This is a genomic window from Haemophilus haemolyticus, assembly GCF_003493685.1.
GTDB classification, from domain to species: domain Bacteria; phylum Pseudomonadota; class Gammaproteobacteria; order Enterobacterales; family Pasteurellaceae; genus Haemophilus; species Haemophilus haemolyticus_O.
Genome location: NZ_QQJW01000001.1, coordinates 288,357 through 345,737, shown reverse-complemented (window position 1 = coordinate 345,737; position 57,381 = coordinate 288,357). Strand labels below are relative to the sequence as shown.

The following is a 57,381-nucleotide window of genomic DNA, read 5'->3' as shown; positions in this document are numbered from 1 at the left end:
AGCGTTTTAGAAGGTGTTGATGTGGCTCAAGAAGGATATGTTGTAACAAAAATCAATCAAAATAAAGTTCAATTTATGCGTAAGTCTGGTGTGCAATGTGATAGCACTGAACAGAAAGAATTAAGTTTTTAAAGGAAGATTATGAAGAAATACCTTGTAAAGTGCGGTTGTTTTTTAATGTGTTTTTGTTTGCCATTAATCGTTTGTGCTAATCCTAAAACAGATAACGAACGTTTTTTTATTCGTTTGTCGCAAGCGCCTTTAGCTAAAACACTGGAGCAATTAGCTTTCCAACATGACGTCAATTTAGTGATGGATGAGACGCTAGAAGGCAATATTTCTTTGAAATTAGATAATATTGACATGCCACATTTGCTACAAATAATCGCTAAAAGTAAGAAGCTTACTTTGAATAAAGATGAAGGCATTTACTATCTGAATGGAGGGCAATCAGGCAAAGGTCAAGCTGTAGGAAATCTTACTACAAATGAACCGAACTTAGTGAGTTACACGGTAAAACTCCATTTTGCTAAAGCCTCTGAATTAATGAAGTCCTTAACGACAGGAAGTGGCTCTTTGCTTTCACCAGCAGGGAGCATTACCTTTGATGATCGCAGTAATTTACTGGTTATTCAGGATGAGCCTCGTTCTGTGCAAAATATCAAAAAACTAATTTCTGAAATGGATAAACCTATTGAGCAGATCGCTATTGAAGCGCGTATTGTGACAATTACGGATGAGAGTTTGAAAGAACTCGGCGTTCGGTGGGGGATTTTTAATCCAACGGAAAATGCTGCGCGTGTAGCGGGTAGCTTAGCCGGAAATGGCTTTGAAAATATTACGGATAATCTTAATGTAAATTTTGCGACAACGACGACACCTGCTGGTTCGATAGCATTACAAGTCGCGAAAATTAATGGTCGATTGCTTGATTTAGAATTGAGCGCTTTGGAGCGTGAAAATAATGTAGAAATTATCGCAAGTCCTCGCTTACTCACTACGAATAAGAAAAGTGCGAGCATTAAACAAGGCACAGAAATTCCTTATGTTGTGAGCAATACTCGTAACGATACACAATCAGTGGAGTTTCGTGAGGCTGTACTTGGTTTGGAAGTGACGCCACATATTTCTAAAGATAACAATATCTTACTTGATTTATTGGTGAGTCAAAATTCTCCTGGTTCTCGTATCGCTTATGGACAAAACGAGGTGGTATCTATTGATAAGCAAGAAATTAATACTCAGGTTTTTGCCAAAGATGGGGAAACCATTGTACTTGGCGGTGTGTTCCACGATACGATCACAAAAAGCGAAGATAAAGTGCCAGTACTTGGCGATATACCAGGCATTAAACGATTGTTTAGTAAAGAAAGTGAACGACATCAAAAACGTGAGCTCGTGATTTTCGTGACGCCTCATATTTTAAAAGCTGGAGAAACGTTAGAAGCGTTGAAACAAAAAAGTGCGGGTAAAAAGTTACAATGAGTTACTGCCGTTTGTTTTATCACATTGTTTTTAGGACAAAAGGCAGTGTTTATGCCATTAATGAAGAAAATGAGAAAATTCTCTATGATTACATTTGGGGATTTGTTAAAGCGCACCATTCTATACTTCATCGAATTAATGGTATGCCAGATCATCTACATTTATTTGTTGAATTACACCAAACGATTTCAGTGGCTGAATTTGTTCGTAAATTAAAAAAGTCGACACACCGTTTTTTAGATGAAAATAAATCATTATTTCCAGAATTTACGGCTTGGTCAGTAGGATATTGCGCATTAACTTATAGCGACAGGGATAAACATCAACTTATTAATTACATTAAGAATCAAAAACAGCATCACAAAGAAACCCATTTCAATGATGAAATGAAGAGCCTATTTCAACGTGAAGGAATTGATTTTAACGTAGAATGGTTTGAAAGAAATGTTTAGTGGTTTTTGGGAATGCTTATTTTTCCCCCTAGGTTTGTAATCCGTGGGTAAGTATACCCACGGTTAGTGATGGTAATCATAGTTCCCCTTTGGGGAACACCTATACCTACCCCAACGGGGTAGCATTATGATTAGCCTAGGGTACACCTACCCTAGGTTTGTAAACCGTGAGTAAGTATACCCACGGTTAGTGATGGTAATCATAGTTCCCCTTTGGGGAACACCTATACCTACCCTAACAGGGTAGCATTATGATTAGCCTAGGGTAAACCTACCCTAGGTTACTATAGCTACCCTAAGTCGCCGTAATCACTAATAAGGATCAAATGAACTTCTTCAATTTTCACTGTATCCACTGTCGTGGCAATCTGCATATCGCAAAAAATGGGTTATGTTCATGTTGCCAAAAACAAATTAAATCTTTTCCTTATTGCGGTCATTGTGGTGCAGAATTGCAATATTATGCGCAGCATTGTGGTAATTGCCTTAAACAAGAACCTAGTTGGGATAAGATAGTCATTATTGGGCATTATGTTGAACCACTTTCGGTATTAATTCATCGTTTTAAATTTCAAAATCAATTTTGGATTGACCGCACTTTAGCTCGGCTTTTATATCTTGCGGTGCGTGATGCTAAACGAACGCATCAACTTAAATTGCCAGAAGCAATCATTCCAGTGCCGTTATATCATTTTCGTCAGTGGCGAAGGGGTTATAATCAGGCTGATTTATTATCTCAGCAATTAAGTCGTTGGTTGGATATTCCTAATTTGAACAATATCGTAAAACGTGTGAGATACACGCATACTCAACGTGGTTTGAGTGCAAAAGATCGTCGTCAGAATTTAAAAAATGCCTTTTCTCTTGCTGTTTCGAAAAATGAGTTTCCTTATCGTCGCGTAGCATTGGTGGATGATGTGATTACTACAGGCTCTACACTCAATGAAATCTCAAAATTGTTGCGAAAATTGGGCGTGGAGGAGATCCAAGTGTGGGGACTGGCGCGAGCTTAATATAAAGCACTGGAAAAAAAAGCGCGATGAGCGTATTATTCCCGATACTTTCTCTCAAGTATTTAGGACATAATTATGGAACAAGCAACCCAGCAAATCGCTATTTCTGATGCCGCACAAGCGCATTTTCGAAAACTTTTAGACACGCAAGAAGAAGGAACGAATATTCGTATTTTCGTCGTTAATCCGGGTACGCCTAATGCGGAATGTGGCGTATCTTATTGCCCACCGAATGCCGTAGAAGAAAGTGATTTTGAAATGAAATATGACACTTTTTCTGCATTTATTGATGAGGTCAGCCTGCCTTTCTTAGAAGAAGCAGAAATTGATTATGTTACCGAAGAACTTGGTGCGCAGCTTACCTTAAAAGCGCCAAATGCCAAAATGCGTAAGGTGGCTGATGATGCGCCATTAATTGAACGTGTTGAATATGTGATTCAAACTCAAATTAATCCACAGCTTGCAAGTCATGGTGGACGCATAACCTTAATTGAAATTACTGAAGATGGTTACGCAATTTTACAATTCGGTGGTGGTTGTAACGGTTGTTCAATGGTGGACGTTACATTAAAAGATGGCGTAGAAAAACAACTTGTTAGCCTATTCCCGAATGAATTAAAAGGTGCAAAAGACGTAACCGAACATCAGCGTGGAGAGCACTCTTATTATTAGTGAGTTGTAAAAAGAAGATTTATAATAACCGCACTTTGAAAGTGCGGTTATTTTTATGGAGTAAAAAATGAAAACACTTCATTCAGATGATTTTGGTTATTGGTTGCTTACTCAAGGTTCAAATCTTTATTTACTGAATAATGAATTGCCTTTTGGTTCAGCTACAAAGCTTGGAATCGAAGGATTGCAGGCAATGCAAATCGGTGAATGGAAAAACCATCCGTTATGGCTTGTGGCTGAGCAAGAAAGTGATGAACGAGAATATGTAAGTTTGCGTGGATTACTTTCTCTGCCAGAGGATGAATTCCATGTATTAAGCCGAGGTGTGGAAATTAATCATTTCCTGAAAACCCATAAATTTTGTGGAAAGTGCGGTCATAAAACACAGCAAATTCAAGAAGAGCTCGCCGTGCAATGTACTCACTGCGGGTATCGAACTTATCCTGTAATTTGCCCATCCATTATTGTTGCGGTTCGACGTGGCAAAGAAATATTGCTTGCTAATCACAAGCGTCATTATCACCCGAACGGAGGAATGTATACCACCCTTGCTGGCTTTGTAGAGGTTGGTGAAACATTTGAACAAGCGGTAAGGAGAGAGGTTTTTGAGGAAACAGGGATTTTGATAAAAAATATTCGTTATTTTGGTAGCCAGCCTTGGGCATTTCCGAATTCTCAAATGGTCGGTTTTCTTGCTGATTATGAGAGCGGTGAAATTACTTTGCAGGAAAGTGAAATTCATGATGCGCAGTGGTTTTCTTATGATCAACCCTTGCCAGAATTACCGCCAACAGGTACTATCGCTCGCAAATTAATTCATACGACGCTTGAACTCTGTAAAGCAGAAAATAAATGCGATTCATAAATATTCCAACTCTTACGAATTAAGGAAATAAGATGCGAAATCCGATTCATAAACGCTTAGAAAACTTAGAAAGTTGGCAACATCTTACTTTTATGGCTGCTTTATGTGAACGTATGGCACCAAATTTTAAATTGTTCTGTCAAATGAACGAGCTTAGCGTTGAAGCTAAAACGTATCAAAATATTCTCAATTTGGTATGGGAATATTTAACGGTTAAAGATGCCAAGATCAACTTTGAAAATCAGTTGGAGAAATTGGAAACAATTATTCCTGATGTAAATGATTATGAGAGTTTTGGTGTTGTGCCGGCGTTAGATGCTTGCCAGGCTTTAGCTGAAATTTTACATGCTATTATCGCTGGTGAAACATTAGAAAGAGCGGTGGAAATGAGTTTAATTTCTTTAGGTACGGTAACGAGTTTATTGGAAACGGAAACGGGGCGAGATTGGTCGGAAAGTGAGCTAAAAGAAAGTAAAGATATTCAAACAGAACTTGATGTGCAATGGCAAGTTTATCGTTTGCTTAAAGAATGTGAAAAACGTGATATTGAATTAATTTTAGATTTAAAAAATGAGATCCGAGCCGAGGGAATCTCTAATATTGGTATAGAATTTCATCAATAACGTGAGATTTGTCACAATTTTTAAAAATCTTGCTTTTAATTCATCGTAAGTTAGATTATCCTTTGCACAGCTTTTGTGGTTAGCCCGCAGGCATATTTTGAAGAGTCAAATTTTTATTTAACAGAAGGTACAAATTTATGAACAAAACAGATTTAATTGATGCAATTGCAAGCGCTGCAGAATTAAACAAAAAACAAGCTAAAGCTGCGTTAGAAGCGACTTTAGAAGCGATTACTGTAAGCCTCAAAAAAGGTGAACCTGTACAATTAATCGGTTTCGGTACATTCAAAGTAAATGCACGTGCTGCACGTACTGGTCGTAACCCACAAACTGGTGCTGAAATTAAAATCGCAGCATCTAAAGTACCAGCGTTTGTATCTGGTAAAGCATTAAAAGATGCAATCAAATAATTAATATTTGAATGATTTTAAACCCTGCCAATGAGCAGGGTTTTTTATTACCTAAAATTTACTTTACAAAACAATATTCTTTAAATAAACTTTCGAACCGAAATTTATTGCATCTAAGGATAGCTTTATGAAAAAAAGTAGCCAGCCTCGTAATACTAAACAACGTCGCCATACAATTATGCAACTTTTGCAAGAACAAGGTGAGGTAAGTGTAGAACAGCTAGTACAGCTTTTTGATATATCTGAAGTGACTATTCGTAAAGACTTAAGTGCGCTAGAAACAAATGGTTTTTTATTGCGTAAATATGGTGGCGCAATTTTAATGCCAAAAGAAATTATTGATGAAAACGAAAATGATGAACTTACGAAACGAAAGTTTGTCATAGCGAAAGCCGCCGCCGAACGTATTCGTGATCATAACCGTATTATCGTAGATAGCGGTAGTACTACAGCGGCTCTGATTAAGCAACTTAATTTAAAACAAGGCTTAGTTGTAATGACGAACTCACTTTCGGTGGCAACAGAATTGAGAGCATTAGAAAATGAGCCAACGTTGCTGATGACTGGTGGAACTTGGGATACTCGTTCGGAATCGTTTCAAGGAAAAGTAGCTGAACAGGTGCTACGTTCTTACGATTTCGACCAACTTTTTATTGGTGCCGATGGCATTGATTTAGCGCGAGGTTCTACGACCTTTAATGAACTTGTAGGATTAAGTCAGGTGATGGCGGAAGTTTCTCGTGAAGTTGTTGTGATGGTGGAATCTCAGAAAATTGGTCGGAAAATGCCAAATTTAGAATTAACTTGGCAACAAATTGATGTGCTTATTACTGATACAGGATTGTCAGAACAAGATAAAAAAGCCATTTTAGCTCATGGCGTAGAAGTAATTTGCGTATAAAGTGCGGTTAAAAAAATAGACGTATTTTTTATTTAATTAACAATAAGGAAAGCTTATGTGTGGTATTGTCGGCGCGGTAGCGCAACGTGATGTAGCGGAAATCTTAATTAATGGTTTACATCGTTTGGAATATCGTGGTTATGATTCGGCAGGTGTTGCAGTGGTAAATGAACATCATGAATTACAACGCGTGCGCTGCTTAGGTAAAGTAAAAGCTTTAGATAAGGCGGTATCGGAGAAACCATTGATTGGCGGTACAGGCATTGCGCATACGCGTTGGGCGACGCATGGTGAACCTTCAGAAACCAATGCTCATCCACATGCGTCAGGCACTTTTGCCGTAGTACATAACGGTATTATTGAAAATCACGAAGATCTTCGTGAATTATTAAAATCTCGTGGTTATGTATTTTTATCGCAAACAGATACTGAAGTAATCGCTCATCTGGTTGAATGGGAAATGCGTAGCACGGATTCACTTTTAGACGCTGTGAAAAAAGTAGTAAAACAGCTCACGGGCGCATATGGTATGGTGGTAATGGACAGTCGCTATCCTGAACATTTAGTGGCAGCTCGTTCTGGCAGTCCGCTAGTGATTGGCTTAGGTATTGGTGAAAATTTCTTAGCTTCAGATCAACTTGCGCTTTTAAGTGTTACCCGCCGTTTTATCTTTTTAGAAGAAGGGGATATTGCAGAAATTACACGTCGCACAGTTGATATTTATGATACTTACGGAAATAAAGTTGATCGTGAAATTCACGAATCTAATCTTGAAAATGACGCGGCAGAGAAAGGCAAATTCCGTCATTTTATGCAGAAAGAAATTTACGAGCAGCCAACCGCACTTATCAATACAATGGAAGGACGTATCAATCATGAAAATGTGATTGTCGATTCAATCGGTAATGGTGCAAAAGGTATTTTAGAAAAAGTTGAGCATATTCAAATTGTTGCTTGTGGTACATCCTATAATGCAGGTATGGTGGCGCGTTATTGGTTTGAATCTTTGGCTGGAGTGAGCTGTGATGTTGAAATTGCATCAGAGTTTCGTTATCGCAAATTTGTTACCCGTCCAAATAGCTTATTGATTACACTTTCTCAATCTGGCGAAACAGCAGATACTTTAGCCGCACTTCGTTTAGCGAAAGAAAAGGGCTACATGGCGGCATTAACAATTTGTAATGTTGCCGGATCTTCACTAGTACGCGAATCAGATCTTGCATTTATGACGCGTGCCGGTGTTGAAGTTGGGGTGGCATCAACAAAAGCATTTACGACACAGCTCGCTGCGTTATTAATGTTGGTGACGGCACTTGGTAAAGTTAAAGGTCATATTTCTGCAGAAAAAGAGCATGAGATTATCAAAGCAATGCAATCTTTACCTGCAGAAATTGAAAAAGCGTTAGCTTTTGATACAGAAATTGAAGCATTAGCTGAGGATTTTGCTGAAAAACATCATGCACTTTTCTTAGGTCGTGGTGCATTTTATCCAATTGCCGTAGAGGCCTCTTTGAAATTGAAAGAGATTTCTTATATTCACGCTGAAGCTTATGCGGCGGGAGAATTGAAACACGGGCCATTAGCGTTGATTGATGCCGATATGCCGGTAATTGTTGTGGCGCCAAATAATGAATTATTAGAGAAAGTAAAATCGAACATTGAAGAGGTTCGTGCTCGTGGCGGTCAATTATACGTATTTGCCGATAAAGAAGCGGGCTTTACACCAAGTGAAGGAATGAAAATCATCACGATGCCAAAAGTCAATGATATCGTTGCACCGATTTTTTATACTATCCCAATGCAGTTGCTTTCTTATCATGTGGCTTTAATTAAAGGTACTGACGTAGATCAACCTCGTAACTTAGCGAAATCTGTTACCGTAGAATAAAGTGCGGTTGATTTTAAGGTAAATTTAAAGCACAGATTATAGCTTGTGCTTTATCTGATTGAATGAAAAGGGCGAACATTAAAATGTTCTCCCTTTTCTGATCTAAAAAAACGTATAACTTAGCCCATACCGTATTTTTTTAGTTTTTTACGTAATGTACCACGGTTGATACCAAGCATATTTGCTGCACGGGTTTGATTACCACGAGTATATTGCATAATCATATCTAACATCGGGTGTTCAACTTCCGCTAATACTAATTCATAAAGATCATTCACATCTTGACCATCTAATTGCGCTAAATAATTACGCAATGCTTGTTTTACTGAATCGCGTAATGGTTTGTTGGTCACTTGTGATTGCGCATTTAATACTGATACTGTTAAAGCATCAGCAGGACTACGTTGTTGTTCTAACATTTTTCTTTATCCAAAATTAAATTGAAAAAATCTTCCAATACAATGAGTTGCTCTTTTGGATCACTAATTGCATTAAAAGTCTGTTTAAAAACGGAATCAGGTTGAATTCCCTGTAAATACCAAGCCACGTGTTTACGCGCAATGCGATAGCCTTTTTGTTCGCCATAGAATTGATGTAATTCTTGAATGTGACGCAAAATTTGACCGCACTTTTCGTTTAAACTTGGTATTTGGCTTATCGAATCATGCTCAATTAGGTTTTCCACAGCTTGAAATAGCCAAGGGTTACCTAGCGCAGCACGACCGATCATAATGGCATCCGCTCCGGTATAATCGAGAACGAATTTTGCTTTCCGAGCAGAATCAATATCACCATTGGCTATAACCGGTATGGCAATTGCTTGTTTAACGGCTTTGATGTTGTCATATTCCGCTTCGCCTTCAAAAAGACAAGCTCGTGTACGACCATGCACCGTTAGTGCTTGTATGCCACATTGTTCTGCAATTTTGCCGATTTGAACGCAGTTTCGATTAGATTTATCCCAGCCTGTACGAATTTTTAAGGTCACCGGCACATTCACGGCAGCCACCACTTCACGCAGAATTTTTTCTACGAGATCAGGAAATTGCAACAATGCAGAGCCTGCGAGTTTGCGATTTACTTTTTTGGCGGGGCACCCCATATTAATGTCAATGATTTGAGCGCCATATTCCACGTTGATAGCAGCAGCTTGTGCCATCTCGAGTGGATCACTGCCTGCAATTTGCACGGCATTGAGGCCTAAATCTTCGCTATGTGCCAAACGCAATTTAGATTTTTCAGTATGCCAAACCTGCGGATTGGTAGACATCATTTCTGAAAATGTCAGCCCTGCACCATAATGTGCGCAAAGGCGACGAAAAGGCTGATCGGTAATGCCTGCCATCGGCGCGAGCAAAATACGATTTTTTAATTCGTAAGAACCAATCCGCATTTTGAAACCACCTATAAACAAGCCTAAATCCAATACTGTCGAACAAGGCGACAACCGACAAGGCTCGCTATAATACGCATTTTGCCTTACTTTGCAAAGTGAAATTTGTTTAAAAAATACACTTTTTTTGATTGACAAAAAGAAATTAAAGCGTTTTTAGCTTACCCGTAATTCGGCACCATTCTTCTCTCACCGCGACTGGCTCTAACGCAAATGTTTGCGTATAGGCATCGCATACCAATTGAGCTTGAGTTTCTAAAATGCCTGATAAACCAAGATCGCCATTCGGTTTAACAAGTTGGCTAATGATTGGGTAAAGTTCTTTGAGAGGGCCAGCAAGAATATTTGCCACTACGACATCAGCTTTTAAATCAGAGGGTTTTTCATCAGATAAGAACAGTTGTAGGCGATCTGCAACGCCATTTTGCTCGGCATTATTGCGACTGGCTAGAATTGCTTGCGGATCGATATCAATTCCCACCGCACTTTTCGCACCAAGTTTTAATGCAGCAATGGCTAAAATACCTGAACCACAGCCAAAATCGATGACGGTTTTATCTTTTAAATCTAGGCCATCTAGCCATTCTAAACATAGCGCGGTTGTAGGATGCGTGCCTGTCCCAAATGCTAAGCCTGGGTCAAGCATCACATTGACGGCATTTTCATCAGGCACATCACGCCAACTTGGACAAATCCATAAACGCTTACCAAATTGCATTGGGTGGAAGTTATCCATCCACTCGCGCTCCCAGTCTTTGTCTTCTATTTGTTCAATTTTGTATGCCGTATTGCTATCTAAGTGTTTCGCTTCTTTTAATAAGCGGACGATTTCTGCCATATCTGTTTCTGCATCAAATAACGCAATAACATCGGTGTTGCCCCATAAACGAGTTTCACCAGGCAAAGGCTCAAAAATCGGTGTATCTTGACTATCCATAAAAGTCACAGAAACGGAGCCGATTTCTTCTAAAAAATCGCTCATTTGTTCTGCTTTTTCATTAGTGCTATTCAGACGAATTTGAATCCAGGCCATTTGTTTTTTCCTTTATTTCATAAAATGGGGCGTATTATACCGATTTTTTCAAAAGTTTCGGCAGTAAAGTCGAGCCAAGTGTGGCAAGCATGATGATTGTTATACCAAGTGCGGCTGAAAATGATAGCGTTTCGCCAAGTAATGATACGGCAAATAAGATACCGAATAACGGTTCAAGTGCGACTAAAACACCGGAGATATTGGCATCTACACTATTAAGGCCTTTATTCCATAACCAATAGGCAAGCCAGCTACAGCCAATGGCAAGATATAATAAACCTGCAATACCCGTAGAATTTAATGATATTTGCCAGTTTTCTGTGAGTAATAGCGTAAATGGCAACGTTGTGATGGTGCCAAGAACAATGCTGACGGAGGTATAAGCCTGCGTTGAGACTTTGGCCACAACTCGCTGTGTCCAACGTAATACGGCAGCGAAAATGATCCCAGCACTTAGTACTAATAAACAGCCGAATAAACTGATGTTATCAATGCCTTCATTATTTTTTCCACCATTGATTAAAATCGCCACGCCAATAAATGCCATTGCGCCGAATAGCCAGTGAAACCATTTTGCTTTGTCTTTAAAGAAGAAATGTCCGACAAATACAACGAGCAGCGGTTCTAGCCCAATCATGGTAACTGCACTGGAGGCGGATGTATATTTTAGCCCGATGAATTGCAATAAAAATACGGCGGTATAGTTAAAGAATGCCAACCACCAGAGCTGTTTACGCATTGGTTTATCAATTTTTTTCCAACGACGTAAAAAGAGTGGCATGACAATAATCATTGCAATAATTAACCGCACTTGTACAACAAGCACAGGATCCATCATCGAATAAGTGAGTTTACCGACGATTAATGAACTGCTCCAAATAAGTAGCGCAAGAATTTGATAGAGCATTGATGTATCCCTGTGAATTGTTCCAATTCTATGTTTTAGCGTAGAAATTGCTGAAAGTGAGAAAATTAAATATCACCTTCCTCTAATTTAGAAGAAGGTGACAGCATATTGATTAATGCTTAAAGTGCGGTAACTTTTAATTGAGTTTTTTCAACCCGACGTTCGCCCAATTTATTACCCACTAAAAAGGCAATTAATCCAAATACTAATGATGGCACGATTTGATGGAAGTTAAATAATTTTATGCCAAGTTGAGTGAGCAAGATATAACTTCCCAAGCCGATAATCATTGAGCTTAACGCACCATAAGCATTTGCTTTATCCCAGTAAATACCCAGCACAATCACCCATAAAAATGCGGCTTCTAGTCCACCAAAGGCAAATAGGTTTAACCAAATAATCATATCTGGTGGATTAAGTGCGGCAAAGATTAAAAGTGCGGTCAAAATCAGCGTAATAATTGATGAAAAATAGCTCACTTTTTTCTCATTTTTTGCGGCTTCTGGTTTCGCAGAAAGGTATAAATCTTTTACAAAAATAGAAGAAGATTGAATAAGTTGTGCATCAATTGTGGACATAATCGCAGACATCGGTGCGGCTAAGAAAATACCGGCAATAATAGGCGGTAATACTTTTAGCATTAAAGTCGGAATCACTTGATCCGATACCGTTAAATTTGGAATAACCGCTCTGCCAAGCGCACCAGCTAAGTGCATACCCAACATAATAATTGAAAGTACAATGGTTCCAATCAGCATACCGCGATGTAAGGCTTTGCTGTCTTTAAATGCCATACATCGAACTGCGGTATGTGGAAGACCAACCACCCCGAAACAGACAAGTATCCAGAAAGAAGCCATAAATTGGAAATCTAACATTCCATTTGGCCCGTAAGGCGTGACTAAGTCAGGATCAATTTCAGTTAATTTATTAACCGCACTTTCTACACCACCGAGGGCATAAATCGTGCCAATAAGGAGAATTATAGTCCCAAAAATCATTACGGTACCTTGAATGGTATCCGTGAGTACAACGGCGCGGAAGCCCCCGATAAAAGTATAGATACCTACCGTTAAAGCAAATAAGAGTAATGCTTGAGTATAAGAAATGCCGATGGTTGTTTCTAATAAACGCGCACCACCAATAAATTGCACGGTCATAGCCGCAAAAAATGCGAGAAGAAGAGCAAGGCTTGATAGCCAGACTAAATATTTGTTTTTGTAACGATAAAGAAACAGATCGTTAATCGTTAATGCATTGGTTTCTCTTGATAATAGTGCGAATTTTTTACCTAATGCGCCTAATGCAAGCCACACAGCAGGGACTTGAATCATCGCCAGTAATACCCAACCTAATCCGTATTTATAAGCAGCGCCCGGCCCTCCGACAAAAGAACTTGCACTGGCATAAGTTGACGCAGTTGTCATTGCAAGCACAAACCCCGTCATGGAGCGATTACCTACATAATATTCTGTTAAAAAATCGCCTTTTGTACGTTTTACATAGGCAAAAATTGCCGCACCAAAAACAAAAGTGAGATAAATAATTAAAGGAAGAATAATACCTAAATTCATTTTTGATTCCCCTGATCGTTAATTTCAAGAGAAATATCCTGAAAAATAATTTTGATAATCCAATAACCAATCACGATGAATAAAATGGGTAAGTAAATACAGGAGAGTTCAAACCAGAGGGGAAAGCCGATAGGGCCTTGAGTTTCTTTAGGCAAATAAGCACATAAGCACCAACCTATCACATATAAAATAGATAGGCTCAATGCCCAACTGGCTTCTTTACCAGCTTGTTGATAACGTTGTTTTAATGTCATGTTTCTTCCTTAAATTTTTTATAAGTGAAAGTATATTTTTTGAATGATATAAGGGGCGCATATATCCTACGCCCCTTATGTTTGCCAATCTTACAACTTTTTTGAATAATTCAAAACGCTTTGCTCGTTTTAGTTTTTATTATCATTAAATAAATATCGGAATATATAAAAAATGGCTAACCTTTGTTAGCCATTTAAAGTTTAATTATTCATGCATCCCTAATTTTTTCTCCAAATAGTGAATGTTTGTTCCGCCTTTTTGGAAATTTTCATCTTCAAGAATTAATTCATGAAGTGGGATATTGGTTTTTATACCATCAATAATTGTTTCAGATAATGCATTTTGCATACGACGGATTGCAACTTCACGTGTATCACCATAAGTGATAAGTTTTGCGATCATAGAGTCGTAATGTGGAGGCACAGTATAGCCGCCATAAACATGAGAATCCCAACGAACGCCCAAACCGCCCGGTGAATGTAAGTGATTTACTTTACCCGGAGACGGTAAGAATGTTTTTGGATCTTCTGCGTTAATACGGCATTCCATTGCATGACCTTTAACTTTGATGTCTTCTTGTTTAAAGGAAATAGGTAAGCCTGCTGCAATGCGTAATTGCTCTTTCACTAAATCTACACCTGTAATCATTTCAGTTACAGGGTGTTCCACTTGAATACGAGTATTCATTTCAATGAAATAGAATTCGCCATTTTCATATAAGAATTCAAACGTACCTGCTCCGCGATAGCCGATTTCTACACAAGCTTTTGCACAGCGTGAGCCAATATCGCGGCGAACTTCTTCTGTGATACCTGGCGCTGGTGCTTCTTCCACCACTTTTTGGTGACGACGCTGCATTGAGCAGTCACGTTCAGCTAAATAAACTGCATTGCCATGGGTATCTGCTAATACTTGAATTTCCACGTGACGTGGATTTTCTAAGTATTTTTCCATATAGACCATATCATTATTGAATGCTGCTTTCGCTTCTGCTTTGGTCATCGCGATAGATTCTTCTAATGTGTCTTCGCTACGTACAACACGCATACCTCGGCCGCCGCCACCGCCTGATGCTTTGATGATGATTGGGTAGCCAATACGTTTGGCGATTTCTTTATTTTTAGCAATATCATTACCTACAGGGCCATCAGAACCCGGTACACAAGGCACACCCGCTTTTTTCATCGCTTTAATAGCTGAAACTTTATCGCCCATTAAACGGATGACATCTGCTGTTGGGCCGATGAAAGTGAAACCTGAACGTTCAACTTGTTCAGCAAAGTCAGCATTTTCAGATAAAAAACCGTATCCTGGGTGAATTGCATCCGCGCCTGTTACTTCGGCTGCAGCAATGATAGCTGGAATATTTAAATAACTTTTTGCGGAAGGTGCTGGACCGATACAAATGGTTTCATCAGCGAGTAAAACGTGTTTTAAATCACGATCAGCGGTGGAATGAACCGCTACAGTTTTAATACCTAATTCTTTACAAGCACGTAAAATGCGTAGTGCAATTTCACCGCGGTTAGCAATCACAACTTTTTCTAACATAAAAGAGTCCGTTTAGTCAGATAGACGTGAATTTTTATGTAGGTTCTTGAAATATTGTTCCCCCTATAAAATTTGGTATGAACAGATTTCAATTTATATTGCCTACGATAAATTCGCTCTAATTGTTTGTATATGAAATAGGCGGACTAAAGCCCGCCCGACAAAAATATTGGAAATTATTCAATAACGATTAATGGTTCGTCGAATTCAACAGCGTCACCGTCGTTGATAAGAATTGCTTTTACTACGCCAGCTTTGTCCGCTTCAATGCGGTTCATCATTTTCATTGCTTCAACGATACAAAGCGCGTCGCCAACTTTCACAGATTGACCTACTTCAACGAATGCTTTTGCTTCTGGGCTTGGGCTGCGATAGAACGTTCCCACCATTGGAGAACGTACAAGATGGCCTGACAATTCATCAGATGCAGCTGGAGCGGATGTCGCAGCTGCTGGTGCTTGAGCTGGCGCAGCCGATGGAGTTGGTGCTACTACTGGTGCCGCAGCGTATTGAACTGCTGCTGGAGCAACTGCTGGTGCTGCACGGCTAATACGTACTGTACCTTCTTCTTCTTGCACTTCTAATTCAGTAATGCCAGATTCTTCTACTAATTCGATTAATTTTTTGATTTTACGAATGTCCATACGTTCTTCCTAAAAAGATTGAAATTTTAACCGCACTTTTAAATGAAAAAGTGCGGTTATGAATAAACTTATTTTTGTGTTGTAAAGATTACCTTAAATTTTGTAAATTTGCGATAAAATTCTGTGAATTTCGCCAAAAATGCTCGATTTTCTTATTTTTTAGCAAGGTAATCGATAGCAAATAAAAAGGCAAACTCGTAACCTTTTGCACCCAAACCGCAAATAACGCCTTCAGCCACATCGCTAAAATAAGAATGATGACGAAATGGTTCACGTTTATGCACGTTGGATAAATGAATTTCCACAAAAGGAATTGAAACAGCTAAAAGTGCATCGCGCAATGCCACACTGGTATGGGTGTAAGCAGCAGGATTAATTAAAATAAAATCGACTTGCTGAAAACTTTCGTGGATCTTATTAATTAATTTTTCTTCACTATTGGCTTGAAAACATTCCACTTTTACATTGTGCTGAGTGGCTAATGTTTGTATTTTCGCTTCAATGGATGCAAGCGAAATACTGCCATAATGTTTTGGCTCGCGAGCCCCTAACATATTTAAGTTCGGGCCATTTAACAGCAAAATTCTGTGTGTTTGCGACATTTTTAATCCTTTTTGTGTGGCGCATTATACTGGTTTTTCGATTTTTGGTGGTCGAATCAGATAATTTTAGTGATAAATTCAGATTCTAAATCCACAATAGGCAAATCAGAACCAGGCCAAGCGCGTAGTACTTGATATTCCATCAAATCTAAAGTATCTAAGCCTGGAATCACATTCGGGGTGTATTGTTGTGCAATTCGCGCGAGCTGAAAGAGCCCTAAACTGCTTTCTATACTTGAACTAATAACCGCTTTTAGACCTACCGAATGTGCTTGCTTAATAAGTTCTGCACAACGTTGAATTGAACCAATTAAAGTGGGTTTTATTACGACAGCCGATAAGTGCGGTTCTTTTTCCAGGCAAAAATTAGGCTCTCGCACGGATTCATCCCATGCAATCGCAATGTCGGTTTGAGCAGCAAATTCACGGCTGAGTTCTTGTGTTTTACAAGGTTCTTCTAAAAATTGAATACGTTTTCTATGTTGCGGTTTCACTTTAGCGGAAAATTGTAACGCTTTTTCTAATGTCCAATGGCGGTTTGCATCTAGTCGTAATTGTAAATCAGGAATCGCTTCTAAAAACATATCGGCAATTAATCCATCTCGATTGGCTTCGTATATGCCCACTTTCATTTTTGCCACTTTTTCGCCTTCCATGCTCGCAAGTTTGGCGTACAGTTCATCGGGATCGCCATAACAAAGTTGTGCCGTATGGTAATTGCCTTCAGATTGTAAATAACCTTTCATTTCATCCATTGCGCAACTGATACCAAAAGCAACGGAGGGATAGGTGCCATCTAATGGTACGCGAGGTGCATCACAGCTTGAATTGCACCATATCGTTAGCCATTCAATTGCTTGTTCTTGAGCTTGGTCTAAGGTTTCTTCGCTAAAACCAGGTAGCGGGGCGATTTCTCCCCAACCGTCTCGACTGCAACTCACTCTTACGATTAAGCCTTCACGGCGTTTTAAAAAACGATCACGCAGAATAAGTTGGCTATCAACGGGGATGGAATAACGGTAAAGATTAAATGATTTTTCAGCCATGCTTGCTCCCAATACAAAAGTGCGGTCAAAATTCACGAAGATTTTTAACCGCACTTTAGAACGATAAATTAAGGATTACGACGGAATTTGCTGAAGTCTGGGGCGCGTTTTTCGTTAAACGCATTGCGACCTTCTTGACCTTCTTCAGTCATGTAGAACAACATTGTTGCGTTACCCGCTAATTCTTGAAGACCAGCTTGGCCATCACAATCCGCATTTAATGCTGCTTTCAAACAACGAATCGCGATTGGGCTATTGCGTAACATTTCACGACACCAACGCACGGTTTCTTTTTCAAGATCAGCGTAAGGCACAACAGTATTGACTAAGCCCATGTCTAATGCTTCTTGTGCATTATATTGACGGCATAAGAACCAAATTTCACGCGCTTTTTTCTGACCCACTAAACGAGCCATATAGCTTGCACCCCAACCACCATCGAATGAACCGACTTTTGGCCCAGTTTGCCCGAAAATAGCATTTTCAGCAGCAATGGTTAAGTCACAAAGCATATGCAATACATGGCCGCCACCAATTGCATAACCTGCCACCATTGCCACAACCGGTTTTGGGCAAGAACGAATATCGCGTTGGAAATCTAATACATTTAAGTGATGTACGCCGCTGTCATCTTTGTAACCGCCGTAATCGCCACGCACTTTTTGGTCACCACCAGAACAGAATGCTTTTTCGCCTTCGCCAGTTAATACAATGACACCAATATTTTCATCGAAACGAGCATCAGAAAATGCAGTGATCATTTCTTTCACTGTTTGTGGGCGGAACGCATTACGAACTTCAGGGCGGTTAATCGTGATTTTAGCAATACCGTCAGTGGATTTATGATAACGAATATCGCTATAGCCTTCACTGTGATCAACCCACTCAACAGGCGCATATAACACATCATCTTTTGGATTTTGCATGAGGATTCCTTTAATTAACGTAAAAAAGTGCGGTCATTATAGCGGAAGTTTCTCAGATCAGGAAAACTAAATTCATTTGCTACTTTATCTGTTGTGAAGATATTGCTAGAATTTTGCGTATTCTCTCTTTTATAAGGATCAAATATGAAATTAATCGCAACCTTAGGTGTGGCAGTATTGCTGTCTGGCTGCTCAATGTTTGGTAGCTCACAATCCGCAATCCCCGGTGAATTTGCGGGTGCGGATTACCAACTTTCCAATCAAGATGCAAAACAATGGGCGATTGCAAGTAAGCAAGCAGAACAATGTGTTTACCCAAATTTAACTCGGATTTTGCAACAGCATTTTTCTAAAGAAGATAGCTATATTCACTCACAATATGTCTTTTTCTATCCGTTGGAAAAAATTATTGGTGAGCAATATGTGAAGATTATTCAAGGTGATGAAAAATCGATGAATTACGCAAGCTATCAGTTTAAAAAATTTCGTACCGAAGTGGGTAATGTTGAGCCTTTAACTGAACAGGCGTGTTTAAAATTACGTAATGAAGCGCGCGATGATTTGGCTGTCGTGAAAGGTCAATATAAAAATGGCATGGTGGAAGTGCAGAAAAATGAAGATGGCACACCGAAAAATCCTGATGGTATCGCGACGAATGAAAATAAATTCTTCTTTGATATTATCAAATGGGGATCGATGTTGTTACTTTAGTCTAAAATTCGATGAAATAAAAAACCGCACTTTAAAGTGCGGTTTTATTTTTCATTCTTTTTAGCTAAAAATTACGCTAATTTTTTGATTTGTGCAGCTAATTTAGATTTGTGGTTTGCTGCTTTGTTAGCGTGGATTAAGCCTTTAGAAGCCATACGGTCAACAACTTTTTGCATTTCAACGAATGCTGCTTCAGCTGCTGCTTTTTCACCTGCTGCTACTTGAGCATATACTTTTTTGATGTAAGTACGCATCATAGAGCGTTGGCTTGCGTTGTGTTGGCGGCGTTTTTCAGATTGAACCGCGCGTTTTTTTGCTGACTTGATATTAGCCAAGGTCAAACTCCTAAAATTTCTGTTAATTGATAGACAAAATAAAGGGCGTCAATATGCCGATTTTTTATACTTTTGTCAATGAAAAATTTGTGTTGATTTCGGTGAGACACAACCGAAAGTAAGTATCGTTATTTTTACAAGCTCTTTCAATATGGGCTCACACAAACGATGTGCGGCGGATTTTATCAGTTTTTTTTCACGGAATATAGCGTAAAAACAAAATTTCTATACAATTAGGCAAAAATTTTAGGGTAGAGAAGAATATTTTGAGTAAACGACTTTTAAAATCTAGCATTGTTGTTAGTTCTATGACCTTATTATCTAGAGTGTTAGGTCTTGTTCGCGATGTAGTTATCGCTCATCTCATTGGGGCAGGCGCGGCGGCAGACGTGTTTTTATTCGCTAATCGTATCCCAAATTTTCTTCGTCGTTTATTCGCTGAAGGGGCTTTTTCACAGGCTTTTGTCCCTGTTCTCGCGGAATATCAAAAATCTGGTGATATTAATAAAACCCGTGAATTTATTGGAAAAGTTTCTGGTACCCTTGGGGGATTAGTCAGTATTGTTACGATCCTCGCGATGGTTGGTTCACCTGTCGTTGCCGCGTTATTTGGTATGGGCTGGTTCACCGATTGGATGAATGATGGCCCTGATGCACATAAGTTTGAACAAGCCTCTCTTCTTCTTAAAATAACTTTTCCCTATTTATGGTTTATCACTTTTGTAGCCCTTTCTGGAGCTGTCCTTAACACGATTGGGAAATTCGGCGTGATGTCCTTTTCACCCGTGTTATTAAATATAGCGATGATTGCCACCGCACTTTTTCTTGCACCACAAATGGATAACCCAGATCTTGCACTGGCTATCGGGATTTTTCTTGGCGGATTATTACAGTTTTTATTCCAAATTCCCTTTATGAAACAAGCTGGTTTACTGGTGAAACCCAAATGGGCTTGGCAGGATGAAGGGGTAACTAAAATTCGTAAATTAATGATCCCTGCGTTATTTGGTATATCGGTAAGTCAAATTAATCTTTTGCTGGATACAGTGATTGCAAGCTTTTTAATGACGGGCTCAATTAGTTGGCTGTATTATTCCGATCGTTTGCTGGAATTTCCTCTCGGTTTATTTGGTATTGCTATTTCTACCGTAATTTTGCCAACGCTTGCTCGCCACCACGTTAATCGTGAAGGCGATTCAGCTAAAAGTGCGGTTGATTTTCGTAATACAATGGATTGGGGCGTGAGAATGATTTTATTACTTGGCGTTCCCGCTGCCATTGGTATTGCGGTATTGGCTCAGCCGATGTTACTTACGCTCTTTATGCGTGGAAATTTCATGCTAAATGATGTTCATGCCGCCTCTTATTCTTTATGGGCATTTAATGCGGGTTTACTTAGCTTTATGTTGATTAAAATCCTCGCCAATGGCTATTACGCTCGCCAAGATACCAAAACGCCAGTGAAAATCGGCATTATTGCCATGGTGAGTAATATGGGGTTTAACTTATTGGCGATTCCTTTCAGTTATGTGGGGTTAGCTATTGCTTCAGCAATGTCGGCAACCCTTAATGCCTATTTGCTCTATCGCGGATTAGCCAAAGCGGATGTGTATCATTTTTCACGTAAAAGTGCGGTCTTTTTTGGAAAAGTTTTATTAGCAGCTATCGCAATGGGTGCAGCAGTTTGGTATTACGTGCCTGAAATCAACGAATGGGCGAAAATGGATTTCTTCATGCGTGTTTATTGGCTTGTTTGGTTGATTGTATTAGCCGCAATAGTTTATGGCGCAACGTTGATTTTATTAGGCGTTCGAAAGCACCATTTGCTGACAAAAAACTAACTTCTCGCTATAATGCCGAAATTCTCTTATTTTCATGGATAAGGACATGCAATTAATTCGCGGGCTTCATAATGCAAATCGTGTTTTACAAGGTTGTGCGCTAACGATCGGCAACTTTGATGGTGTGCATTTAGGGCATCAAGCAGTCCTCCGCCATTTGCGCCAAAAAGCTGACGAATTAAATTTACCCATGGCGGTATTGTTATTTGAATCACAGCCGCGTGAATATTTTATGGGGAAAAATGCACCTGCGCGTTTAATGCGTTTGCGTGACAAAATTTATTATCTAGAAAAGGCTAAGGTTGATGTCGTAATTGTGGCGAAATTTGACCGCACTTTTGCCGAACAACCAGCTGATGTTTTTATTGAGCAAACGCTTGTTAATCATCTACATGTGAAATTTTTAAGCATTGGCGATGATTTTAAGTTCGGCTCAAAACGCCAAGGCAATTTTGCAATGTTGCAAGCAGCAGGTAAGCGTTTCGGTTTTATTGTTGAAGATAACCGTAGCTTTTGTCTAGATGAACAGCGAATCAGTAGCACTGCAATCCGCGAAGCGTTAGCGAATGATAACTTACAACTTGCAGAAAATTTACTCGGTAAACCTTATCGTATTTTTGGACGTGTGATCCATGGTAATAAGCTAGGTAGAACAATAGGGTTTCCAACGGCAAATATTCGTTTGCATAGACAAGTAAATCCAATCAAAGGCGTTTATGCTGTAAAAGTGCGGTTAAAATCGGGTGAGATTTTTAACGGCGTGGCAAACATGGGAAAACGCCCAACTATAAATGGATTAATGCAATTATTAGAAGTTCATTTATTTGATTTTTCTCAGAATATTTATGGCCAAATGGTGGAAGTTGAATTCTGCCACAAGATTAGAAACGAGATTAAATTTCCGTCTTTTGATGATTTGAAAATGCAAATTGAGAAAGACGTAGAAACTGCGAAAGCGTTTTTTAAGGGTAAGTATGCCAGTTATTTTACGTTTTAAAGGCTATGTTTTTTTCTTTTACTCTAATGAAGGAAATCCTCTTGAGCCTGCGCATATTCATGTACGCAATGCGGAGGCGGAAGCAAAATTTTGGTTGGAACCCGATATTTCTTTAGCAAGAAACGATGGATTTAATTCAAAAGAATTAAAAGAAATTTTTGTTATTGTTGAAACACATAGAATGCAATTCACGGAGGCGTGGTATGACTATTTCAGCTAAAAGCGTTCGCTTTGATGAAAACACTATGTGGGTGGAGTTAAATGATGCGCGTATTTTAGGTGTACCCTTAGTGTGGTTTCCTAAATTACTACATGCAACCCAAAGTGAATTGGAAAACTATGAACTGAGCCGTAGAGGCATTCATTGGGATTGCCTTGATGAAGATATCTCAATTGATGGTTTACTTGCGGGACGTGGCGATGTAACACACAAACCACAAAAAGTTGCTTAAATTTAATTTAAAAATTGGAAAATAAAATGACAGTCGATTACAAAAACACTCTTAACCTACCGGAAACCAGCTTTCCAATGCGCGGTGATTTAGCTAAGCGCGAACCTAATATGTTGAAAAATTGGTACGAGAAAAATCTTTACCAAAAAATTCGTGAAGCGAGCAAAGGCAAAAAATCTTTTATTCTGCATGATGGTCCTCCTTATGCGAATGGTAACATTCATATTGGTCACGCAGTAAACAAAATTCTAAAAGATATTATTATTAAATCCAAAACAGCATTAGGTTTTGATTCTCCTTATATCCCGGGCTGGGACTGTCATGGTTTGCCAATTGAATTAAAAGTAGAAGGTTTAGTAGGCAAACCAAACGAGAAAATTACGGCGGCTGAATTCCGTCAAAAATGCCGTGAATATGCCGCGGAACAAGTAGAAGGGCAGAAAAAAGACTTTATCCGTTTAGGTGTTTTGGGCGATTGGGATAATCCATACCTCACGATGAATTTCGATACTGAAGCGAATATTATCCGCACTTTAGGTAAAGTTATTGAAAATGGTCATTTGTATAAAGGCTCAAAACCAGTTCACTGGTGTTTAGATTGTGGCTCTTCTTTGGCTGAAGCAGAAGTGGAATACGAAGACAAAGTTTCTCCGTCTATCTATGTTCGTTTCCCAGCAGTAAGTGCGGTTGAAATTGAAAAGAAATTTAACGCAGTTGGCAAAGGTCATGGCAAATTATCTGCGGTGATTTGGACAACCACACCTTGGACAATGCCATCTAACCGTGCAATCGCGGTAAATGCAGAATTAGAATACAACCTAGTACAACTTGGCGATGAGCGTGTGATTTTAGCTGCTGAATTAGTTGAATCCGTAGCGAAAGCCGTGGGCGTAGAACAAATTGAAATTTTAGGTTCAGTAAAAGGTCAGGCGCTTGAGTTAGTTCGCTTTAACCATCCGTTCTATGATTTCACTGTACCAGTAATTTTAGGTGATCACGTGACCACTGATGGCGGTACGGGTTTAGTACATACCGCACCTGATCACGGTTTAGATGATTTTGTTGTGGGTAAACAATATGATTTACCGATGGCGGGTCTTGTATCGAATGACGGTAAATTTATTTCAACTACTGAATTCTTTGCTGGTAAAGGCGTATTTGAAGCGAATCCATTGGTTGTTGAAAAATTGCAAGAAGTGGGCAACTTATTAAAAGTTGAGAAAATCAAACACAGCTACCCACACTGCTGGCGTCATAAAACACCAATTATTTTCCGTGCGACTCCGCAATGGTTTATCGGCATGGAAACACAAGGGTTACGCCAACAAGCATTAGGCGAAATCAAACAAGTTCGCTGGATTCCAGATTGGGGTCAAGCACGTATCGAGAAAATGGTTGAAAACCGCCCTGACTGGTGTATTTCCCGTCAACGTACTTGGGGCGTGCCGATGACCTTATTCGTGCACAAAGAAACCGAAGAACTTCATCCGCGTACCTTAGAGTTACTTGAAGAAGTAGCGAAACGTGTAGAGAAAGCCGGTATTCAAGCATGGTGGGATTTAGACGAAAAAGAATTATTAGGTGCGGACGCAGAAACCTATCGCAAAGTGCCTGATACCCTTGACGTATGGTTTGACTCAGGATCAACCTATTCTTCTGTTGTGGCGAATCGTCCGGAATTTAACGGTCAAGATATCGACATGTATTTAGAAGGTTCTGACCAACACCGTGGTTGGTTTATGTCTTCTTTAATGCTTTCTACAGCAACAGATAGCAAAGCACCATACAAACAAGTATTAACGCATGGTTTCACTGTGGATGGTCAAGGCCGTAAGATGTCAAAATCTATCGGTAACATCGTGACACCACAAGAAGTCATGGATAAATTCGGTGGCGACATTTTACGTTTATGGGTTGCATCTACCGACTATACCGGTGAAATGACTGTTTCTGATGAAATTTTAAAACGTGCCGCGGACAGCTATCGTCGTATTCGTAACACCGCGCGTTTCTTACTAGCGAACTTGAATGGTTTTGATCCGCAACGTGATGCCGTTAAACCAGAAGAAATGATTAGCTTAGATCGTTGGGCGGTAGCTTGTGCCTTAGATGCACAAAAAGAAATTAAAGACGCGTACGATAACTATCAATTCCACACTGTGGTACAACGTTTAATGCGTTTCTGTTCGGTAGAAATGGGTTCATTCTATTTAGATATTATCAAAGACCGTCAATATACAACCAAAGCAGATAGCCTTGCTCGTCGTAGCTGTCAAACTGCGTTATGGCATATTGCTGAAGCATTAGTTCGTTGGATGGCGCCGATCTTATCTTTCACTGCCGATGAAATTTGGCAACACTTGCCACAAACCGAAAGTGCTCGTGCAGAATTCGTATTTACTGAAGAATTCTATCAAGGCTTATTTGGTTTAGGCGAGAATGAAAAATTAGACGATGCCTACTGGCAACAACTCATTAAAGTTCGTTCTGAAGTGAACCGTGTATTAGAAGTCGCGCGTAACGATAAAGTGATTGGTGGCGGTTTAGAAGCAGAAGTGACTGTCTATGCGAATGACGAATATCGTGCATTGTTAGAACAACTAGGCAATGAATTACGTTTCGTGTTAATCACCTCAAAAGCTGAAGTGAAAGCATTAGCAGACAAACCTGCAGATGTAGCTTCGGGTGAGTTAGACGGTATTGCAGTGAGTGTAGCGCGTTCTAACGGTGAAAAATGTCCACGTTGCTGGCATTATTCTGACAAAATTGGCGTGAATTCAGAACATCCAATACTTTGTCCACGTTGTGTAGAAAATGTGGCGGGTAATGGTGAAGTGCGCCATTTTGCATAATTAAATTCGTTGTAAAACAGAAAAGTGCGGTTTATTTTAACCGCACTTTTTTACTTTTGTACAAAAGGAAGTAGAGATTATGTTAGGGAAAGAAATGATTCGCTCTAAAACAATGTGGTTTTATCTCTTATTGGTTATTTTCTCCATTTTTACTAATATGGGGTTGGGTAATGTATTAAGTGAGAATATTCCCGTTTCAGATTACGCAATTTTATTTGTTATCACGGCGATTTCTTTTTATTTCACCCCTTGGATTGGGCGAATATTAATCACTATATTATTCCTCAGCGCGCTATTTTATTGTTCTGCTGGTTTTTTCTATGGTATTCCATCTTTGGGTATTATCGCTTCTGTTTATGAAACGAATATTAATGAAACCTTGGAATATTACACGACTATTCCTTTTGGGATATTTTTATTTCAAGCTAGTTATCTAATCCTGTTTGTTGCTTTAATGAAATTAAGTTTTCATGTTCAACAACAAGCATTTAAGTGGCTAAATACGGCTGTTATCAGCATATTATTAGTTTTTTCTTACAATCAATTTTCTGATTGGAACTATGGGTATAAATTCCGTTTTTATCCCGTTCTTTTCTACTCAGAATTTGATCGTATGAATGATCTGTATTTAGAACAACGAGATTTTCTAAATCAATCCGTTAATGCGCCTTCTCAATGGGATATTCAATCTTTCACGCCAAAGTATAAAAATTATATTTTGATTATCGGTGAAAGCATGCGAAAAGATTATATGTCGTTATATGGCTTTCCATTGAAAACCACTACATTTTTAGAGCGTGTGAAAGGCACAGTTTTTGAAAACTATTATTCTGCGGCACCAAATACGCAACCGTCTTTACAACGCACCTTGTATCGAGCAGATAAAGGGGAAACGGTTTATACGGATAATATTATTTCTTTAGCCAAAAAAGCGGGTGTGAAAACCTATTGGATTTCTAATCAAGGCAAAATTGGTGAATTTGATACGATGGCATCTCGTATTGGTCAAGGTGCGGATGAAACGATTTTTATGAAGCCGTTAGGTTACAATTCTAAAAAAGTTTATGACGATGAAATGTTACCTGTATTAGATAAAGCCTTAAAAGAAAACATTACGAATCCAAAATTAATTGTGATTCATTTAATGGGTTCACATCCAGCCTTTTGCGAGCGTCTTCCGTACGAGGTTAAAAATTATTTTATTAATCAATCTATGTCTTGTTATTTAGAATCGATTAAATATACGGATCAGTTTTTAGAAAAATTAAATTCACAATTGGTGGCACAAAACGAACCCTATTCGGTAATTTACTTTTCTGATCACGGGCTTGCTCATTATGAGGATTCTAAAGGCTTATCATTGCATCCAAATAATCTTTATAAACAAGATTATGAAATTCCTTTTGTTATGTTTTCGAGTGATAGCCAAAAGGTCGAAAAAATAAAAACGCCACAATCTGCATTTAATTTTGTGTATGGTTTTGCTGATTGGATGGGAATTAAGGAAAAACATTTACAAGGCGTGGATTTCTACCATCCTGAAAAACAGGAAATTAAGGTATTTGATTGGAAGAAAGTGGTGAATGTTAAAGAGTTAGCTGATGATCCAGCAAAATTACCAGAAGCCGCTCAGTAAATGAGATCGTGCTTTATCATTTATCGGCTTATGCTAGAATTAGCGCAATTTTTTTAAAAGGGAAATATTATGTCCAAAAAATCAGGGCTTTCATTTTTATGGTTAAGTGCGGTCGCTTTCGTGGTTGATTTGTTCACTAAATACATTGTGGTACAAAAATTTGATTTGTATGAAAGCGTTAATGTATTGCCTGTTTTCAATCTTACCTATGTTCGCAATTATGGTGCGGCATTTAGTTTCTTAGCGGATCATAATGGCTGGCAACAATATTTCTTTATTTTGTTAGCGTTGGCTATCTCTGGCATGTTGGTTTATTTTTTAGCAAAAAATAATGCTGAACAAAAAATCCAAAATTCTGCTTATGCACTCATTATTGGTGGGGCGTTAGCGAATATGGTGGATCGCGCTTACAATGGTTTCGTCGTGGATTTCTTTGATTTCTACTGGGATATTTACCATTATCCAGTGTTTAATATTGCTGATATTGCCATTTGTATTGGCGCAGGGTTATTAGCATTAGATGCTTTTAAGAGCGAAAAGAAAAAAGTACAAGATAAACAAGCAGAAAAGTGCGGTCAGAAATGAAGATAATTTTAGCGAATCCACGAGGATTTTGTGCTGGTGTAGATCGTGCCATTAGTATTGTTGAACTAGCCTTAGAAATTCATGGTGCACCAATTTATGTTCGTCATGAAGTAGTGCATAACCGATTTGTTGTGAACGGATTGCGTGATCGTGGTGCGATCTTTGTGGAAGAATTAAGTGAGGTACCTGATGGTGCGATCGTGATTTTTTCTGCGCATGGTGTATCTCAAGCCGTTCGACAAGAAGCGAAAGATCGTAATCTCAAAGTATTTGATGCAACCTGTCCTTTGGTAACAAAAGTGCATATGCAAGTTGCGCGTGCAAGTCGAAAGGGAACAAAAGCGATTTTGATTGGGCATAAAGGGCATCCTGAAGTTGAAGGCACGATGGGGCAGTATAGCAATGAAGACGGCGGTATTTTCCTGATTGAAAAAGTAGAAGATATTGCGCGTTTGCCAATGCAAGAAAATGATGATTTAACCTTTATGACGCAAACAACTTTGTCGCTAGATGATACGGCTGAAACTATTGCTGCATTAAAGGAAAAATATCCCGCTATTCAAGGGCCACACAAAAATGATATTTGTTATGCGACAACTAATCGTCAAGAAGCGGTGCGAGAATTGGCAAAATTATCAGATTTGGTATTGGTGGTTGGTTCTAAAAATTCATCAAATTCAAATCGCTTAGCTGAATTGGCGTCTCGAATGGGGGTTAAATCACAGCTTCTTGATGATCCTTCCGATATTCAAGCGGATTGGTTTAATGATGTGAAAACCGTTGGGATTACTGCTGGAGCGTCTGCGCCAGAAGAATTAGTCCAATCGATTATTTCTCGCTTAAAAGAGTTTGGTGCGAATACCATAGAAGAACTACAAGGTTTAGAAGAAAATATGTTCTTTGAGGTTCCAAAAGAGCTGAGAATAAAAGAAGTTAACTAATACTAAGGGGCTTGTCGTAAATGATAAGCCCTTTGTTTTTTCATTCAAATTAAGAATTTTTGCGATCTGAATCGCAAAAGTGCGGTAAGAATCTTGAGCGTTTTCTTGAAAGCATAAAAAATGACTGTGTTGATATGCTCGTCAACATGTTCATATTAAAAGGAAACCTCTATGAAATTAATGAAAACATTATTCACTTCGATGGTATTGTGCGGGGCTTTGGGTGCGTCTTCGGCTTTTGCTGAGGAAAAAGCTGCAGAGCAGGCTGTTCAACCTGTTGTGGCAACTCAAACTGAGGCTCAAGTTGCACCGGCTACTGTGAGCGATAAATTGAATATCAATACGGCAACCGTTAGTGAAATTCAAAAAGCCTTAACAGGAATCGGTGCGAAAAAAGCAAAAGCGATAGTGCAATATCGTGAAAAACACGGTAATTTCACGAGTGCTGAACAACTATTAGAAGTGCAAGGGATTGGTAAAGCAACGCTTGAAAGAAACCGTGATCGAATTACTTTTTAATTTTAAAACCGCTTATGAATGCCCTGTTTTACAGGGCTTTTTTATTGTGCACTTTAAGCCATTTTTGCATTTGTTCAATTTCCGCTTGTTGTGCGTTAATAATATTCTCAGCAAGCTTACGCATCTCAGGATCTTTTCCGTATTTTAATTCAACTTCCGCCATTTTTACTGCGCCAATATGGTGTGGCAACATACCTGCTGCAAAAGCAACATCAGGATCTTTATATTGCATGGCTGCCATCATGTTTTGGTGCATTTGATTCATACCTTGCATTAATTCTTGTTGCATTGCAGAATCTGTCGGCATTGGCATATTCATGTGTGCTTGATGCGGTTGTTCATTAGCTTGGGCACAAATTGAAACTGCAGCAGCGCTAAGTGTGATAAAAGTCATAAGTTTTTTCATGTTTTTCTCCTATGTGATAACTGAATGAGCACGAATCATAAACCTTAACCTAAGGTTAAGGTCAATACTTATTCCGAAAATTTTTGGTGAGATATTAAAATAAGACAATGTTTGATATGAGGAACAGAATTACGAAGCAAAGATTTGTACTTGCCACGGGCAATAAAGGCAAAGTAAAAGAAATGGCAGATGTGTTAGCTGATTTCGGTTTTGAAGTCATTGCTCAGACAGATTTAGGCATTGAAAGCCGAATCGAATCACTTTTTAATTTTAAAACCGCTTATGGATGCCCTGTTTTACAGGGCTTTTTTATTTTTTCAGAAAGAAAATGTAGAAAGTTTATTTCTTTTTAAAAATCCGTTGGCAATCTTAGTAAATTTTAATACACTAAAAAGCCTAGTCGGGGTGCAATATGCTGAGATCATACCCGTGAACCTGAAACAGTTAATACTGACGTAGGAAACTAGGAATACAGCCTTATCTCCTTCCCGTCATTATTGCTGCCTTTTGATATAAATAAGGATGTAATAATGAAACTTCTTAAATTAACCTTAATTTCTACCGCACTTTTTTCTACCGCTGCATTAGCCCAATCACAGCAAAGTGTTAACGTATATAGCTATGATTCTTTCACTTCTGAATGGGGAGCTGGTCCAAAAGTAAAACAAGATTTTGAAAAAGCGCACCCACAATGCGCTATTAATTTTACGCCTTTTGAAAGTGGTGGCGTGTTACTCAATCGAGTTCGCTTGGAAGGAAAGAAAACCAAAGCAGATATTGTGCTAGGTTTAGATAACTTTGTTTTAGAGCAAGCTGAAAAAACAGGTATTTTCGCGCCAAATAAAGTAGATTTAACTCAACTTGATCTACCAACAAAATGGACGAATAAAACCTTCTTACCTTTCGATTTCGGTAACTATGCTTTTGTGTACGATAAAACTAAATTACAAAATCCGCCGAAAAGTTTGAAAGAATTGGTTGAACGCCAAGATATCCGTGTAATTTATCAAGATCCTCGCACCAGCAGTGTGGGTCGTGGCTTATTGGTTTGGATGAATGCAATTTATCCTGCGGACAAAATTCAATCTGCTTGGAAAGAGTTGGATAAGCATACGGTGACCGTGGGTAAAGGCTGGTCAGATACTTACGGTGCATTCTTAAAAGGCGAAGCGGATTTAGTGTTAAGTTACAGCACATCACCACTTTATCACCAACTTTTTGAGAAAAAAGATAATTATGCAGCGACAGATTTTGCGGAAGGACATATCACTCAAGTGGAATTAGCGGCTCGAGTCGCAAACCATCCAAATCAATGTGCGGATGATTTTATGGCATTTTTAATTTCACCTACGGCACAAAAACATATTGTGACAGCCAATATTATGTTGCCAGTCATTCAAGGTGAAATTGAACCGCACTTTGATGCGCTTAAAGCTCAACAAAAAACTCAAACTCCAGTTAATCCAATGGTGAATGCCGAACAATTAAAAAATTGGATTAGCACTTGGCAAACCACATTAACAAAATAGTTTGATGTTTTCGTTATTTCATCATCCACAACTCCGCCCTCGTCATTATGTGGGCGGTGTTGTTGTCATTGGCGTGATTACACTTTTTTATGGTGGCGCGTTAAGTTCGATCTTTGCATTGGGAGATGAATTGCAATGGCGATCTTGGTTCACGGATGATTATCTACAGCATCTAATTCTTTTCAGTTTTGGACAAGCCTTACTTTCTACCGTTTTATCTATTTTTTTTGGTCTGCTCCTTGCCAGAGCATTGTTTTATCAACCATTCTCAGGAAAAAAGTGGTTATTAAAATTAATGTCGCTAACTTTCGTCTTGCCTGTTTTAGTGGCAATTTTTGGTTTGATCGGCATTTATGGTTCAAGTGGTTGGTTAGCTTGGTTTGCGAATCTTTTGGGAATGCCTTGGCAGGGGCATATTTACGGACTCTCGGGTATTTTAATTGCGCATCTTTTTTTCAATATCCCGCTGGCAGCGCAGCTTTTCTTACAAAGTTTGCAAAGTATTCCTTATCAGCAACGTCAGCTTGCAGCCCAGCTTAATTTGCAAGGTTGGCAATTCGTTAAATTGGTAGAGTGGCCCGTTTTTCGTCAGCAATGTTTGCCCACATTCAGCTTGATTTTTATGCTTTGCTTCACCAGTTTTACAGTTGTTCTTACGCTAGGTGGCGGGCCTCAATATACAACATTAGAAACCGCAATTTACCAAGCAATTTTATTTGAATTTGATCTGCCCAAAGCTGCTCTTTTTGCTATGTTGCAATTTGTATTTTGCTTGGTTTTATTTAGCTTAACGTCGCGTTTTTCGCCCTCTAATCAAAATGGCTTGAGCAATAGTAATCCTTGGTTTGAGAAGCCTAAAAGTGCGGTTAAAATTTTCCATGTTTTTGTCTTACTGGTTTTTGTATTTTTCCTTTTTTCGCCAGTATTGAACATTCTTATCAGCACATTGAGTTCACCAAGTTTGCTCACAGTTTGGCATAATTCTCAACTTTGGCGTGCGTTAGGTTATTCACTTTCTATCGCACCTTTATCTGCATTACTTGCATTAACGATGGCAATCGCTTTATTGCTTTTATCGCGCCGTTTAGAATGGTTACATTATCAGAAAATCTCGCAATTTATTATTAATGCTGGAATGGTAATTTTAGCAATCCCGATTTTAGTGCTTGCGATGGGATTATTTTTATTATTACAAGATCGTGATTTTTCAAATATTGATTTGTTTATTATCGTTGTATTTTGCAATGCGTTAAGTGCAATGCCTTTTGTTTTACGTATTTTGAGCGCACCTTTCCATAACAATATGCGTTATTACGAAAATCTGTGTAATAGTCTGGGAATTGTAGGGTGGCAGCGTTTTTATCTGATTGAGTGGCAAACTTTGCGTGCACCGTTGCGCTATGCTTTTGCTTTAGGTTTGGCGCTATCGTTAGGGGATTTTACGGCTATTGCATTGTTTGGCAATCAAGAGTTTACTTCTCTACCGCACTTATTATATCAGCAGCTAGGTAATTATCGTAATCAAGATGCAGCTGTAACTGCAGGGATTTTATTATTGCTTTGTGGCATATTGTTTGCCTTTATTCACACACATAGGGATGCTGATGATTTATCTAAATAATGTGATTTTGAACGATAAAACCTTACCGATGTGCTTTAATTTGAGCGTAAATGCTGGCGAGCGTGTCGCGATTATTGGCGAAAGTGGTGCGGGTAAAAGTACGTTATTGAATTTAATCGCTGGATTTGAATTTCCTCATCAAGGAGAAATTTGGTTAAACGATAAAAATCATACTTGTAGTGCACCTTACGAGCGTCCGGTTTCCATGTTATTTCAAGAAAATAATTTATTTCCTCATTTAACCGTACAGCAAAATCTTGCGTTGGGGTTAAAACCCTCTTTAAAATTAACCGCACTTGAACAGGAAAAAATTGAACAGGTCGCTTGTTCTGTGGGATTGGGCGATTATTTGCAACGTTTACCGAATTCTCTTTCTGGTGGTCAAAAACAGCGAGTGGCATTGGCGCGTTGTTTGTTACGAGATAAACCCATCTTGTTATTAGATGAGCCTTTTTCGGCATTAGATCAGAAACTTCGTGTAGAAATGCTTGCTTTAATTGCCAAACTTTGTGATGAGAAACATCTGACATTGTTACTTGTTACTCACCAACCATCAGAATTAGTTGGTACGATAGATCGAGTATTGCTGGTGGAGAATGGTCAGATAAGTCAATTGCAAAAAGAGACGTAAAATTATATAGACTTTATAATCAATGAATCTATTCAATGGCTATCGATACTAGCCTATACACTGAATAAATATAATATACAAAAATGCGGTTATTATTCACCGCACTTTCAAAGGAAAAATATGTTAACTGAAAAACTACAAATTAACTCTATTACACCACATCCAAGCGTTGAATATTGGTCTGTTTGCAAAGTTGAGGCGTTATTTGAAACGCCATTTTTGGAATTGGTTTACCGCGCTGCGCAAGTTCATCGCAAGCATTTTAATCCTCGAGCGATTCAGTTATCCACGTTAATGTCTATCAAAACGGGTGGATGCCCAGAAGATTGTGGTTATTGCCCTCAATCAGCCCGTTATCATACTGGCGTACAAAATCAGCAGTTATTAGATGTTGATGAGATCGTCGCGAAAGCAAAAATTGCGAAAGCGCGTGGAGCGGGGCGTTTTTGTATGGGCGCAGCTTGGCGAGGCCCTAAGCCAAAAGATATTGAGAAAGTCACAGAAATTATTAAGGCAGTGAAATCGCTCGGTTTAGAAACCTGTGGCACTTTTGGTTTATTGCAAGACGGTATGGCAGAAGATTTAAAAGAAGCTGGTTTAGATTATTACAATCATAATCTTGATACAGCGCCAGAACATTATGCAGAAGTGATTGGTACACGACGTTTTGATGATCGCCTTAGCACGTTAGGAAAAGTACGCAAAGCTGGATTAAAAGTGTGTTGTGGCGGCATCGTGGGAATGAATGAAACCCGTAAAGAACGGGCTGGATTAATCGCGAGCCTTGCAAATCTTGATCCGCAACCCGAGTCAGTACCGATTAATCAACTCGTTAAGGTTGAAGGTACACCGTTAGCCGATGCGGAAGAATTAGATTGGACAGAGTTTGTGCGAACGATTGCTGTTGCACGTATTACCATGCCAAAAAGTTATGTTCGCCTTTCTGCAGGCCGTAGTGGCATGAGTGAAGAAATGCAAGCGATGTGTTTTATGGCGGGTGCAAATTCTATTTTCTATGGCGATAAATTACTTGTCACAGGTAACCCAGAAGAAGATGGCGATCAGTTATTAATGGCAAAATTAGATTTAGAGCCAGAAACTGCAGAAAATAAAAAAGCTTCTTGAATATCAAGAAGCTAATTATTTAAGGGGTTGATGTAGATTAGCCCCTAACTTTTTTATTTTTGTTGAGGCTGTAATTGTGGATCTTGTCCATACAATGGATGTCTCGGACCATAAAGCAAACAACCATTGCAAGGTCCATTAAGCATATTTCCTGTCGCCCACGCAGCAACCTTGTACCCTTTATCTGATACATTGTTCGCAATTTGTTTTACTACAGCAGTAATCAGCATTACGATGGCATTACTGTTGTTATTGCGATCTGCATCGTCTGCGTAGCCTTTACCTTCCCATAAGGTTTTACCACTACGTAAATCAACAAGTTTGCCACTTACTCTTACTTTAGTAACACTATCAAATACTTGGTAATTCACACCGTAATCATCTACATTAATGTAAAGAACTGCATCAGCCCCAAAAATATCGCGTAATTTTTGTGGATTTACATTATGGATTTCTTGAGCCTGTGTTAAACCATTGTGTTTAAAAGTTTCATACACAAGCGCAGGAGGGAAAACATAATACCCTTCTTCCGCCAATGGAGAAATTGTATGTGCCAACACAGCAGGAGAACCTTTAACATCATTCGTTGTATCCGTAGGAAGTAATACCAAGATAGAACGCGGTTTACTTTCTTGATAGTTCGTATAGTCATAAGGCGTTGGCTTCATTGTTGAACAGGCAGAAAGCAAAAGCGTACAAGCCATTACCAAATAGAGAGAGATTTTTTTCATTTTTTCGCTCCTTTTTTCACTTTTTTATTTCCAGTGCTTTCTGTATTCGCATCCACTTTTTTTCCTTTATTTAACAAGAAGTTAATATATTGAGTTGATTCAGGAAATAAGGTCATTTCTTTTTGATAGGCTTCTGCCATTTTGCCAGCATTGCCTAATTGACCATATAAAAGACCAATCTGTGCATACAGTCCAGGCGGTACTTTTTTACCGCTATCAAGTTGAGCAATTTCTTCTAATTTTTGAAGCTGTTCTTGTGGATCGCCGTCTTGAGTTAGATATTGGTATACGGAAGTTGGATAGGTATCTCCATTCCAAGTATACAATGTATTTGGTTTACTGCCTGATGAACAGGCAGTCACCACAGCAACAGCTGATAAGCAAATAAAAAGTTTTAGTTTATTCATAATAAAATCCTTAATTTGAAGGCTTCCATTGACCTGATTCAACACCAGAAACAAGGTTATTTACAGCTTCACGAATGGCTAAATCTAATACTTTACCATTAAGAGTTGAATCATAGCCTGCGGTGCCACCAAAACCTAACACTTCACGGTTTGAAAGATTATATTCACCAGCACCTTGAACAGAATAAACCACTTCTGAAGTTTGAGTATTCACCACATTCAATGTTACTTTTGCATAAGCCACTTGTTGTTTACCGCGACCTAGAATACCAAATAATTGCTGATCGCCTACTGTTTTACGACCAAATTCAGTCACATCGCCAGTCACCACATAATTCGCGCCTTTTAATTTTTGTTTTTGACCTTTGATTTTTGCTTCTGTCGCCGATTCTGACATATTGGTGCGATCCAACACACTAAAACGACCTGATTGTTGTAAGTGAGACACTAAAATAGTTTTAGCTTGATTACCTAATTGATCCACGCCGTCAGAGAATACGCCATTGTTATAGCTTGAACGATTATCAAATTTACCCACAGAAATAGGGGCTTTCACACCGTTATACGCGGTGTTATAGCTCGTTACTTTTTGAACTTCAACAGTACGAGAACCCTCGGTTGCACAACCAGATAAAGCTAAAACGCTGACAGATAATAAGATTGGATAGAGTTTTTTCATTGCAGAATCCTTATAATATAAAGTGATAAAAAAGCTCCTTGAGTTATCAAGGAGCTTCCATTTTAAAGAATTTCTTTAGCTTTCGCTACCACGTTTTCAACAGTGAAACCAAAGAGTTTGAATAATTGATCCGCTGGTGCAGACTCACCGAAACTATTCATACCTACTACACGGCCGTTGAAACCAACGTATTTATACCAGAAGTCTGCAATACCCGCTTCAACCGCAACACGTTTAGTTACTGCTGCAGGTAATACGCTTTCACGGTAAGCTGCATCTTGTTTATCAAAACGGTTAGTGCTTGGCATAGAAACGACACGTACTTTTTTACCTTCGGCAGCCAATACATCTGCTGCTTTCACTGCTAACTCCACTTCTGAACCTGTCGCAATGAAGATTAACTCAGGTGTGCCATCACAGTCTTTTAATACATAAGCACCGCGTTTAACTGCATCTAATTGTGCAGAAGTGCGGTCCATTTGTGCTAAGTTTTGACGGGTAAAGATCAACGCACTTGGACCATCTTGACGTTCAACCGCTTGTTGCCATGCAATGGCTGATTCCACTTGGTCACATGGACGCCATGTTTCAAGATTTGGAATTAAGCGTAATGATGTGGTTTGCTCAACTGGTTGGTGAGTTGGACCATCTTCGCCTAAACCAATCGAGTCATGAGTATAAACAAATAAAGTGCGTTGTTTCATTAATGCCGCCATACGCACTGCATTGTGTGCATATTCGTAGAACATTAAGAAGGTTGCGCCGTAAGGAATGAAACCGCCGTGCAAGGCAATACCGTTCATAATAGCAGACATACCAAACTCACGAACACCGTAGTTGATGTAGTTACCACCTACGTTTTCATGTGCACGAATTGGTTTAGAACCACTCCATAACGTTAAGTTAGAGCTTGCTAAGTCTGCAGAGCCGCCTAAGAATTCAGGTAACACGTGAGCATAAGCTTCAATAGCATTTTGTGATGCTTTACGGCTTGCAATGCTTGCAGGATTTGCTTGTAATTTTTCAATGAACGCTTTGGATTCAGCCGCCCAGTTTGCTGGTAATTCACCGTTTACACGACGTGTAAACTCTGCAGCAAGTTCAGGATATGCTTTTGCATAAGCAGCAAATTTTTCTTCCCAAGATTTTTCTGCTGCAGAGCCTTTCTCTTTTGCAGACCATTCAGCATAGTATTCAGCTGGAATTTCAAATGGAGCATATTCCCAGTCCAGTGCTTTACGAGTTAATGCGATTTCTTCATCGCCTAATGGTGCACCGTGACAATCATGTGATGCAGATTTGTTTGGTGAGCCAAAACCAATGATCGTTTTACAAATAATTAAGGTTGGTTTTTCTTTTTCTGCTTGAGCAAGGATGGTTGCGGCACGAATTTGTTCTGCATCGTGGCCATCTACATTACGAATTACTTGCCAGCCATAAGCTTCAAAACGTGCTGCAGTATCATCGCTGAACCAACCATCAACATGACCATCAATCGAAATGTTGTTGTCATCGTAGAATGCGATTAATTTACCTAGGCCTAATGTTCCTGCTAAAGAGCAAGCTTCATGGGAAATCCCTTCCATTAAACAGCCATCGCCTAAGAACACATAAGTGTGGTGATCGACAATTTCATGGCCTTCACGGTTAAATTGACCTGCTAAGGTTTTCTCAGCAATCGCCATCCCTACTGCATTAGTGATACCTTGACCTAATGGACCTGTCGTGGTTTCAACACCAGGCGCATAACCATATTCTGGGTGACCTGGGGTTTTAGAATGTAATTGGCGGAATTGTTTTAAATCTTCGATAGAAAGATCATAGCCAGTTAAATGCAAAAGGCTATAAATCAACATAGAACCATGGCCGTTAGAAAGTACAAAACGATCTCGGTCAGCCCATTTAGGATTGGTCGGATTGTGTTTTAAAAAGTCGCGCCATAATACTTCAGCAATATCCGCCATCCCCATTGGTGCACCAGGGTGACCAGATTTAGCTTTTTGCACAGCATCCATTGATAAGAAACGAATTGCATTGGCTAATTGTCTACGAGTTGCCATTTTGTTCTCCTGTTATAATTCGCTTTGAAAAAATAATCTTGCGCATTCTACCTTATTTCTGAAGGAAATTTAGCAAAAATCCGCACTCAATTTAATAGTTTGTGACAATAATCAAATTCTACGGCGACGCTGGTGAAAACGCGCGCTACTCGATTTTACTTTCAAATTTACCGCACTTTTTTTCTCTTTGTGTTTGCGGTAAGTCCGTCGATAGTGACTTAAAAAATAATGAATAGAGCTTGCCATAACCGCGCCAAGTAAAAATACAATAATAAGCTCACCATATAATTGGTGAAAAATTTGATTAATTTTTGATTGGTTAGATTGAGTATATTGAGCATCAATGGTGACACGTAAAAATCCTTTAATGCCGCTTTGGGCGTAAAGTGGCTCTACAATTTGTTGATTGTTTGCATCGGGTGAATTGAGCATTTCGCGACTTTGAGCCAGTAATTTTCCTTCGCCATCATATAAGCTGGCATCTAAAATAAAGTCTTCTTTGACTATTTGATTAAGATTGTCCGTTAATTGCTCTGTTTTGGCATTGTTTGTGAGTAAAACTGAAAATAAATTGGCTTGTTGACGAACCAAAATATGTGAGATGTTCGCCACTTGGTTTACGCTAGCAAATTGTGAACTCAGCTTAAATTGCTTCACACCAAATAAGATAACGCCAAGTGCAGTTAGACTTAGCACAATAATCGTTGCAAGCATGGTTGATTTGATTAGTTTTTCTTTAATTATTTGCACTTTTTCAACTCACATCGGTTAAAATCTTTTCAGTCGCCACAATTTACAGGATTTTTATGCAAATTCAACGTTTCAAAAGCATTACACAAAAATACCCACAATTTCCAACTACACTTTTGGCTAATGAGGAACCTATACAGAACGGAGAACCTTTTATCTTATACGGCACAAAGTTGGACATAACTAATCTGGAAAAATTTCAACAAAAGTGCGGTCAAAATTTTCAGATTTTTGATGTTTGGATGGTAGAGCAAAATATTGTCGTTTTATTGAAAGGTCAATGGTTTGCTGACTTCATTAAATTTGCTCATGATGTTGAAGTGGATATTGCTAAATTAGATTTTATCCCTAAATTGTCTCAAGCTGGATTGTTGGTGATGGATATGGATTCTACCGCTATTCAAATTGAGTGTATTGATGAAATTGCGAAATTAGCAGGAGTCGGCGAACTTGTTTCTGCGATTACGGAAAGCGCAATGAGAGGTGAATTAGATTTCGAGCAAAGTTTACGTCGTCGAGTGGGTACATTAAAAGGTGCGCCAGAAAGCATTTTGCAGCAAGTTAGAGAGCATTTACCGCTAATGCCTGGATTAGTTGAAACGATCCAAACCTTACAGAAATATGGCTGGAAAACTGCAATTGCTTCAGGCGGATTTACTTATTTTGCGGATTATTTGAAAACCTTATTACAGCTTGATTTTGCGGCATCAAATCAATTTGATATTGAAGATGGAAAACTCACTGGCTTAGTTAAAGGCGATGTAGTTGATGCCCAATACAAAGCTAAAACATTGCAACATTTGTTAGAGAAATACGGTATTGATTCACAATATTCTATTGCTATTGGTGACGGGGCAAATGACTTGGCAATGATGAATGTGGCGGGGCTAGGTGTTGCGTTCCATGCTAAACCTAAAGTGCAACAACAAGCGCAAATTGTGGTAAACTTCGCCGACTTAACCGCACTTTTATGCCTTTTAAGTGCCAATGATAGAATTTAATAAAATGGGAGAAGACTATGCCATCTTTTGATATTGTTTCTGAAATTACTTTACACGAAGTCCGTAATGCGGTGGAAAATGCCAACCGTGTGCTTAGCACGCGTTATGATTTCCGTGGCGTGGAAGCGGTCATTGAATTAAATGAAAAAAATGAAACGATTAAAATCACCACAGAATCTGATTTCCAACTTGAGCAATTAATTGAGATTTTAATTGGATCTTGTATTAAACGTGGTATTGAGCACAGTTCTTTAGATATTCCCGCAGAAAGTGAACACCACGGTAAACTTTATAGTAAAGAAATCAAACTTAAACAGGGTATTGAAACAGAGATGGCGAAGAAAATTACTAAATTAGTAAAAGATTCTAAAATCAAAGTTCAAACTCAAATTCAAGGTGAGCAAGTGCGTGTGACAGGTAAGTCACGCGATGACTTACAGGCAGTCATTCAACTTGTTAAAGGCGCTGAATTAGGCCAACCATTCCAATTTAATAATTTTAGAGATTAGTTTTTAAATAAGGGCGAAATGTTGTCATCGTTTTTTGATAAAACTTGACGAACACCGCTTTCAAGCGTAACATTCGCCCGATTTTTTAACGAGAAGGACACACACTTTGGACAGTCATAGTCGATACCGAATATCGCTCTAGACGCCCGCCTTTTATTATCGGCGCGCGTTCGCCGGTAAATTTACCGTTGTTTCGGCATCTCTTAACGAAAACTTTGCGATTTTTTACCGTACTTTCGTTTCTTCTTTAATTTGTTCACTGTTAGCTGTTCATAATCCTATAAGGAGTATGAAATGATCAACGCGTTTGCTATCAATGATTCCCGCTTGGTCCGCATTGACGAAGACCAAACTGATCTCAATACTGCCATTTGGCTTGATTTACTTGAGCCGACAGGCGAAGAACGTGAAATGCTACAAGAAGGCTTAGGCCAAAGCTTAGCATCTTTTCTAGAATTAGAAGACATTGAAGCATCCGCTCGTTTCTTTGAAGATGAAGACGGTTTGCACCTTCATTCATTTTTTTATTGCGAAGATGAAGACAACTACGCCGATCTAGCTAGCGTAGCCTTTACCATTCGCGATGGGCGCTTGTTTACCCTGCGTGATCGCGAATTGCCGGCGTTCCGTTTATATCGTATGCGTTCACGTAGCCAGCGTTTGTTAGAATGTAATTCCTATGAAGTTTTACTGGATTTATTTGAAACGAAGATTGAGCAATTAGCGGACGTGATTGAAAATGTTTATGCAGATTTGGAAGAGTTGAGTCGCGTTATTTTAAACGGAAAACAAGATGAAGCTTTTGATGAGGCATTAAATACGCTCACGGAACAAGAAGACACCAGCTCAAAAGTTCGTTTGTGCTTGATGGATACCCAACGAGCATTAGGTTTCTTGGTTCGCAAAACGCGCTTACCAACAAACCAGTTAGAACAAGCACGAGAAATCTTACGAGATATTGAATCTTTACAGCCGCATAATGAATCATTGTTCCAAAAAGTAAACTTTTTAATGCAAGCTGCAATGGGTTATATCAATATTGAACAGAACAAAATTATGAAATTCTTCTCTGTTGTTTCTGTAATGTTCCTTCCTGCAACATTAGTTGCATCCACTTATGGTATGAACTTTGATTTTATGCCTGAATTACATTTTAAATATGGTTATCCAATGGCAATTGGATTAATGATCGCAGCCGCATTGACACCATATATTTATTTTAGAAGAAAAGGATGGTTATGATGGAATTATCCCAAACCGCATTATTTATCGGATCAATTATTAATCTTTATGCACTTGTATTAATCTTACGAGCTTGGTTACAGTTTGCTCGAGTGGATTATTACAACCCTGTTTCAACATTTGCAGTAAAAATGACTGATCCAGTATTAAAACCTCTACGTAAAATTGCGCCTACAGTGAAAAATATCGATACTTCTGCTTTACTGTTAGTATTTATTATCGGTATGTTGAAAGGTATTATTTATTTTGGTTTATCAGTAAATGTACTCTTAGTATTGGGTGTATTAACTGTATTGAAAAGCATTGGTTTAGCAATTTTTTATGTGCTTTTTATTGGCGCTGTTTTAAGTTGGTTTAATCGTGGTAATAGCCCTGTGATTTATGCGTTTTATCAACTCTCAGAACCACTTTTAAAACCAATCCGTCGATTCTTACCAACATTAGGGATGATTGATTTTTCTCCTATGGTCGTCGTATTTATCTTATTGTTCTTAAATAATCTAATGCTTGATATGTTAGGTGGACTTTGGATGATTGCTGGTTAGAGACCAGTAGGTTATTGAATAATAATTTAAATAAGAAAAAAAGGCGTATTTATTAATACGCCTTTCTTATACACATAATTCTGATTTATGCTACTGTTAATTGTCCCGCATATAAAACAAAGAAACGTAAACAGAATACCCCAATTAAGTCAAAAATTGACACCAAGATAATAAAGTTACGGTTGTATTTTAAACGGTCATTAACAAACATATTGGCGATTAATGGGATCAAGATACCAATAAAGAATACCCCAATCCAGAATACCGCACCCCAGAAACCAGATAATGCATTATGTAACGCAACTGTTTTTTGGCCGCCACCAAAATGTAAGCCAACGAAGAAACACACAAGCAAACCAAGCTCTGTCACCATAATTGGCACTTCAAATTTGTGGATGAAGTGCGATTCGTGAGAATCACCTTTTAATTTTCCTGCAATCAAGATAATTAAGAAGGTTGCAGCAATACCAGATGATGTACCAGAAGCTAAGAATAATGCTGGTAATACTGGGTTATTCAACATTGGATAGCTGATCAATGCAGAAAGTAAGAACCCTGTGTATGCACCAAGCACTGCAGCCAATACGAAAAGAATAACTTCGACTGGACTTGCAATACGTTCTGCAATACCGATGAGTTTCATCACAAATTGCAGTTTTGGCATAAAGCGATTAATTAATGCTTCGATTTCTTTTTTGAAAATCACCACTCCCCAAATCACTAAAAACAACATATAGATTTGGAATAGCATGACCCCCATCGACATTACGGAATTAAATTGATAGTTAAACATCAATTTCCAGAATGTCCAAGGTCGAGCCAAGTGGAAAATTAATAGTGTTAAACCAATTAATGTTGGTACAGATCCTAAAATTACCCCAGATCGAATAATCCAGTTTTGGCTTAGATTTTCTATTTTATTGCTGCGTTTATACGCAATTGCTAACTGTACCGCACCAGATGAGATCCCCAATAAGAACAAGTAGATCGCAATGGTAGAATCCCACACTAGATTAGGCGTATGAAATGGAACTGGATAATCTAATGTCATCTTCTAGGCTCCCCATGTTGGAATGGAATGTGGTACAAGTTTGGTTGTGTACCTAACTCCACTTTAGTGCGATAAACCGGTTTTTCTTTCACTTTACGTGAAACTGCACTCATTGGATCATTCATGTCGCCAAAGGTTAATGCTTTGGTTGGACAAGCTTCCACACAAGCTGGTTGTTTACCATTGGCTAAATTTGTATCGCGGCAGAAGTTACATTTATCTGCGGTACGATGTACTGGATGAATAAAACGTACACGATATGGGCAAACTGCTATACAGTATTGGCAGCCAACGCATAAATCTTTATGTACATCTACAATGCCAGTCTCTTTATCAATAAAAGATGCACCAGTTGGACAAACTGCTACGCAAGGTGCGTTTGTACAATGTTGGCAAGATTGACGGAAGAACTCATATTCCTGATTTGGAAATTCACCGTAAGGTTCACTGCGTAGAATCTCTAAGCGAGAAACGCCTTCTGGCACTTGGTTTACATCACGGCATGCATCCATACAGGCTGTGCAGCCGATACACGAATTTTCATCGTGTATCATTGCGTAACGTTTAGGTTTATCCGCCTTGTCTTCTTTCGAAAAAGAAGGTAAAGATGTTCCCGTCATAAGGATCACTGCCCCCATGCCGGAAACAAAGTTTCGGCGTGAGCAGGCTGTCATTGTTTATCCTTTTGTTCGGTTAGTTTATCTTGTTCAGCTTTACGTTTTTGTTGTTCACCATGGCAATCTACGCAAAGTTTAACGCGTTGTTTTGGTTGAATACCTTTCATTGCATCTTCTTTAGGGTGAAGAGTATGGCAACTTGCACAAGGTAATTTCATCGCGTGTACATCATGCGCCCATAGTTTTTCACGAAGTTTGTCAGGTTGGTGACAAGCAAAACAAACTTGGTTTTGTTCTTGAACTGAATACATCGGTTTTTTATTACCGAAAATATCCCCTTCAAAACGCATGACATCTTTAGCACCACGACGGTGGTTTTCAGAAACGTTACCATGACAGCTTACACAAGTAATTGCTTTACCGTTATTTGGATTTTTCTTATCTAAGTGCGCGCCATGGAATTTACCAAAGTGGAGTTCTCCACCAGACTGATCTACAGTTTGGCTTTTATCTACTTTGTCGAATTTATGGCATTTAGCACAATATTGATTTGGATCGCGTTGGTTATCTAATTGCGGTTCATAAGTAAAATGATCCGCAGGTTTTTGTGCATCATCAGCATGAGCCAAAAATGGCGCTGCTACAAATGCCGCACTTAACGCTAACGCTTTTGCAGATTTGTTGATTAAAGAAGTTAAATTCATTTGGGTTACCTCAAATTTGACCTTGAAAATCACCGCACTTTCCAGTTTGCACTTAAAAGTGCGGTGGATTTTTCATTTATTTTTGTGCTGGTGGATCAACTAATAAGCCTTTTTCTTTAGCTTGTTGTTCCCATTGTGGTACCACAGTTTTTAAGAATTCTTCTTTAGCTTTGCGTTCTTTTTCGATATCAATACCCATTACTTTCCATGCTTTGTCAGCTGTTGAAATATCTGGGATTTGAACTGGAGTTTTCACACCGTGTTTAGTTAAGATTGCTGCAAGTTTAGTACGAGCATCCGCTGCTTTATCTAAGCCAGAACCTAATACACGAAGCATGACTTCAGGTGCGTGCATATGGCCACCGTGGCTTGCTGCAGCATAATCCCAACGCCATTGAGCATGACGAATATCCATTAATGCCGCTTCCATTTCTTCTTTAGTTGCACCTGCATCCCAAGCCGCTTTCGCTTCAAAGTGAGCTTTAACAACTTGCTCTTCTAAACGACCCATTACATCTTTCACTTCTTTTTTACGTGAAGTGACAATATCGCGTAATTTTTCTTTGCTTTGATCGTGACAGTTTGCACAAGTGCGGTCAAATGCATCGAATGGATTTTGGATTTGGTGGTCAGTATAAACTTTACCGTCTTTACCTTGTACTTTTGGCATGTGACAGTCTACGCAAGTTACACCGTTTTTACCGTGCATACCTAAAGACCAAATTTCAAAGTCAGGGTGTTGAGCTTTTAACATTGGTGCTTTAGAAAGGCTATGAGTCCAGTCGCTGAAGCCGATTTCATCGTAATATTTTTCAATATCATCAACGGTTTGACCTTTATCCCAAGGGAAGGTTACTTGTTTAATGTCGCCTGCGAAGTAGTATTCTACATGGCAGTTTGCACAAATTTCTGCACGTTTTTCGGTACGTTCTGCCGTATTAAAACTTAAGTTAGGTGTGGTTTTACCTTCAGCTTTTGCTTTAGCTTGAACTGCATTATTTAAGTGATCTAATGCACGTAGCACATGTGGACGAGCAATACGTAATGCTGGTTTGCCTTCTGCAAAATCTTTAGAAGTCGTATCGTGACAGTCAGCACAACCGATTGAGTTCACGATTTCTGGACCACCTTTTGCCCATTTCGCATTGAAATAATCTTTTTCACCCCATTCTGCAATTAAACGTGGAACATCAGGGCCTTTACATGTCCAACATGCCATTGGTTGTGGACCATCATTTGCAGTTTTTGGTGCACCAGTACGCAGAATATTACGTACATCCGTAACCGCATAAAAGTGACCACGTGGTGCGTTATATTCTTTTGCAAACGCATAACCGCCCCAAAGTACAATTAGGCGTGGGTTTTCTTCATCGGCATAAATAATTTTTTCGCCGTTGCCGTTTGCAGTTGAACGCCAGCTGTTATATTGATTTGGATATTTTTCTGCAAATTTTTCATTTACAGATTCAATTTTCAAATCTGGTTTTACTGGTTCAACAGGTTGTTCTAATGGCTTATAAACCATATCAGCTACCGCTGAGTTAAATAAGCTTAAACTCGCGAAAGACGCTGCCACAATGAGGCTTTTTTTTGAATGCGTTCACGATAATCACTCCATTTGTTGTAATAAAAAGGTTAGGTTAAATAGAAAGTTGAGAATTATTCTTAATCCCACAAAGAATATGTGGATATAGATTCATTCGCGCGTAAGATACCAAAAGAAAAAAGTTTTTCTACTCGCAGAATTAAAAAATGTGAGATTGATCAACATTATTTCTTAAAATACTTACAAAGAGGTATGCGTTATTTGGAATAAATTAAGGCGGTTTATGCCGCCTTAATTTTGAGTATTATTATCATTAATATTGACTAATAATATTTGCTATTCTTTTATCCGATATTTGATATTTTGTTCCTAGCTGTTGAGCAAATAAACTGACTCGTAATTCTTCAATCATATAACGAATTTCCGCAACCTCATCAGAAATCGGTTTGGATTTCGGGAGCTTGGCAAGAAGTTGTTGGTAAGCCTGTTGTACCTGTTCTACGCGTAGCATCGCGGCACGATCTCGATTTACATCTTGAGCCAGTTTATCAATACGTTTATCAACGGCTTGCAGATAACGCTGTAAATCCGGTAGGCGATCATAACCGCTCTTTTGCACAAAACCTGGATAAATCAGCCCGGTTAATTGCGCCTTAATATCAGAAAAGGCAAAGGCCATGGTGAAATCCATTTTACCTTTTAAACGTTGGTTTAAGGCATGGTTAAGGGATAGGATTTGCTCCACTTTCTGCGCAATATCCACGGTCACTTCATTAAGGTTTTCTCGAACAAAATCACGCAATTTTTCAAAACCTGCTTCATCCCAAACAAAACCACCAAAATCGGCAATCAGTTTATCCACCGCACAAGCGATGCAATCATCTATCAAATCCAACACACGACCGAACGGGGTAAAATACAGACCCAATTTAGCCTTATTCGGCAATTTTTCATGCAGATATTTAATCGGTGAAGGTACATTGAGCAACAATAAGCGGCGCAAACCTTGTCGCATTGCTACTGCTTGCTCAAACTCTGTTTCAAACAGTTTGATACCTACTGCATCTTTTTCATCTACGATGGCTGGGAACGCTTTGACGCTGAAACCACGTTGTTTTTGTTCGTAACATTGTGGTAAATCTGCAAAGCTCCAAATATGCAGCCCGCTTTGCTCAATGCCATCATCTGCCACAGCAGAAATACTTTCCTGCACACGATCTTTTAAGTTAAATTTCAGCTCGTCCAAATTCATGGATTCGGCAATTTTCTTGCCGTTTTCATCCACCACGCGGAACGTCATTTTCAAATGGCTTGGAATTTGTTCCCAATTCCAATGTTCCGTTTCTACGGTAACGCCCGTCATACGACGCAATTCATAAATCAGCGTATCTAATAACGGTTTTTCCAACGGCACCGCACGACTTAAAAAAGCTTGAGCATAATTGGGTGCCGGCACGAAGTTACGACGATAAGATTTCGGCAGGGATTTAATCAGCGCAATCACCAATTCTTCACGCAAGCCTGGAATTTGCCAGTCAAAGCCTGTCATTTCCACTTGATTGAGCAACGGCAACGGGATATGCACGGTCACCCCATCCGCATCGGTACCGGGTTCAAATTGATAAGTTAATTTGAATTTCAAATTGCCTTGATGCCAGAAATTCGGGAAATCCAGCTTGCTCACTTGTTCCGCATCATCATTAATCAAGAATGAACGTTCAAAATTAAGTAATTCAGGATCTTTTTGCTGCGCCCTTTTCCACCAGGTATCAAAATGTTTTTGGGAAACTACTTCCGTGCCAATACGTTGATCGTAAAATTCAAAAAGCGTGCGATCATCCACCAAAATATCACGGCGGCGACTTTTGTGTTCCAACTCTTTCACTTCTCGAACGAGTCGTTGATTTTCTTTGAAGAATTTATGTCTGGTATTCCAATCCCCTTCCACTAAGGCAGATTGAATAAAGATCTCACGGCTTACCGTTGGATCAATAGCACCGTAATTCACTGGTCGTGCAGCCACAATCGGCACACCGTAAAGCGTCACTTTTTCATCTGCAATCACCGCCCCACGAGATTTCGACCAACGCGGTTCGGAATAGGATTTTTTAATTAGATGCTCGGCAAGTGGCTCAATCCATTCTGGCTCGATTTCCGCCACCATACGCCCCCAAAGTTTGGAGGTTTCCACTAACTCTGCCGCCATCACCCATTTCGGTTGTTTTTTGAAAAGTACAGAATTGGGGAAAATTGCAAAATGGGCATTACGTGCGCCAAGATATTGTTGTTTCTCCGCTTCTTTTAAACCGATATGAGAAAGCAAACCGCTTAAAAGTGCGGTATGAATTTGCTGATATTCTGCTTTTTCAGAATTAATCGGCAAGCCCATTTCACGCACGGTTAAACGAATTTGATGATAAATATCCTGCCATTCGCGAATACGTAAATAATTTAAGAAATCCTTTTGGCATTGACGACGGAATTGGTTTTTACTCAATTCTTTTTGTTGTTCTTGTAGATAACGCCAAAGATTTAAGAATGCCAAGAAATCTGATTTTTTATCGGCAAAACGACGATGTTTTTCATCAGAAGCTTGCTGTTTTTCTTGTGGACGCTCGCGAGGATCTTGAATGGATAAAGCAGCGACAATAATCATCACTTCATGCAACGCACCTAGTGAGACAGCACTCAATAACATTTTCGCTAAACGTGGATCCACAGGGAGTTGAGCTAATTGACGGCCTACTGCCGTTAATTGACGTTTCTCGCCCGCTTTAGTGCGAACCATTTCAAACGCACCTAATTCTTCCAACAGTTTTATCCCATCTTGAATATGGCGTTTATCTGGTGCATCGACAAATGGGAAAGCTTCAATATCATCCAAACCCAATGCTGTCATTTGTAAAATAACGGAGGCTAAATTGGTGCGCAGAATTTCAGGATCGGTAAACTCCGGACGAGAATTAAAATCCTCTTCCGAATATAAACGAATGCAAATCCCTTCACTCACACGACCACAACGACCTTTACGCTGATTAGCAGATGCCTGCGAGATAGGTTCAATCGGTAAACGTTGTACTTTGGTGCGATAGCTATAACGGGAAATTCGCGCAGTACCTGGGTCAATCACATATTTAATGCCCGGCACGGTCAATGAAGTTTCCGCGACGTTGGTCGCCAACACGATGCGATTTAATCCGCTCGGATGGAAAATTTTATTTTGTTCTTGCGCAGACAAGCGTGCAAAGAGCGGTAGAATTTCCGTGTGTTTTAGATTTTGTTTTTGTAAAGCTTCGGCCGTATCGCGAATTTCACGCTCACCGTTCATAAAAATCAAAATATCACCACGGCCTTCCGCTTGCAGTTCATCCACTGAGTTGAGAATGCCTTGTAGCTGATCTTGATCGTCTTCTTCCACTACGGGACGATAACGTACTTCAACAGGATAGGTTCTGCCCGAGACTTCAATAATCGGGGCATTGTTGAAATGTTTAGAAAAACGTTCTACATCAATAGTCGCGGATGTGATGATAAGTTTTAAATCACGACGACGTAGTAAAAGCTGTTTCAGATAACCGAGAATAAAATCGTTATTTAGGCTACGTTCGTGGGCTTCGTCAATAATCAAACAAGAATATTGATTGAGAAAACGATCGTTTTGAATTTCCGCTAACAGGATCCCGTCAGTCATCAATTTGATTTGTGTATCATCACTGATTTGATCGTTAAAACGAACCTTATAACCAACTAAACCGCCAAGTTCCGTTTCCAGTTCTTCAGCAATACGTGCAGCCACCGAACGAGCGGCAATACGGCGTGGTTGAGTATGACCAATCATGCCTAAATTGCCGAAACCTAATTCCAAACACATCTTCGGCAACTGCGTGGTTTTACCCGATCCCGTTTCCCCTGCTACCACAATGACCTGATGTTCAGAAAGCAGTTTTTGAATTTCGACTTTGCGTTGGCTAACGGGCAAGCTTTCTGGAAAAACAATAGGATTTTGTACCGCACTTTTCCGTTGTTCTACACGTAATCTAGCTTGTTCAATTTGCTGTTGGATTTCATCTGCAACGGCTTGTTGAGCCTCTTGGCTTTTTATTTTTCCAATACCATGAATGCGGGCAGATAAGTGACGTTGATCCACCAGCATAATGTCATTTAATTGAGAAAAAAGAGATTGTTGTAAGGGAGTTAATGTGTGTTTTACCGAGCTGTTTTTCATAGCGATTTACTTTTGAAACTTCCGTAAGCTAAGCTAATCCATCCGATGAAAAATAAAGTGCCGCCAATAGGCGTAATCCATACAATTACATTGCTTGTTTCGAAAGCAAGTGCGTATAAACTTCCGCTAAATAATAAGGTTCCAATTAACCAAGAAGACATGGATAATCGGGCGAATTTGTTGTCACGCAAAGCAGATAATGCAACGGCAAGTACTGCAATAGTATGGAACATTTGATATTTTAAACCCGTATCAATCCATGATAATGCTTTAGCTTCTAATACATGGCTTAAACCATGAGCTGCAAATGCGCCTAGTGCGACACAGAAGAAACCGCTTAAAGCAGCAAGAGTGAGGTATTTGTTTTTCATTTAAATTTTCCCTAAAAGTAAAGCTAATATACCTGCAGCAATAAGTGGACCAACAGGAATTCCACCTAAAAATGCTACACCAATAATTGTGCCGATAAGCAAGCCAGTGACTAAAATGGGTTGTTCGCCCATTAAAGGCACACCTTTGCCGGCAAGCCATGCCACAAGCACACCAACGGAAATGGAAAATGCCATTTTCCAACTAAGAAAACCTGATAAATCAGGCAACTGAATTTTTCCTGAAACTAAGGGGCTTAAAACTCCAATGGTTAAAATAATGATACCAATTTTAACGCCATATTTTTCGAGCAAAGGAATATGAGAAGATAAAAAAGTTTGCTGCATGATAAGTAATACGGCAGCAGAAATGGTAATTGCGCTGTTATGACTGAGTAACCCGAGAATAATTAAAATCACCAGTAATAAGGCGATCATATTGAATTGTAACGACATACTTGAAAAGTGCGGTGAAAAATTGTGACGAATTATATCAAGTTTAAGTTATCGATGTGTTTTTTTATTTAGTAAAAACAAGCTAGAATGTAAGCTATATTTCCCCTTATTCGAGAATGCCTATGTCAAATGCTGTTGCCCACTTTGCTGATTCAGATCTGATTAAAACCGTAATTTTGCTTGCGTCGAGCGTGACTATTGTGCCGTTATTTAAACGCCTAGGGCTTGGTAGCGTGCTTGGGTATTTAGTGGCGGGCTGTATGATTGGTCCTTCAGTATTCGGTGTTATTCAAGATCCGGCTTCAGTCGTGCATTTGGCTGAATTGGGTGTCGTGATGTTCTTGTTCATTATTGGGCTTGAAATGCACCCTGAACGGCTTTGGTCTATGAAAAAAGCAATTTTTGGTCGGGGCTTGTTGCAAGTTGGGGGGTGTGGTGTATTGCTTACTTTTGCGGGGATTTATTTACTTGATTTACCGAAAGAAGTTGCGTTTATAGCCGGCATGGGATTTACACTTTCTTCAACCGCCATTGTGATGCAAACTCTAGAAGAGCGTTGCATTACCAGCACATCTAAAGGTCAGCGAATTATTTCGACTTTAATTTTTGAAGATATTGCTATTGTGCCATTACTGGCATCAGTGGCATTTCTTGCGCCTCATTCTGAAGAAAGCACTCATACCGATTGGATGTCAATCGGCATCGCATTAGGGGCAGTAATCGGCTTGATTGTTGCGGGTAAATGGTTAATGAATCCGTTATTCCGATTAATTTCTAAAGCACATATTCGCGAGATGATGACTGCTGCGGCTTTATTAGTTGTACTTGGCGCAGCATTAGCTATGGAAATAGGTGGACTTTCAATGGCAATGGGGGCATTTGTAGCGGGCGTTATGCTGTCAGAGTCTTCGTTCCGCCATCAATTAGAAGCGGATATCGAGCCATTTCGTGGTTTATTGCTTGGTCTGTTTTTTATGGGCGTGGGTATGTCATTGGATTTGAGGTTAGTGTTTAATCACTGGTTATTACTACTCGGAATTGTATTCCTTTACATTATTGGCAAAGGGCTTTCCGTTTATGTCGTAGCCCGAATCACTCGCTTAGAACATAGAGAAGCAGTGGGAAGAATGTCACTCTTGGCACACGGTGGTGAATTTGCTTTCGTACTTTTCTCTGCCGCAACGACAGCAGGCGTAATGAGCAACCATGAAAATGCCACTTTTACTGCAGCGGTAATTATTTCCATGTTGTTTTCTCCATTTATTACACAAATTACTCGTAAATTAGCGCAATCTGGGGAGAGAAAATCAGCGAATCAACCAGATACGAGCGATCTATCCCCTATTGATGATTTAGAAGATAACGTGCTTGTAATTGGTTTTGGCCGCTTTAGCCAGATCGTATGTCAAACATTATTAATCCGTGGCATCAGTGTTTCAGTGATTGATCGTAATATAGAAAATATCCGTGCTGCGGCAAAATTTGGTTTTAAAGTCTATTATGGTGATGGTATTCGTTTGGATGTACTTTACGCCGCGGGAATTGAAAAAGCTAAATGTGTCGTGATTGGTATTAATGATACAGATCGCATTGAAACGATTGTGAGCCAACTTAAAGGGGCTTATCCAAACTTGCCGATTTTAACCCGCACTTATGATAGAAAAACGACAGTAAGCCTAATTAAGCAAGATGTGGATTTTATTGTGCGTGAAACTTTTGAATCTGCCATTGCCCTTAGTCAAGCAACATTAATGAAACTTGGTATTGATAAGATTGAAGCCGATGAAGTCATTAAAGAAGTGCGAGCATTGGATCAAGAACGTTTAAATGAGGAAGTTCTGCATGGTTTTTCTAATGAAATCTTGAAAAAATATTGGACGCCAAAACCATTCATTAAACCTCATGTCGATGCTCAGGCATTAAATGATGAAACAGCAGGAATATTGATTGAGGAATCTGAAGAAACGTCAAATAATAATTCTTAAAATGATTTCAATGCATTTCAACTAAAAAAGGAAGCAAATTGCTTCCTTTTTGTTTTGAGTCCGTTTGAATTAAAACGGGATATCGTCATCGAATCCGTCCATTGGTGGCTCAGCCTGTGGTGCAGCTTGTTGTGGCGCTGGACGAGATGATTGATAATTACCACTATTGTTAGTTTGACGAGCTTGGTAAGAGGGTTGTGGTGCAGCTCCTCCCATATCACTAGGGTAACCACCTGTGTTTTGATTGCGCGCACCAAGCATTTGCATTACATCGCCTTGAATTTCTGTAGTGTAACGATCTTGACCATTTTGATCTTGCCATTTACGCGTTCTTAAACGACCTTCCACATATACTTGAGAGCCTTTGCGTAAATATTCACCGCAAATCTCCGCTTGACGACGATAGAATACAATACGGTGCCACTCTGTTACTTCACGGCGCTCGCCAGTATTGCGGTCGTTCCAGCTTTCACTGGTCGCTACGCTAATATTTGCTACGGCATCGCCATTTGGCATAGTACGAATTTCAGGATCATTGCCTAGATGACCAACAATAATGACTTTATTAACTCCAGCCATAAAAAACCTCATTTTTTATCTAAAAAAGTGCGGTTATTTTGCCTGAAATTTTTCAAAAGATCTATATATTTTAACTGGATATTTGCACAGATATTAAAATATGCGATAATGATCGCAGAATTTAAACTTATTTCATTCTTTTGAGTTATTTTATGGAAAATATCGATATTCGCGGGGCTAGAACCCATAACCTGAAAAATATTAATCTGACTATTCCACGCAATAAACTTGTGGTGATCACTGGGCTTTCAGGTTCGGGGAAATCCTCTTTAGCGTTTGATACACTTTATGCGGAAGGTCAGCGCCGCTATGTTGAATCTCTTTCGGCGTATGCGCGTCAATTTTTGTCTTTAATGGAAAAACCTGATGTGGATTCTATTGAGGGACTTTCCCCTGCAATTTCCATTGAACAAAAATCTACCTCACACAATCCACGTTCTACGGTGGGAACAATTACGGAAATTTACGATTATTTACGTTTATTGTTTGCACGAGTAGGGGAGCCGCGTTGTCCCGATCATAATGTTCCATTAACGGCACAAACAATTAGTCAAATGGTGGATAAAGTATTAAGTTTACCTGAAGATAGTAAGATGATGTTACTTGCGCCAGTTGTCAAAAATCGAAAAGGCGAACATCTCAAGATTTTAGAAAATATTGCTGCGCAAGGTTATATTCGTGCGCGTATTGATGGCGAAATTTGTGATTTATCTGATCCACCAAAATTAGCCTTACAGAAAAAACATACTATTGAAGTGGTGGTGGATCGCTTTAAAGTGCGGTCAGATTTAGCAACACGTTTAGCTGAGTCTTTTGAAACCGCATTAGAGCTTTCAGGTGGCACCGCGATTGTGGCAGATATGGATAATCCGAAAGCGGAAGAATTAGTTTTTTCAGCAAATTTTGCTTGTCCGCATTGCGGTTATTCTGTGCCAGAATTAGAGCCTCGTTTGTTTTCCTTTAACAATCCTGCAGGTGCTTGCCCAACTTGTGATGGCTTGGGTGTGCAGCAATATTTTGATGAAGATCGTGTGGTGCAAAATCCAACGATTTCCCTTGCTGGTGGTGCGGTAAAAGGTTGGGATCGTCGTAATTTCTATTATTATCAAATGCTTACCTCATTGGCAAAACATTATCATTTTGATGTTGAAGCCCCTTATGAATCTTTGCCAAAGAAAATTCAACACATCATTATGCAGGGTTCAGGAAAAGAGGAAATTGAATTCCAATATATGAATGATCGTGGCGATGTGGTTATTCGCAAGCACCCTTTTGAAGGGATTTTGAATAATATGGCTCGCCGATATAAAGAAACGGAATCAATGTCGGTGCGTGAAGAATTAGCGAAAAATATTAGCAATCGACCTTGTGCAGACTGTGGCGGATCTCGTTTGCGACCCGAAGCGCGTAATGTGTATATTGGAAAAACCAATTTGCCGATAATCGCGGAAAAAAGTATTGGTGAAACCCTCGAATTTTTTACCGCACTTTCTCTCACTGGTCAAAAAGCGCAAATTGCGGAAAAAATTCTTAAAGAAATCCGCGAGCGTTTGCAGTTTTTAGTCAATGTTGGTTTGAATTATCTTTCTCTTTCTCGTTCTGCTGAAACTCTTTCAGGTGGGGAGGCGCAACGTATTCGCCTTGCGAGTCAAATTGGTGCGGGACTTGTTGGCGTAATGTATGTATTAGATGAACCCTCTATTGGCTTGCACCAACGTGATAATGAACGCTTACTTAATACGTTAATTCATTTGCGTAATCTTGGTAATACGGTAATTGTCGTGGAACACGATGAAGACGCGATTCGTGCAGCTGACCATATTATTGATATTGGGCCTGGTGCTGGCGTGCATGGCGGACAAGTTATTGCACAAGGAAATGCCGATGAAATTATGCTCAATCCAAATTCCATCACGGGAAAATTTTTATCGGGCGCAGATAAAATCGAAATCCCGAAAAAACGCACCGCACTTGATAAGAAAAAATGGCTCAAACTTAAAGGCGCATCAGGTAATAACTTAAAAAATGTGAATTTAGATATTCCCGTTGGTTTGTTTACTTGCGTAACTGGTGTGTCTGGTTCAGGAAAATCCACACTTATTAATGATACTTTATTTCCACTTGCGCAAAATGCGTTAAATAGAGCGGAGAAGACGGATTACGCACCTTATCAATCTATCGAGGGATTAGAACATTTCGATAAAGTTATTGATATTAACCAAAGCCCGATTGGACGCACGCCACGTTCAAATCCAGCCACTTATACAGGCTTATTTACCCCGATTCGTGAACTTTTTGCAGGAGTGCCAGAGGCGCGTGCTCGTGGTTATAATCCAGGACGTTTTAGCTTTAACGTGCGAGGTGGACGCTGTGAAGCCTGTCAGGGCGACGGTGTACTCAAAGTTGAAATGCATTTTTTACCCGATGTTTATGTTCCTTGCGATCAATGTAAAGGTAAACGCTATAATCGCGAAACCTTAGAAATTCGTTACAAAGGCAAAACGATTCATCAAGTGTTAGATATGACGGTGGAAGAGGCTCGCGAGTTTTTTGATGCGATTCCAATGATTGCAAGAAAATTACAAACCTTGATGGATGTGGGATTATCCTATATTCGATTAGGTCAATCTTCTACAACACTTTCAGGCGGCGAAGCACAACGCGTGAAACTGGCAACGGAACTTTCTAAACGTGATACGGGCAAAACCTTGTATATTCTAGATGAGCCGACGACCGGTTTGCATTTTGCTGACATTAAGCAATTACTCGAAGTACTGCATCGATTACGCGATCAAGGAAATACTATCGTCGTCATTGAACACAATCTTGATGTGATTAAAACGACAGACTGGATTGTCGATCTTGGCCCTGAAGGGGGAAGCGGTGGCGGGCAAATTATTGCTACTGGTACGCCTGAAGAAGTCGCTAAAGTCGAAGGATCTCATACAGCCAGATTTCTTAAACCAATTTTGGAAAAACGTTAAAAATTACCGCACTTTTAGTATAGAAAGTCGTAAAATGACAATTAGGCTTTAGTTTCATGTTAATAGATTTTTTGATTTAACATTGGGAACTTTATTTAATTAAACGTATCTAAGTAGCGCCCCAGATTGGGGCTTAATTAAGAGGATTTAATAATGAACTTTACTAAAGTTTTACCAGCATTTGCTGCCGCTGTTGTATTATCTGCATGTGCAAAAGATGCGCCAGTAATGGAAAAAGCATCGGCTCAAATGGCTGCTCAAACTGCATCAACTATTACTGATAAAACAGTAGTTTATTCTTGTAATAAAAAAACTGTGACTGCAGTGTATCAATTTGAAAACCAAGAACCAGTTGCTGCAATGGTTAGTTTAGGTAACAAAATTATTGCAAAAGATTTTGCTCGTGATAAATCACAAAACGATTTTACAAGTTTCACTTCTGGTGACTATGTTTGGAATGTAGATAGTGGTTTAACTTTAGATAAATTTGATTCTGTTGTGCCGGTGAATTTAATTCAAAA

Annotated in this window: 58 protein-coding genes and 1 riboswitch (2 of these 59 running past the window's edge); of the genes, 32 read left to right on the top strand and 26 right to left on the bottom strand. The window is 39.2% G+C overall.

Features of this window, described 5'->3' with window-relative positions:
• The 10 genes from DV434_RS01785 to glmS form a co-directional block, all read left to right on the top strand.
• A protein-coding gene (locus DV434_RS01785; protein WP_118811396.1) for a pilus assembly protein PilP crosses the window boundary here: on the top strand, window positions 1-132 show its 3' end. Its footprint begins 282 nt before the window's first position; 132 of the gene's 414 nt are visible here — the last part of the coding sequence; its start codon lies off the left edge, out of view; it ends in the stop codon at window positions 130-132.
• A 9-nt stretch (window positions 133-141) separates the two neighbouring features.
• Entirely contained in the window at window positions 142-1,485 is a 1,344-nt protein-coding gene (locus DV434_RS01780) for a type IV pilus secretin PilQ family protein (RefSeq protein WP_118811395.1), read from the top strand.
• The gene (tnpA, locus tag DV434_RS01775) at window positions 1,482-1,937 is read left to right on the top strand and encodes an IS200/IS605 family transposase (RefSeq protein WP_118785461.1); all 456 of its coding nucleotides are present in this window, start codon (window positions 1,482-1,484) and stop codon (window positions 1,935-1,937) included. Before DV434_RS01780 ends, tnpA begins: the two co-directional genes overlap by 4 nt.
• A 326-nt stretch (window positions 1,938-2,263) precedes the next feature.
• Entirely contained in the window at window positions 2,264-2,950 is a 687-nt protein-coding gene (locus DV434_RS01770) for a ComF family protein (protein WP_118811394.1), read from the top strand.
• 75 nt (window positions 2,951-3,025) lie between these two features.
• On the top strand, window positions 3,026-3,622 hold the full coding sequence (gene nfuA, locus DV434_RS01765) for a Fe-S biogenesis protein NfuA (RefSeq protein ID WP_118811393.1): 597 nt from the start codon (window positions 3,026-3,028) through the stop codon (window positions 3,620-3,622).
• A gap of 67 nt (window positions 3,623-3,689) precedes the next feature.
• The gene (gene nudC / locus DV434_RS01760; protein ID WP_118811392.1) at window positions 3,690-4,487 is read left to right on the top strand and encodes an NAD(+) diphosphatase; all 798 of its coding nucleotides are present in this window, start codon (window positions 3,690-3,692) and stop codon (window positions 4,485-4,487) included.
• Window positions 4,488-4,519: 32 nt separating this feature from the next.
• Window positions 4,520-5,110, top strand: a complete 591-nt coding sequence (locus DV434_RS01755) for a YjaG family protein (protein ID WP_118775447.1) — start codon at window positions 4,520-4,522, stop codon at window positions 5,108-5,110.
• A gap of 137 nt (window positions 5,111-5,247) precedes the next feature.
• Window positions 5,248-5,520 carry an HU family DNA-binding protein gene (locus DV434_RS01750; RefSeq protein WP_118775446.1) on the top strand — a complete coding sequence of 91 codons (273 nt, stop codon included), beginning with the start codon at window positions 5,248-5,250 and terminating at the stop codon, window positions 5,518-5,520.
• A gap of 127 nt (window positions 5,521-5,647) precedes the next feature.
• Entirely contained in the window at window positions 5,648-6,421 is a 774-nt protein-coding gene (locus DV434_RS01745; protein ID WP_118785457.1) for a DeoR/GlpR family DNA-binding transcription regulator, read from the top strand.
• 55 nt (window positions 6,422-6,476) lie between these two features.
• On the top strand, window positions 6,477-8,309 hold the full coding sequence (glmS, locus tag DV434_RS01740) for a glutamine--fructose-6-phosphate transaminase (isomerizing) (RefSeq protein WP_118811391.1): 1,833 nt from the start codon (window positions 6,477-6,479) through the stop codon (window positions 8,307-8,309).
• A 119-nt stretch (window positions 8,310-8,428) separates the two neighbouring features.
• On the opposite strand, the gene fis is transcribed toward glmS, so the two are convergent.
• The 11 genes from fis to menB form a co-directional block, all read right to left on the bottom strand.
• Window positions 8,429-8,728: a DNA-binding transcriptional regulator Fis gene (gene fis, locus DV434_RS01735; protein ID WP_005646807.1), complete on the bottom strand. Its 300-nt coding sequence runs from the start codon at window positions 8,726-8,728 to the stop codon at window positions 8,429-8,431.
• The gene (gene dusB, locus DV434_RS01730) at window positions 8,722-9,702 is read right to left on the bottom strand and encodes a tRNA dihydrouridine synthase DusB (RefSeq protein ID WP_192881491.1); all 981 of its coding nucleotides are present in this window, start codon (window positions 9,700-9,702) and stop codon (window positions 8,722-8,724) included. Before dusB ends, fis begins: the two co-directional genes overlap by 7 nt.
• 145 nt (window positions 9,703-9,847) lie before the next feature.
• Window positions 9,848-10,735 carry a 50S ribosomal protein L11 methyltransferase gene (prmA, locus tag DV434_RS01725; RefSeq protein ID WP_118803091.1) on the bottom strand — a complete coding sequence of 296 codons (888 nt, stop codon included), beginning with the start codon at window positions 10,733-10,735 and terminating at the stop codon, window positions 9,848-9,850.
• Between the two features lie 34 nt (window positions 10,736-10,769).
• Window positions 10,770-11,642: a DMT family transporter gene (locus DV434_RS01720; RefSeq protein ID WP_005664204.1), complete on the bottom strand. Its 873-nt coding sequence runs from the start codon at window positions 11,640-11,642 to the stop codon at window positions 10,770-10,772.
• Between the two features lie 119 nt (window positions 11,643-11,761).
• Complete coding sequence (gene panF, locus DV434_RS01715; protein WP_118785454.1) at window positions 11,762-13,216, bottom strand: sodium/pantothenate symporter; 1,455 nt, start codon at window positions 13,214-13,216, stop codon at window positions 11,762-11,764.
• Window positions 13,213-13,470 (bottom strand): YhdT family protein, encoded by a 258-nt coding sequence (locus DV434_RS01710; protein ID WP_015701974.1) that lies wholly within the window; start codon window positions 13,468-13,470, stop codon window positions 13,213-13,215. The genes panF and DV434_RS01710 overlap by 4 nt, the downstream gene beginning before the upstream one ends.
• 205 nt (window positions 13,471-13,675) lie before the next feature.
• A complete protein-coding gene (gene accC, locus DV434_RS01705; protein WP_046953258.1) occupies window positions 13,676-15,022 on the bottom strand; it encodes an acetyl-CoA carboxylase biotin carboxylase subunit in 1,347 nt (448 codons plus the stop codon).
• 176 nt (window positions 15,023-15,198) lie between these two features.
• Complete coding sequence (gene accB / locus DV434_RS01700; protein ID WP_118775438.1) at window positions 15,199-15,666, bottom strand: acetyl-CoA carboxylase biotin carboxyl carrier protein; 468 nt, start codon at window positions 15,664-15,666, stop codon at window positions 15,199-15,201.
• Window positions 15,667-15,818: 152 nt separating this feature from the next.
• Window positions 15,819-16,268 carry a type II 3-dehydroquinate dehydratase gene (aroQ, locus tag DV434_RS01695; RefSeq protein ID WP_118785453.1) on the bottom strand — a complete coding sequence of 150 codons (450 nt, stop codon included), beginning with the start codon at window positions 16,266-16,268 and terminating at the stop codon, window positions 15,819-15,821.
• 56 nt (window positions 16,269-16,324) lie between these two features.
• The gene (gene menC / locus DV434_RS01690) at window positions 16,325-17,314 is read right to left on the bottom strand and encodes an o-succinylbenzoate synthase (RefSeq protein WP_192880715.1); all 990 of its coding nucleotides are present in this window, start codon (window positions 17,312-17,314) and stop codon (window positions 16,325-16,327) included.
• Between the two features lie 68 nt (window positions 17,315-17,382).
• The gene (menB, locus tag DV434_RS01685) at window positions 17,383-18,240 is read right to left on the bottom strand and encodes a 1,4-dihydroxy-2-naphthoyl-CoA synthase (RefSeq protein ID WP_005630980.1); all 858 of its coding nucleotides are present in this window, start codon (window positions 18,238-18,240) and stop codon (window positions 17,383-17,385) included.
• Window positions 18,241-18,384: 144 nt separating this feature from the next.
• On the opposite strand from menB, the gene DV434_RS01675 reads away from it, so the two are divergent.
• A complete protein-coding gene (locus tag DV434_RS01675) occupies window positions 18,385-18,951 on the top strand; it encodes a DUF5358 domain-containing protein (protein WP_118785452.1) in 567 nt (188 codons plus the stop codon).
• 71 nt (window positions 18,952-19,022) lie between these two features.
• Here the strand turns inward: DV434_RS01675 and rpsT are convergent, their stop codons facing one another.
• Entirely contained in the window at window positions 19,023-19,286 is a 264-nt protein-coding gene (gene rpsT, locus DV434_RS01670; RefSeq protein ID WP_005548279.1) for a 30S ribosomal protein S20, read from the bottom strand.
• 266 nt (window positions 19,287-19,552) lie between these two features.
• On the opposite strand from rpsT, the gene murJ reads away from it, so the two are divergent.
• The 9 genes from murJ to DV434_RS01620 all read left to right on the top strand — a co-directional run bounded on the left by murJ (window position 19,553) and on the right by DV434_RS01620 (window position 29,109).
• Window positions 19,553-21,127, top strand: a complete 1,575-nt coding sequence (gene murJ / locus DV434_RS01660) for a murein biosynthesis integral membrane protein MurJ (RefSeq protein ID WP_118785451.1) — start codon at window positions 19,553-19,555, stop codon at window positions 21,125-21,127.
• Between the two features lie 46 nt (window positions 21,128-21,173).
• Entirely contained in the window at window positions 21,174-22,124 is a 951-nt protein-coding gene (ribF, locus tag DV434_RS01655) for a bifunctional riboflavin kinase/FAD synthetase (RefSeq protein ID WP_192881490.1), read from the top strand.
• Complete coding sequence (locus DV434_RS01650; protein WP_105877535.1) at window positions 22,102-22,344, top strand: DUF4160 domain-containing protein; 243 nt, start codon at window positions 22,102-22,104, stop codon at window positions 22,342-22,344. Before ribF ends, DV434_RS01650 begins: the two co-directional genes overlap by 23 nt.
• Window positions 22,328-22,576, top strand: coding sequence for a DUF2442 domain-containing protein (locus DV434_RS01645; protein ID WP_118785449.1), 249 nt, complete (start codon window positions 22,328-22,330; stop codon window positions 22,574-22,576). The genes DV434_RS01650 and DV434_RS01645 overlap by 17 nt, the downstream gene beginning before the upstream one ends.
• A gap of 26 nt (window positions 22,577-22,602) precedes the next feature.
• Complete coding sequence (ileS, locus tag DV434_RS01640) at window positions 22,603-25,428, top strand: isoleucine--tRNA ligase (protein WP_118785448.1); 2,826 nt, start codon at window positions 22,603-22,605, stop codon at window positions 25,426-25,428.
• A gap of 79 nt (window positions 25,429-25,507) precedes the next feature.
• On the top strand, window positions 25,508-27,064 hold the full coding sequence (locus DV434_RS01635; RefSeq protein WP_192881489.1) for a phosphoethanolamine transferase: 1,557 nt from the start codon (window positions 25,508-25,510) through the stop codon (window positions 27,062-27,064).
• A gap of 69 nt (window positions 27,065-27,133) precedes the next feature.
• A complete protein-coding gene (gene lspA / locus DV434_RS01630) occupies window positions 27,134-27,649 on the top strand; it encodes a signal peptidase II (protein ID WP_118785446.1) in 516 nt (171 codons plus the stop codon).
• The gene (gene ispH / locus DV434_RS01625) at window positions 27,646-28,590 is read left to right on the top strand and encodes a 4-hydroxy-3-methylbut-2-enyl diphosphate reductase (protein WP_065250344.1); all 945 of its coding nucleotides are present in this window, start codon (window positions 27,646-27,648) and stop codon (window positions 28,588-28,590) included. Before lspA ends, ispH begins: the two co-directional genes overlap by 4 nt.
• Window positions 28,591-28,761: 171 nt before the next feature.
• Window positions 28,762-29,109: a ComEA family DNA-binding protein gene (locus tag DV434_RS01620; protein ID WP_192881488.1), complete on the top strand. Its 348-nt coding sequence runs from the start codon at window positions 28,762-28,764 to the stop codon at window positions 29,107-29,109.
• 28 nt (window positions 29,110-29,137) lie between these two features.
• On the opposite strand, the gene copM is transcribed toward DV434_RS01620, so the two are convergent.
• Entirely contained in the window at window positions 29,138-29,515 is a 378-nt protein-coding gene (gene copM / locus DV434_RS01615; RefSeq protein WP_053465274.1) for a CopM family metallochaperone, read from the bottom strand.
• 107 nt (window positions 29,516-29,622) lie between these two features.
• Between copM and DV434_RS01610 the strand changes: the two genes are divergently transcribed.
• The 5 genes from DV434_RS01610 to bioB all read left to right on the top strand — a co-directional run bounded on the left by DV434_RS01610 (window position 29,623) and on the right by bioB (window position 34,421).
• Entirely contained in the window at window positions 29,623-29,868 is a 246-nt protein-coding gene (locus tag DV434_RS01610) for a hypothetical protein (RefSeq protein WP_009500179.1), read from the top strand.
• Window positions 29,869-29,906: 38 nt separating this feature from the next.
• Window positions 29,907-29,994: riboswitch (TPP riboswitch) on the top strand.
• Between the two features lie 51 nt (window positions 29,995-30,045).
• Window positions 30,046-31,044 carry a thiamine ABC transporter substrate binding subunit gene (gene thiB / locus DV434_RS01605; RefSeq protein WP_118785445.1) on the top strand — a complete coding sequence of 333 codons (999 nt, stop codon included), beginning with the start codon at window positions 30,046-30,048 and terminating at the stop codon, window positions 31,042-31,044.
• 4 nt (window positions 31,045-31,048) lie between these two features.
• Window positions 31,049-32,665 carry a thiamine/thiamine pyrophosphate ABC transporter permease gene (thiP, locus tag DV434_RS01600; RefSeq protein WP_118785444.1) on the top strand — a complete coding sequence of 539 codons (1,617 nt, stop codon included), beginning with the start codon at window positions 31,049-31,051 and terminating at the stop codon, window positions 32,663-32,665.
• On the top strand, window positions 32,649-33,296 hold the full coding sequence (gene thiQ, locus DV434_RS01595; RefSeq protein ID WP_118785443.1) for a thiamine ABC transporter ATP-binding protein: 648 nt from the start codon (window positions 32,649-32,651) through the stop codon (window positions 33,294-33,296). Before thiP ends, thiQ begins: the two co-directional genes overlap by 17 nt.
• 120 nt (window positions 33,297-33,416) lie before the next feature.
• Window positions 33,417-34,421: a biotin synthase BioB gene (bioB, locus tag DV434_RS01590; protein WP_065250338.1), complete on the top strand. Its 1,005-nt coding sequence runs from the start codon at window positions 33,417-33,419 to the stop codon at window positions 34,419-34,421.
• Window positions 34,422-34,474: 53 nt separating this feature from the next.
• On the opposite strand, the gene DV434_RS01585 is transcribed toward bioB, so the two are convergent.
• From DV434_RS01585 to DV434_RS01565, 5 genes are all read right to left on the bottom strand, one after another.
• Window positions 34,475-35,152 carry a DUF799 domain-containing protein gene (locus DV434_RS01585; protein ID WP_118785442.1) on the bottom strand — a complete coding sequence of 226 codons (678 nt, stop codon included), beginning with the start codon at window positions 35,150-35,152 and terminating at the stop codon, window positions 34,475-34,477.
• Window positions 35,149-35,559 (bottom strand): DUF4810 domain-containing protein, encoded by a 411-nt coding sequence (locus DV434_RS01580; RefSeq protein WP_118785441.1) that lies wholly within the window; start codon window positions 35,557-35,559, stop codon window positions 35,149-35,151. Before DV434_RS01580 ends, DV434_RS01585 begins: the two co-directional genes overlap by 4 nt.
• Before the next feature lie 10 nt (window positions 35,560-35,569).
• Complete coding sequence (locus tag DV434_RS01575) at window positions 35,570-36,238, bottom strand: CsgG/HfaB family protein (protein WP_046939142.1); 669 nt, start codon at window positions 36,236-36,238, stop codon at window positions 35,570-35,572.
• Window positions 36,239-36,300: 62 nt separating this feature from the next.
• Window positions 36,301-38,298: a transketolase gene (gene tkt / locus DV434_RS01570; protein WP_118785440.1), complete on the bottom strand. Its 1,998-nt coding sequence runs from the start codon at window positions 38,296-38,298 to the stop codon at window positions 36,301-36,303.
• Between the two features lie 111 nt (window positions 38,299-38,409).
• Window positions 38,410-39,048, bottom strand: a complete 639-nt coding sequence (locus DV434_RS01565; protein WP_118785439.1) for a YtjB family periplasmic protein — start codon at window positions 39,046-39,048, stop codon at window positions 38,410-38,412.
• A 56-nt stretch (window positions 39,049-39,104) separates the two neighbouring features.
• Here DV434_RS01565 and serB point away from each other — a divergent pair, with 56 nt between their 5' ends.
• The 4 genes from serB (at window position 39,105) to DV434_RS01545 (ending at window position 42,345) form a co-directional block, all read left to right on the top strand.
• Entirely contained in the window at window positions 39,105-40,049 is a 945-nt protein-coding gene (serB, locus tag DV434_RS01560; RefSeq protein WP_118785438.1) for a phosphoserine phosphatase, read from the top strand.
• A gap of 17 nt (window positions 40,050-40,066) precedes the next feature.
• Window positions 40,067-40,558: a YajQ family cyclic di-GMP-binding protein gene (locus DV434_RS01555; RefSeq protein WP_005629625.1), complete on the top strand. Its 492-nt coding sequence runs from the start codon at window positions 40,067-40,069 to the stop codon at window positions 40,556-40,558.
• Between the two features lie 294 nt (window positions 40,559-40,852).
• A complete protein-coding gene (gene corA / locus DV434_RS01550; protein WP_005629627.1) occupies window positions 40,853-41,800 on the top strand; it encodes a magnesium/cobalt transporter CorA in 948 nt (315 codons plus the stop codon).
• Window positions 41,800-42,345, top strand: coding sequence for a YggT family protein (locus DV434_RS01545; protein ID WP_118785437.1), 546 nt, complete (start codon window positions 41,800-41,802; stop codon window positions 42,343-42,345). Before corA ends, DV434_RS01545 begins: the two co-directional genes overlap by 1 nt.
• A gap of 85 nt (window positions 42,346-42,430) precedes the next feature.
• On the opposite strand, the gene nrfD is transcribed toward DV434_RS01545, so the two are convergent.
• The 7 genes from nrfD to DV434_RS01510 form a co-directional block, all read right to left on the bottom strand.
• A complete protein-coding gene (gene nrfD / locus DV434_RS01540) occupies window positions 42,431-43,396 on the bottom strand; it encodes a cytochrome c nitrite reductase subunit NrfD (protein ID WP_065246644.1) in 966 nt (321 codons plus the stop codon).
• Window positions 43,393-44,070 (bottom strand): cytochrome c nitrite reductase Fe-S protein, encoded by a 678-nt coding sequence (gene nrfC / locus DV434_RS01535; RefSeq protein WP_005642716.1) that lies wholly within the window; start codon window positions 44,068-44,070, stop codon window positions 43,393-43,395. Before nrfC ends, nrfD begins: the two co-directional genes overlap by 4 nt.
• Window positions 44,067-44,717, bottom strand: coding sequence for a cytochrome c nitrite reductase pentaheme subunit (gene nrfB, locus DV434_RS01530; protein ID WP_118785436.1), 651 nt, complete (start codon window positions 44,715-44,717; stop codon window positions 44,067-44,069). Before nrfB ends, nrfC begins: the two co-directional genes overlap by 4 nt.
• Window positions 44,718-44,793: 76 nt before the next feature.
• On the bottom strand, window positions 44,794-46,293 hold the full coding sequence (nrfA, locus tag DV434_RS01525) for an ammonia-forming nitrite reductase cytochrome c552 subunit (RefSeq protein WP_239992762.1): 1,500 nt from the start codon (window positions 46,291-46,293) through the stop codon (window positions 44,794-44,796).
• A 283-nt stretch (window positions 46,294-46,576) separates the two neighbouring features.
• A complete protein-coding gene (gene hrpA / locus DV434_RS01520) occupies window positions 46,577-50,488 on the bottom strand; it encodes an ATP-dependent RNA helicase HrpA (RefSeq protein ID WP_118785434.1) in 3,912 nt (1,303 codons plus the stop codon).
• On the bottom strand, window positions 50,485-50,859 hold the full coding sequence (locus DV434_RS01515; RefSeq protein WP_118785433.1) for a DUF423 domain-containing protein: 375 nt from the start codon (window positions 50,857-50,859) through the stop codon (window positions 50,485-50,487). The genes hrpA and DV434_RS01515 overlap by 4 nt, the downstream gene beginning before the upstream one ends.
• Window positions 50,860-51,312: a DUF441 domain-containing protein gene (locus DV434_RS01510; protein ID WP_118785432.1), complete on the bottom strand. Its 453-nt coding sequence runs from the start codon at window positions 51,310-51,312 to the stop codon at window positions 50,860-50,862.
• 122 nt (window positions 51,313-51,434) lie between these two features.
• Here DV434_RS01510 and DV434_RS01505 point away from each other — a divergent pair, with 122 nt between their 5' ends.
• Window positions 51,435-53,297: a monovalent cation:proton antiporter-2 (CPA2) family protein gene (locus DV434_RS01505; protein WP_118785431.1), complete on the top strand. Its 1,863-nt coding sequence runs from the start codon at window positions 51,435-51,437 to the stop codon at window positions 53,295-53,297.
• Window positions 53,298-53,366: 69 nt separating this feature from the next.
• On the opposite strand, the gene DV434_RS01500 is transcribed toward DV434_RS01505, so the two are convergent.
• Entirely contained in the window at window positions 53,367-53,876 is a 510-nt protein-coding gene (locus DV434_RS01500) for a single-stranded DNA-binding protein (RefSeq protein ID WP_118785430.1), read from the bottom strand.
• Between the two features lie 152 nt (window positions 53,877-54,028).
• Between DV434_RS01500 and uvrA the strand changes: the two genes are divergently transcribed.
• Together uvrA and DV434_RS01490 are read left to right on the top strand one after the other, a co-directional pair.
• On the top strand, window positions 54,029-56,860 hold the full coding sequence (gene uvrA / locus DV434_RS01495; RefSeq protein ID WP_118785429.1) for an excinuclease ABC subunit UvrA: 2,832 nt from the start codon (window positions 54,029-54,031) through the stop codon (window positions 56,858-56,860).
• A 153-nt stretch (window positions 56,861-57,013) separates the two neighbouring features.
• Window positions 57,014-57,381 carry the 5' portion of a hypothetical protein gene (locus tag DV434_RS01490; protein ID WP_118785428.1) on the top strand. It continues 76 nt past the right edge of the window, so the window shows 368 of its 444 coding nt (coding positions 1-368); it begins with the start codon at window positions 57,014-57,016; its stop codon lies off the right edge, out of view.

What these genes read in the sequence shown, in the direction of transcription:
- thiP (WP_118785444.1), top strand. Translation starts at nt 31,049, where the DNA reads ATGTTTTCGTTATTTCATCATCCACAACTCCGCCCTCGTCATTATGTG.
- DV434_RS01545 (WP_118785437.1), top strand. Translation starts at nt 41,800, where the DNA reads ATGGAATTATCCCAAACCGCATTATTTATCGGATCAATTATTAATCTT.
- DV434_RS01620 (WP_192881488.1), top strand. Translation starts at nt 28,762, where the DNA reads ATGAAATTAATGAAAACATTATTCACTTCGATGGTATTGTGCGGGGCT.
- DV434_RS01650 (WP_105877535.1), top strand. Translation starts at nt 22,102, where the DNA reads ATGCCAGTTATTTTACGTTTTAAAGGCTATGTTTTTTTCTTTTACTCT.
- nrfC (WP_005642716.1), bottom strand. Translation starts at nt 44,070, where the DNA reads ATGACAGCCTGCTCACGCCGAAACTTTGTTTCCGGCATGGGGGCAGTG.
- nfuA (WP_118811393.1), top strand. Translation starts at nt 3,026, where the DNA reads ATGGAACAAGCAACCCAGCAAATCGCTATTTCTGATGCCGCACAAGCG.
- hrpA (WP_118785434.1), bottom strand. Translation starts at nt 50,488, where the DNA reads ATGAAAAACAGCTCGGTAAAACACACATTAACTCCCTTACAACAATCT.
- thiQ (WP_118785443.1), top strand. Translation starts at nt 32,649, where the DNA reads ATGATTTATCTAAATAATGTGATTTTGAACGATAAAACCTTACCGATG.
- DV434_RS01755 (WP_118775447.1), top strand. Translation starts at nt 4,520, where the DNA reads ATGCGAAATCCGATTCATAAACGCTTAGAAAACTTAGAAAGTTGGCAA.
- uvrA (WP_118785429.1), top strand. Translation starts at nt 54,029, where the DNA reads ATGGAAAATATCGATATTCGCGGGGCTAGAACCCATAACCTGAAAAAT.
- accB (WP_118775438.1), bottom strand. Translation starts at nt 15,666, where the DNA reads ATGGACATTCGTAAAATCAAAAAATTAATCGAATTAGTAGAAGAATCT.
- DV434_RS01585 (WP_118785442.1), bottom strand. Translation starts at nt 35,152, where the DNA reads ATGAAAAAAATCTCTCTCTATTTGGTAATGGCTTGTACGCTTTTGCTT.
- fis (WP_005646807.1), bottom strand. Translation starts at nt 8,728, where the DNA reads ATGTTAGAACAACAACGTAGTCCTGCTGATGCTTTAACAGTATCAGTA.
- DV434_RS01580 (WP_118785441.1), bottom strand. Translation starts at nt 35,559, where the DNA reads ATGAATAAACTAAAACTTTTTATTTGCTTATCAGCTGTTGCTGTGGTG.
- DV434_RS01555 (WP_005629625.1), top strand. Translation starts at nt 40,067, where the DNA reads ATGCCATCTTTTGATATTGTTTCTGAAATTACTTTACACGAAGTCCGT.
- DV434_RS01510 (WP_118785432.1), bottom strand. Translation starts at nt 51,312, where the DNA reads ATGTCGTTACAATTCAATATGATCGCCTTATTACTGGTGATTTTAATT.
- corA (WP_005629627.1), top strand. Translation starts at nt 40,853, where the DNA reads ATGATCAACGCGTTTGCTATCAATGATTCCCGCTTGGTCCGCATTGAC.
- menC (WP_192880715.1), bottom strand. Translation starts at nt 17,314, where the DNA reads ATGGCTGAAAAATCATTTAATCTTTACCGTTATTCCATCCCCGTTGAT.
- nrfD (WP_065246644.1), bottom strand. Translation starts at nt 43,396, where the DNA reads ATGACATTAGATTATCCAGTTCCATTTCATACGCCTAATCTAGTGTGG.
- bioB (WP_065250338.1), top strand. Translation starts at nt 33,417, where the DNA reads ATGTTAACTGAAAAACTACAAATTAACTCTATTACACCACATCCAAGC.
- nrfB (WP_118785436.1), bottom strand. Translation starts at nt 44,717, where the DNA reads ATGAATTTAACTTCTTTAATCAACAAATCTGCAAAAGCGTTAGCGTTA.
- DV434_RS01505 (WP_118785431.1), top strand. Translation starts at nt 51,435, where the DNA reads ATGTCAAATGCTGTTGCCCACTTTGCTGATTCAGATCTGATTAAAACC.
- menB (WP_005630980.1), bottom strand. Translation starts at nt 18,240, where the DNA reads ATGCAAAATCCAAAAGATGATGTGTTATATGCGCCTGTTGAGTGGGTT.
- tkt (WP_118785440.1), bottom strand. Translation starts at nt 38,298, where the DNA reads ATGGCAACTCGTAGACAATTAGCCAATGCAATTCGTTTCTTATCAATG.
- thiB (WP_118785445.1), top strand. Translation starts at nt 30,046, where the DNA reads ATGAAACTTCTTAAATTAACCTTAATTTCTACCGCACTTTTTTCTACC.
- ileS (WP_118785448.1), top strand. Translation starts at nt 22,603, where the DNA reads ATGACAGTCGATTACAAAAACACTCTTAACCTACCGGAAACCAGCTTT.
- lspA (WP_118785446.1), top strand. Translation starts at nt 27,134, where the DNA reads ATGTCCAAAAAATCAGGGCTTTCATTTTTATGGTTAAGTGCGGTCGCT.
- DV434_RS01770 (WP_118811394.1), top strand. Translation starts at nt 2,264, where the DNA reads ATGAACTTCTTCAATTTTCACTGTATCCACTGTCGTGGCAATCTGCAT.
- prmA (WP_118803091.1), bottom strand. Translation starts at nt 10,735, where the DNA reads ATGGCCTGGATTCAAATTCGTCTGAATAGCACTAATGAAAAAGCAGAA.
- ispH (WP_065250344.1), top strand. Translation starts at nt 27,646, where the DNA reads ATGAAGATAATTTTAGCGAATCCACGAGGATTTTGTGCTGGTGTAGAT.
- DV434_RS01750 (WP_118775446.1), top strand. Translation starts at nt 5,248, where the DNA reads ATGAACAAAACAGATTTAATTGATGCAATTGCAAGCGCTGCAGAATTA.
- DV434_RS01675 (WP_118785452.1), top strand. Translation starts at nt 18,385, where the DNA reads ATGAAATTAATCGCAACCTTAGGTGTGGCAGTATTGCTGTCTGGCTGC.
- accC (WP_046953258.1), bottom strand. Translation starts at nt 15,022, where the DNA reads ATGTTAGAAAAAGTTGTGATTGCTAACCGCGGTGAAATTGCACTACGC.
- aroQ (WP_118785453.1), bottom strand. Translation starts at nt 16,268, where the DNA reads ATGTCGCAAACACACAGAATTTTGCTGTTAAATGGCCCGAACTTAAAT.
- DV434_RS01720 (WP_005664204.1), bottom strand. Translation starts at nt 11,642, where the DNA reads ATGCTCTATCAAATTCTTGCGCTACTTATTTGGAGCAGTTCATTAATC.
- DV434_RS01635 (WP_192881489.1), top strand. Translation starts at nt 25,508, where the DNA reads ATGTTAGGGAAAGAAATGATTCGCTCTAAAACAATGTGGTTTTATCTC.
- tnpA (WP_118785461.1), top strand. Translation starts at nt 1,482, where the DNA reads ATGAGTTACTGCCGTTTGTTTTATCACATTGTTTTTAGGACAAAAGGC.
- DV434_RS01515 (WP_118785433.1), bottom strand. Translation starts at nt 50,859, where the DNA reads ATGAAAAACAAATACCTCACTCTTGCTGCTTTAAGCGGTTTCTTCTGT.
- ribF (WP_192881490.1), top strand. Translation starts at nt 21,174, where the DNA reads ATGCAATTAATTCGCGGGCTTCATAATGCAAATCGTGTTTTACAAGGT.
- DV434_RS01575 (WP_046939142.1), bottom strand. Translation starts at nt 36,238, where the DNA reads ATGAAAAAACTCTATCCAATCTTATTATCTGTCAGCGTTTTAGCTTTA.
- DV434_RS01780 (WP_118811395.1), top strand. Translation starts at nt 142, where the DNA reads ATGAAGAAATACCTTGTAAAGTGCGGTTGTTTTTTAATGTGTTTTTGT.
- nudC (WP_118811392.1), top strand. Translation starts at nt 3,690, where the DNA reads ATGAAAACACTTCATTCAGATGATTTTGGTTATTGGTTGCTTACTCAA.
- DV434_RS01645 (WP_118785449.1), top strand. Translation starts at nt 22,328, where the DNA reads ATGACTATTTCAGCTAAAAGCGTTCGCTTTGATGAAAACACTATGTGG.
- serB (WP_118785438.1), top strand. Translation starts at nt 39,105, where the DNA reads ATGCAAATTCAACGTTTCAAAAGCATTACACAAAAATACCCACAATTT.
- DV434_RS01710 (WP_015701974.1), bottom strand. Translation starts at nt 13,470, where the DNA reads ATGACATTAAAACAACGTTATCAACAAGCTGGTAAAGAAGCCAGTTGG.
- panF (WP_118785454.1), bottom strand. Translation starts at nt 13,216, where the DNA reads ATGAATTTAGGTATTATTCTTCCTTTAATTATTTATCTCACTTTTGTT.
- glmS (WP_118811391.1), top strand. Translation starts at nt 6,477, where the DNA reads ATGTGTGGTATTGTCGGCGCGGTAGCGCAACGTGATGTAGCGGAAATC.
- DV434_RS01610 (WP_009500179.1), top strand. Translation starts at nt 29,623, where the DNA reads ATGTTTGATATGAGGAACAGAATTACGAAGCAAAGATTTGTACTTGCC.
- DV434_RS01745 (WP_118785457.1), top strand. Translation starts at nt 5,648, where the DNA reads ATGAAAAAAAGTAGCCAGCCTCGTAATACTAAACAACGTCGCCATACA.
- copM (WP_053465274.1), bottom strand. Translation starts at nt 29,515, where the DNA reads ATGAAAAAACTTATGACTTTTATCACACTTAGCGCTGCTGCAGTTTCA.
- dusB (WP_192881491.1), bottom strand. Translation starts at nt 9,702, where the DNA reads ATGCGGATTGGTTCTTACGAATTAAAAAATCGTATTTTGCTCGCGCCG.
- DV434_RS01500 (WP_118785430.1), bottom strand. Translation starts at nt 53,876, where the DNA reads ATGGCTGGAGTTAATAAAGTCATTATTGTTGGTCATCTAGGCAATGAT.